The 56,198-nt window shown below is 72.1% G+C and carries 51 protein-coding genes and 1 pseudogene (2 of these 52 only partly in view); 18 read left to right on the top strand and 34 right to left on the bottom strand.

From position 1 onward, the window contains the following. The 4 genes from pth to glmU all read right to left on the bottom strand — a co-directional run. Nucleotides 1-90, bottom strand: the 5' portion of a protein-coding gene (gene pth / locus ACFHWE_RS10380; protein ID WP_416600586.1) for an aminoacyl-tRNA hydrolase. Its footprint begins 534 nt before the window's first position; only the first 90 of its 624 coding nucleotides appear in the window; its start codon is at nt 88-90; its stop codon lies beyond the left edge, outside the window. A 75-nt stretch (nt 91-165) separates the two neighbouring features. Continuing rightward, nucleotides 166-756, bottom strand: coding sequence for a 50S ribosomal protein L25/general stress protein Ctc (locus ACFHWE_RS10375; protein ID WP_416600584.1), 591 nt, complete (start codon nt 754-756; stop codon nt 166-168). A gap of 299 nt (nt 757-1,055) precedes the next feature. Continuing rightward, nucleotides 1,056-2,027 (bottom strand): ribose-phosphate diphosphokinase, encoded by a 972-nt coding sequence (locus tag ACFHWE_RS10370; protein ID WP_028647350.1) that lies wholly within the window; start codon nt 2,025-2,027, stop codon nt 1,056-1,058. A gap of 17 nt (nt 2,028-2,044) precedes the next feature. Beyond that, on the bottom strand, nt 2,045-3,511 hold the full coding sequence (gene glmU, locus ACFHWE_RS10365) for a bifunctional UDP-N-acetylglucosamine diphosphorylase/glucosamine-1-phosphate N-acetyltransferase GlmU (protein WP_416600582.1): 1,467 nt from the start codon (nt 3,509-3,511) through the stop codon (nt 2,045-2,047). A gap of 546 nt (nt 3,512-4,057) precedes the next feature. Here glmU and ACFHWE_RS10360 point away from each other — a divergent pair. The 3 genes from ACFHWE_RS10360 to ACFHWE_RS10350 all read left to right on the top strand — a co-directional run bounded on the left by ACFHWE_RS10360 (nt 4,058) and on the right by ACFHWE_RS10350 (nt 6,269). Next, nucleotides 4,058-5,020 (top strand): acyl-CoA desaturase, encoded by a 963-nt coding sequence (locus ACFHWE_RS10360; protein WP_416600580.1) that lies wholly within the window; start codon nt 4,058-4,060, stop codon nt 5,018-5,020. 14 nt (nt 5,021-5,034) lie between these two features. Continuing rightward, nucleotides 5,035-5,685, top strand: coding sequence for a TetR family transcriptional regulator (locus tag ACFHWE_RS10355; protein WP_416600578.1), 651 nt, complete (start codon nt 5,035-5,037; stop codon nt 5,683-5,685). A gap of 74 nt (nt 5,686-5,759) precedes the next feature. Further along, nucleotides 5,760-6,269, top strand: coding sequence for a MarR family winged helix-turn-helix transcriptional regulator (locus ACFHWE_RS10350; RefSeq protein ID WP_416600576.1), 510 nt, complete (start codon nt 5,760-5,762; stop codon nt 6,267-6,269). On the opposite strand, the gene ACFHWE_RS10345 is transcribed toward ACFHWE_RS10350, so the two are convergent. The 4 genes from ACFHWE_RS10345 to ACFHWE_RS10330 all read right to left on the bottom strand — a co-directional run bounded on the left by ACFHWE_RS10345 (nt 6,266) and on the right by ACFHWE_RS10330 (nt 10,799). Next, on the bottom strand, nt 6,266-8,035 hold the full coding sequence (locus tag ACFHWE_RS10345) for an ABC-F family ATP-binding cassette domain-containing protein (RefSeq protein ID WP_416600574.1): 1,770 nt from the start codon (nt 8,033-8,035) through the stop codon (nt 6,266-6,268). The genes ACFHWE_RS10350 and ACFHWE_RS10345 overlap by 4 nt on opposite strands. 85 nt (nt 8,036-8,120) lie before the next feature. Beyond that, complete coding sequence (locus ACFHWE_RS10340; RefSeq protein WP_416600633.1) at nt 8,121-9,020, bottom strand: transketolase family protein; 900 nt, start codon at nt 9,018-9,020, stop codon at nt 8,121-8,123. Nucleotides 9,021-9,075: 55 nt separating this feature from the next. Continuing rightward, the gene (locus tag ACFHWE_RS10335) at nt 9,076-9,777 is read right to left on the bottom strand and encodes a thiamine pyrophosphate-dependent enzyme (protein ID WP_416600573.1); all 702 of its coding nucleotides are present in this window, start codon (nt 9,775-9,777) and stop codon (nt 9,076-9,078) included. 80 nt (nt 9,778-9,857) lie between these two features. Beyond that, on the bottom strand, nt 9,858-10,799 hold the full coding sequence (locus tag ACFHWE_RS10330) for a 4-(cytidine 5'-diphospho)-2-C-methyl-D-erythritol kinase (RefSeq protein ID WP_416600571.1): 942 nt from the start codon (nt 10,797-10,799) through the stop codon (nt 9,858-9,860). Between the two features lie 256 nt (nt 10,800-11,055). Here ACFHWE_RS10330 and ACFHWE_RS10325 point away from each other — a divergent pair, with 256 nt between their 5' ends. Then, nucleotides 11,056-12,918 (top strand): serine/threonine-protein kinase, encoded by a 1,863-nt coding sequence (locus ACFHWE_RS10325; protein WP_416600569.1) that lies wholly within the window; start codon nt 11,056-11,058, stop codon nt 12,916-12,918. Between the two features lie 46 nt (nt 12,919-12,964). Here the strand turns inward: ACFHWE_RS10325 and guaA are convergent, their stop codons facing one another. From guaA to ACFHWE_RS10295, 6 genes and pseudogenes are all read right to left on the bottom strand, one after another. After that, entirely contained in the window at nt 12,965-14,545 is a 1,581-nt protein-coding gene (gene guaA / locus ACFHWE_RS10320; protein WP_416600567.1) for a glutamine-hydrolyzing GMP synthase, read from the bottom strand. 416 nt (nt 14,546-14,961) lie between these two features. Then, a pseudogene (locus ACFHWE_RS10315) lies at nt 14,962-16,287 on the bottom strand (AAA family ATPase); the annotation flags it as partial. Then, the gene (locus ACFHWE_RS10310) at nt 16,280-17,293 is read right to left on the bottom strand and encodes a hypothetical protein (RefSeq protein ID WP_416600565.1); all 1,014 of its coding nucleotides are present in this window, start codon (nt 17,291-17,293) and stop codon (nt 16,280-16,282) included. The gene ACFHWE_RS10310 and the pseudogene ACFHWE_RS10315, both read right to left, overlap by 8 nt. 82 nt (nt 17,294-17,375) lie before the next feature. Then, a complete protein-coding gene (locus ACFHWE_RS10305; protein WP_416600563.1) occupies nt 17,376-19,619 on the bottom strand; it encodes a TRAP transporter permease in 2,244 nt (747 codons plus the stop codon). Continuing rightward, nucleotides 19,612-20,259, bottom strand: coding sequence for a DUF1850 domain-containing protein (locus ACFHWE_RS10300; protein WP_416600561.1), 648 nt, complete (start codon nt 20,257-20,259; stop codon nt 19,612-19,614). Before ACFHWE_RS10300 ends, ACFHWE_RS10305 begins: the two co-directional genes overlap by 8 nt. Nucleotides 20,260-20,271: 12 nt before the next feature. Next, on the bottom strand, nt 20,272-21,306 hold the full coding sequence (locus ACFHWE_RS10295) for a TAXI family TRAP transporter solute-binding subunit (protein WP_416600559.1): 1,035 nt from the start codon (nt 21,304-21,306) through the stop codon (nt 20,272-20,274). Nucleotides 21,307-21,557: 251 nt separating this feature from the next. Here ACFHWE_RS10295 and ACFHWE_RS10290 point away from each other — a divergent pair, with 251 nt between their 5' ends. Continuing rightward, the gene (locus tag ACFHWE_RS10290; protein WP_416600557.1) at nt 21,558-22,553 is read left to right on the top strand and encodes a TAXI family TRAP transporter solute-binding subunit; all 996 of its coding nucleotides are present in this window, start codon (nt 21,558-21,560) and stop codon (nt 22,551-22,553) included. Here the strand turns inward: ACFHWE_RS10290 and ACFHWE_RS10285 are convergent. From ACFHWE_RS10285 to ACFHWE_RS10270, 4 genes are all read right to left on the bottom strand, one after another. Continuing rightward, a complete protein-coding gene (locus ACFHWE_RS10285; protein WP_416600555.1) occupies nt 22,522-23,979 on the bottom strand; it encodes an ATP-binding protein in 1,458 nt (485 codons plus the stop codon). The genes ACFHWE_RS10290 and ACFHWE_RS10285 overlap by 32 nt on opposite strands. A 25-nt stretch (nt 23,980-24,004) precedes the next feature. Beyond that, nucleotides 24,005-24,697 carry a response regulator transcription factor gene (locus ACFHWE_RS10280; protein ID WP_416600554.1) on the bottom strand — a complete coding sequence of 231 codons (693 nt, stop codon included), beginning with the start codon at nt 24,695-24,697 and terminating at the stop codon, nt 24,005-24,007. Between the two features lie 125 nt (nt 24,698-24,822). Continuing rightward, nucleotides 24,823-26,559: a glycerol-3-phosphate dehydrogenase/oxidase gene (locus ACFHWE_RS10275; RefSeq protein ID WP_416600552.1), complete on the bottom strand. Its 1,737-nt coding sequence runs from the start codon at nt 26,557-26,559 to the stop codon at nt 24,823-24,825. 103 nt (nt 26,560-26,662) lie between these two features. Beyond that, the gene (locus tag ACFHWE_RS10270) at nt 26,663-27,769 is read right to left on the bottom strand and encodes a GuaB3 family IMP dehydrogenase-related protein (protein WP_416600631.1); all 1,107 of its coding nucleotides are present in this window, start codon (nt 27,767-27,769) and stop codon (nt 26,663-26,665) included. A 219-nt stretch (nt 27,770-27,988) separates the two neighbouring features. Between ACFHWE_RS10270 and ACFHWE_RS10265 the strand changes: the two genes are divergently transcribed. Continuing rightward, the gene (locus ACFHWE_RS10265) at nt 27,989-28,549 is read left to right on the top strand and encodes an RICIN domain-containing protein (RefSeq protein ID WP_416600551.1); all 561 of its coding nucleotides are present in this window, start codon (nt 27,989-27,991) and stop codon (nt 28,547-28,549) included. 29 nt (nt 28,550-28,578) lie between these two features. Here ACFHWE_RS10265 and ACFHWE_RS10260 read toward each other — a convergent pair whose 3' ends face one another. From ACFHWE_RS10260 to groES, 5 genes are all read right to left on the bottom strand, one after another. Then, entirely contained in the window at nt 28,579-29,400 is an 822-nt protein-coding gene (locus ACFHWE_RS10260) for a hypothetical protein (RefSeq protein WP_416600549.1), read from the bottom strand. A 402-nt stretch (nt 29,401-29,802) separates the two neighbouring features. Continuing rightward, nucleotides 29,803-31,293 carry an IMP dehydrogenase gene (gene guaB / locus ACFHWE_RS10255; protein WP_416600548.1) on the bottom strand — a complete coding sequence of 497 codons (1,491 nt, stop codon included), beginning with the start codon at nt 31,291-31,293 and terminating at the stop codon, nt 29,803-29,805. A 246-nt stretch (nt 31,294-31,539) separates the two neighbouring features. Further along, on the bottom strand, nt 31,540-32,094 hold the full coding sequence (locus tag ACFHWE_RS10250; protein ID WP_416600629.1) for a sigma-70 family RNA polymerase sigma factor: 555 nt from the start codon (nt 32,092-32,094) through the stop codon (nt 31,540-31,542). Between the two features lie 265 nt (nt 32,095-32,359). After that, nucleotides 32,360-33,964 carry a chaperonin GroEL gene (groL, locus tag ACFHWE_RS10245; protein WP_416600546.1) on the bottom strand — a complete coding sequence of 535 codons (1,605 nt, stop codon included), beginning with the start codon at nt 33,962-33,964 and terminating at the stop codon, nt 32,360-32,362. A gap of 121 nt (nt 33,965-34,085) precedes the next feature. Then, complete coding sequence (gene groES / locus ACFHWE_RS10240) at nt 34,086-34,394, bottom strand: co-chaperone GroES (protein WP_028647326.1); 309 nt, start codon at nt 34,392-34,394, stop codon at nt 34,086-34,088. Between the two features lie 316 nt (nt 34,395-34,710). Here groES and ACFHWE_RS10235 point away from each other — a divergent pair, with 316 nt between their 5' ends. Together ACFHWE_RS10235 and ACFHWE_RS10230 are read left to right on the top strand one after the other, a co-directional pair. Then, complete coding sequence (locus ACFHWE_RS10235; protein ID WP_416600545.1) at nt 34,711-35,973, top strand: THUMP-like domain-containing protein; 1,263 nt, start codon at nt 34,711-34,713, stop codon at nt 35,971-35,973. Between the two features lie 357 nt (nt 35,974-36,330). After that, nucleotides 36,331-38,349, top strand: a complete 2,019-nt coding sequence (locus tag ACFHWE_RS10230; protein ID WP_416600544.1) for a hypothetical protein — start codon at nt 36,331-36,333, stop codon at nt 38,347-38,349. A 73-nt stretch (nt 38,350-38,422) separates the two neighbouring features. On the opposite strand, the gene ACFHWE_RS10225 is transcribed toward ACFHWE_RS10230, so the two are convergent. Further along, nucleotides 38,423-38,938 carry a TspO/MBR family protein gene (locus ACFHWE_RS10225; RefSeq protein WP_416600543.1) on the bottom strand — a complete coding sequence of 172 codons (516 nt, stop codon included), beginning with the start codon at nt 38,936-38,938 and terminating at the stop codon, nt 38,423-38,425. A gap of 529 nt (nt 38,939-39,467) precedes the next feature. On the opposite strand from ACFHWE_RS10225, the gene ACFHWE_RS10220 reads away from it, so the two are divergent. Further along, on the top strand, nt 39,468-39,752 hold the full coding sequence (locus ACFHWE_RS10220; protein WP_416600542.1) for a hypothetical protein: 285 nt from the start codon (nt 39,468-39,470) through the stop codon (nt 39,750-39,752). 38 nt (nt 39,753-39,790) lie between these two features. Here ACFHWE_RS10220 and ACFHWE_RS10215 read toward each other — a convergent pair whose 3' ends face one another. The 3 genes from ACFHWE_RS10215 to ACFHWE_RS10205 all read right to left on the bottom strand — a co-directional run bounded on the left by ACFHWE_RS10215 (nt 39,791) and on the right by ACFHWE_RS10205 (nt 42,945). Then, the gene (locus ACFHWE_RS10215; RefSeq protein WP_416600541.1) at nt 39,791-40,753 is read right to left on the bottom strand and encodes a zinc-binding dehydrogenase; all 963 of its coding nucleotides are present in this window, start codon (nt 40,751-40,753) and stop codon (nt 39,791-39,793) included. A gap of 81 nt (nt 40,754-40,834) precedes the next feature. Then, the gene (locus tag ACFHWE_RS10210) at nt 40,835-41,836 is read right to left on the bottom strand and encodes a hypothetical protein (protein ID WP_416600540.1); all 1,002 of its coding nucleotides are present in this window, start codon (nt 41,834-41,836) and stop codon (nt 40,835-40,837) included. Nucleotides 41,837-42,168: 332 nt separating this feature from the next. After that, on the bottom strand, nt 42,169-42,945 hold the full coding sequence (locus ACFHWE_RS10205; protein WP_416600538.1) for an SDR family NAD(P)-dependent oxidoreductase: 777 nt from the start codon (nt 42,943-42,945) through the stop codon (nt 42,169-42,171). Nucleotides 42,946-42,988: 43 nt separating this feature from the next. Between ACFHWE_RS10205 and ACFHWE_RS10200 the strand changes: the two genes are divergently transcribed. Beyond that, on the top strand, nt 42,989-43,558 hold the full coding sequence (locus ACFHWE_RS10200; protein WP_416600537.1) for a TetR/AcrR family transcriptional regulator: 570 nt from the start codon (nt 42,989-42,991) through the stop codon (nt 43,556-43,558). 27 nt (nt 43,559-43,585) lie between these two features. Here the strand turns inward: ACFHWE_RS10200 and ACFHWE_RS10195 are convergent, their stop codons facing one another. Beyond that, entirely contained in the window at nt 43,586-44,452 is an 867-nt protein-coding gene (locus ACFHWE_RS10195; RefSeq protein ID WP_416600536.1) for an aldo/keto reductase family oxidoreductase, read from the bottom strand. Between the two features lie 138 nt (nt 44,453-44,590). Between ACFHWE_RS10195 and ACFHWE_RS10190 the strand changes: the two genes are divergently transcribed. Genes ACFHWE_RS10190 through ACFHWE_RS10180 form a run of 3 tightly spaced genes read left to right on the top strand, consistent with a single transcriptional unit; the run spans nt 44,591 to nt 45,822 of the window. Next, nucleotides 44,591-45,034 carry a winged helix-turn-helix transcriptional regulator gene (locus ACFHWE_RS10190; protein WP_416600535.1) on the top strand — a complete coding sequence of 148 codons (444 nt, stop codon included), beginning with the start codon at nt 44,591-44,593 and terminating at the stop codon, nt 45,032-45,034. Between the two features lie 51 nt (nt 45,035-45,085). After that, entirely contained in the window at nt 45,086-45,355 is a 270-nt protein-coding gene (locus ACFHWE_RS10185; protein WP_416600534.1) for a Scr1 family TA system antitoxin-like transcriptional regulator, read from the top strand. A gap of 26 nt (nt 45,356-45,381) precedes the next feature. Then, the gene (locus ACFHWE_RS10180; RefSeq protein ID WP_416600532.1) at nt 45,382-45,822 is read left to right on the top strand and encodes a DUF5753 domain-containing protein; all 441 of its coding nucleotides are present in this window, start codon (nt 45,382-45,384) and stop codon (nt 45,820-45,822) included. Between the two features lie 239 nt (nt 45,823-46,061). On the opposite strand, the gene tsaD is transcribed toward ACFHWE_RS10180, so the two are convergent. Genes tsaD through alr form a run of 5 tightly spaced genes read right to left on the bottom strand, consistent with a single transcriptional unit; the run spans nt 46,062 to nt 49,918 of the window. Then, entirely contained in the window at nt 46,062-47,096 is a 1,035-nt protein-coding gene (gene tsaD, locus ACFHWE_RS10175; RefSeq protein WP_416600531.1) for a tRNA (adenosine(37)-N6)-threonylcarbamoyltransferase complex transferase subunit TsaD, read from the bottom strand. Next, the gene (gene rimI, locus ACFHWE_RS10170) at nt 47,093-47,539 is read right to left on the bottom strand and encodes a ribosomal protein S18-alanine N-acetyltransferase (protein ID WP_416600627.1); all 447 of its coding nucleotides are present in this window, start codon (nt 47,537-47,539) and stop codon (nt 47,093-47,095) included. Before rimI ends, tsaD begins: the two co-directional genes overlap by 4 nt. A 20-nt stretch (nt 47,540-47,559) precedes the next feature. Next, nucleotides 47,560-48,234: a tRNA (adenosine(37)-N6)-threonylcarbamoyltransferase complex dimerization subunit type 1 TsaB gene (tsaB, locus tag ACFHWE_RS10165; protein ID WP_416600529.1), complete on the bottom strand. Its 675-nt coding sequence runs from the start codon at nt 48,232-48,234 to the stop codon at nt 47,560-47,562. Nucleotides 48,235-48,244: 10 nt separating this feature from the next. Beyond that, a complete protein-coding gene (gene tsaE / locus ACFHWE_RS10160; protein ID WP_416600528.1) occupies nt 48,245-48,757 on the bottom strand; it encodes a tRNA (adenosine(37)-N6)-threonylcarbamoyltransferase complex ATPase subunit type 1 TsaE in 513 nt (170 codons plus the stop codon). Between the two features lie 33 nt (nt 48,758-48,790). Continuing rightward, the gene (gene alr / locus ACFHWE_RS10155; protein WP_416600527.1) at nt 48,791-49,918 is read right to left on the bottom strand and encodes an alanine racemase; all 1,128 of its coding nucleotides are present in this window, start codon (nt 49,916-49,918) and stop codon (nt 48,791-48,793) included. Between the two features lie 92 nt (nt 49,919-50,010). Between alr and ACFHWE_RS10150 the strand changes: the two genes are divergently transcribed. Then, nucleotides 50,011-50,535, top strand: a complete 525-nt coding sequence (locus ACFHWE_RS10150) for a DUF6069 family protein (RefSeq protein WP_416600526.1) — start codon at nt 50,011-50,013, stop codon at nt 50,533-50,535. A 67-nt stretch (nt 50,536-50,602) separates the two neighbouring features. Here ACFHWE_RS10150 and ACFHWE_RS10145 read toward each other — a convergent pair whose 3' ends face one another. Beyond that, nucleotides 50,603-51,793 (bottom strand): ROK family protein, encoded by a 1,191-nt coding sequence (locus ACFHWE_RS10145; protein WP_416600525.1) that lies wholly within the window; start codon nt 51,791-51,793, stop codon nt 50,603-50,605. A gap of 153 nt (nt 51,794-51,946) precedes the next feature. Here ACFHWE_RS10145 and ACFHWE_RS10140 point away from each other — a divergent pair, with 153 nt between their 5' ends. The 4 genes in view from ACFHWE_RS10140 to ACFHWE_RS10125 are tightly spaced (each overlapping or abutting the next) and all read left to right on the top strand, a layout consistent with a single transcriptional unit that may run on beyond the window. Further along, nucleotides 51,947-53,095, top strand: coding sequence for a Gfo/Idh/MocA family protein (locus ACFHWE_RS10140; protein WP_416600625.1), 1,149 nt, complete (start codon nt 51,947-51,949; stop codon nt 53,093-53,095). After that, nucleotides 53,092-54,648: a sugar ABC transporter ATP-binding protein gene (locus tag ACFHWE_RS10135; RefSeq protein ID WP_416600524.1), complete on the top strand. Its 1,557-nt coding sequence runs from the start codon at nt 53,092-53,094 to the stop codon at nt 54,646-54,648. Before ACFHWE_RS10140 ends, ACFHWE_RS10135 begins: the two co-directional genes overlap by 4 nt. Beyond that, entirely contained in the window at nt 54,645-55,718 is a 1,074-nt protein-coding gene (locus tag ACFHWE_RS10130; RefSeq protein WP_416600523.1) for an ABC transporter permease, read from the top strand. Before ACFHWE_RS10135 ends, ACFHWE_RS10130 begins: the two co-directional genes overlap by 4 nt. Then, nucleotides 55,715-56,198, top strand: partial view of an ABC transporter permease gene (locus ACFHWE_RS10125; protein ID WP_416600521.1) — the start only. 557 nt of this gene lie beyond the right edge of the window; only the first 484 of its 1,041 coding nucleotides appear in the window; it begins with the start codon at nt 55,715-55,717; its stop codon lies off the right edge, out of view. The genes ACFHWE_RS10130 and ACFHWE_RS10125 overlap by 4 nt, the downstream gene beginning before the upstream one ends.

The raw sequence follows: 56,198 nt of genomic DNA, 5'->3' as shown, positions 1-56,198 counted from the left end.
GCCGGGGTTGCCCAGCCCGACGACCAGCCAGCGCTCGGTCTCGGCCATGTCCTCGTTCTTCCTGATCCCCAGCATGCCCCACAGATCCATGGGTCACGACCCTATCCGTACGCCGAACGCGCGGCCCCCGCCGGGAGCCGCGCGTTCGCGGTGCGGACCGGACGCCTACTCGGCGGACTCCTCCTCGGCCGGAGCCTCCTCGGCCGAGGCCTCCTCTTCCGCGCGCGGCGCGGAGACGGTGAGGAGGATGGTCTCGGGGTCGGTGACCAGCTTGGTCCCGGCCGGCAGCTTCAGCTCGGCGGCGGTCGGGTTGGTGCCGACCTCCAGGCCGGTGACGTCGAACTCGAAGCTCTCGGGGATGTGGGTGGCCTCGGTCTCCACGGCCACGGTGACGAGCTCCTGGTTGAGCACGCCCGGGGCCTTGACCTCACCGGTCAGGTGCACGGGGACGTCCACCTCGACCGTCTCACCCTTGGCCACGACCAGCAGGTCGATGTGCTCCAGGAACCCCTTGAGGGCGTCGCGCTGGACGCTCTTGGGCAGGGCGAGGTTGTCCTTGTCCAAGCCGTCGAGGCGGATCAGGACGTTGGGGGTCTTCAGGGCGAGCATGAGATCGTGGCCCGGCAGGTTCAGGTGGCGGGGCTCGGTGCCGTGGCCGTAGAGGACGGCCGGCACCTTACCCGCGCGGCGGGCGCGACGAGAAGCGCCCTTGCCGAATTCCGTGCGGGGCTCGGCAGCGATACGTACCTCGGACACGACAAAACTCCTCGGGTTCAACCCCGCAGTACGGGGAACACGACTCCAGTAGTACGACGATTCCCGCCCTGGGCGGGGACAGCGGCGGGGTCACCCCTCGTGGGGGACGCGACCGCCCTGGTTCCAGGCGTGCCCGGCGAGCCGCCACCGGACCCGACCGGCCCGGGAACGCTCGTCACGCACCCCGTTCCCGGGACCTGCGGCGCAGCGGAAAGCAGCGCCGTATGGACACGGGGACACTCGGTCAAGTCTACTGGCTTCACCGAGGACTCCGTACACGGCCCGCTGGCGGCCACCCCCTAGTCGAAGAGGCTTGCCACGGAACCGTCGGTGAAGACCTCGTTGACGGCGCGGGCGATCAGGGGCGCGATCGAGAGCTGGGTGAGCTTGTCGAACGAACGCTCCTCCGGGATCGGCAGGGAGTTGGTGATGATCACCTCGGAGATCGGCGAGTTCTGGAGCCGCTCCGCCGCCGGGCCGGACAGCACGCCGTGCGTGGCCGCGACGACGACCTTCTCCGCGCCGTTCTCGACCAAGGCCTCGGAGGCCTTCACGATGGTGCCGCCGGTGTCGATCATGTCGTCGACCAGCACACAGGTACGGCCCTCGACCCGGCCGACGACCTCGTGCACCCGCACCTGGTTGGCCACGTCCGGGTCGCGCCGCTTGTGGATGATCGCCAGCGGCGCGCCGAGACGGTCGGCCCAGCGGTCGGCCGTGCGCACCCGGCCCGCGTCCGGCGAGACCACGGTGATGTCGGAAGCAGGCTTGACCTGCTCGGACACGTAGTCGGCCAGGATGGGCAGCGCGAACAGGTGGTCCACCGGGCCGTCGAAGAAGCCCTGGATCTGGTCCGTGTGCAGGTCGACCGCCATCATGCGGTCGGCGCCCGCGGTGCGGAACAGGTCGGTCATCAGCCGCGCCGAGATGGGCTCGCGGCCCCGGTGCTTCTTGTCCTGGCGGGCGTACCCGAGGAAGGGCGTGACCACGGTGATCCGCTTGGCGGACGCGCGCTTGAGCGCGTCCACCATGATCAGTTGCTCCATGATCGACTCGTTGATCGGCGACGAGTGGCACTGGAGGACGAAGGCGTCGCTGCCGCGCACCGACTCCAGGTAGCGGACGAAGATCTCACCGTTGGCGAAGGTGTCGAACCGGGTGGGGACCACCTCGATCCCCAGTTCCTTCGCGACCTCCTGCGCCAGCTCGGGGTGCGTGCGCCCCGAGAAGAGCATCAGCTGTTTCTGCCCGGTGGCCTTCATGCCGCTCACGTACTTCTCCCCCACGGTTACTGCTGCTCGAAACTGTCTGTTCTGTCCGCCTCGGCCCGCTCGGCCGCCTCGGCGGCGGCGGTGCCCCGGCGCTTGCGCCGGGTCCATCCCTCGACGTTGCGCTGCCGATTCCCCTCCGACACCGCCAGGGCGCCGGGCGGAACGTCCTCCCGGACCACGGTGCCGGCGCCGGAGTAGGCGCCGTCGCCGACCCGCACCGGCGCGACGATGGTGTTGTCGCTGCCCATCCGCACGTGGTCGCCGATCGTGCTCCGGTGCTTTTCGACGCCGTCGTAGTTGACGAACACCGAGGAGCAGCCGATGTTGCTGCCCACACCGATGTCGGCGTCCCCGACGTAGGTCAGGTGCGGGACCTTGGAGCCCGCGCCGATCGTCGAGTTCTTGACCTCGACGAAGGCGCCGGCCTTGGCACCCTCGGCCAGGCGGGTGCCCGGCCTCAGGTAGGCGTAGGGGCCGACGGTGGCGCGCGGGCCGATGTCGGCCTGGTCGGCGGTGGTCTCGCGCACGTGCGCTCCCTCACCGACCACCGTGTCCTTCAGGGCGGCACCCGGGCCGACCACGGCGTCCTCGGCGATCACGGTGGCACCGCGCAGGCGCGTGTTCGGCTCGACGACGGCGTCGCGGCCGATCCGCACCTCGGCGTCGACCCAGGTGGTCGCCGGGTCGACGATCGTGGCCCCGGCCCGCATGTGCTCCTCGACCAGGCGGTCGTTGAGGATGCGGCGCGCCTGGGAGAGCTGGACCCGGTCGTTGACGCCCTGGACCTCGTGCCAGTCGTCGGCGGTCCAGGCGCCGACCCGGTGGCCGTCGCCCCGCAGCAGTGCCACGGCGTCGGTGATGTACTCCTCGCCCTTGGCGTTGTCCGTGGACAGGCGGCGGACCACCTCGGACAGCAGTGCGCCGTCGAAGGCGTACATGCCGGAGTTGATCTCGTCGATCTCGTGCTGCTGCGGCGTGGCGTCCGCGTGTTCGACGATCTCGGTGAACTCGCCGTCGGCCTCGCGGACGATCCGGCCGTAGCCGCCGGGTTCGGGCACACGCGCGGAGAGCACCGTGACGGCGTTGCCCTCCTTCTCGTGCGCGGCGACTAGGGCGGAGAGCGTGCTGCCGCGCAGAAGCGGCGTGTCACCGCAGGTGAGGACCACTGTTCCGGTAAGGACGATGCCCCGGGAGGCGAGGTCCTCGACCGCCATGCGGACCGCGTGCCCGGTACCGTTCTGCTCCTCCTGGACCGCGGTGACGGCCTCCGGCGCGACCTCTTCCAGGTGGCTGCCGACCTGGGCACGGGCGTGCCCGACCACGACCACGGAGTGCTCCGGGTCGAGTTCGCGGGCGGCGGCGAGCACGTGCCCGAGCATGCTGCGGCCGCTGATCTCGTGGAGGACCTTGGGAAGTTTGGACTTCATCCGCGTGCCCTCACCGGCGGCGAGGACGATGACGGCGGCCGGGCGGTTCACACTCACTGAAGGGGACCCCTCGTGAATAGGCTGGCGGTCGAATCTGTCGGCTCACCCCTCGGCGGCCCGGCCCGCGTGCCGCACGGGCGGCCGTCGGATGATCCAGCGGCCGACATGGGAAGGATACACGCGCGTCACCTCCGCCTCGCGGGGATGTGACGCCACCGTGCCACGGGTGCGGTGCGCACGCCCGCCGGGCGCCGGGGCCGCCCCCGGCGTGTGCGGCGAGGCGCGCTCCGTGAGCCGCTGAGGCCCTCGCGGGCCGGTGCGGCGGCGGTGTGGATTGCTCCCGGACCAGGACTCGAACCTGGACGATGGGGACCAAAACCCCAGATGCTGCCAATTACATCATCCGGGAACGCAACGGGCGTGATCACAGCACGCCCGGACGCTCACCACCAACATAGCGCGTCCCTCGGGGGGGTTGCCAAACCTACGGCTACGTAGGTTACGGTTACGTAGGAATAGGTTGGGCCGTCGGCAGGGGTGCCGGTACTCCACGGACGCCGTCCTGACCGCGACGACGCTCCCTTGACAAGGTTGGTGCAGAACATGACCGCAGCCCCCGATCTACCGATCGACAAGGCCGCTCCGGCACGCGAGGCCGTACCCGAGTACGAACCGGAACTGCGCGGCAGGGCCGAGCGCGCCACGGTCTTCGCGTTCGTGTTCATCCCCCTGATCGCGCTGGCTGCGTCCGTGCCCTTCTTCTGGGGCTGGGGGCTGAGCCTCGTCGACATCACCATCGCGGCTGCGTTCTACCTCGTCAGCGGCCTGGGCATCACGGTCGGCTTCCACCGCCACTTCACACACGGCTCGTTCCGCGCCAACCGCCCGCTGCGGATCGCCCTGGCGGTCGCGGGCAGCCTGGCCATCGAGGGCAGCGTCATCAAGTGGGTCGCCGACCACCGCCGACACCACAAGTACGCCGACGCCGAGGGCGACCCGCACTCCCCCTGGCGGTTCGGCGACGACTGGAAGTCCGTGGCCAAGGGCCTGTACTACGCGCACATGGCGTGGCTGTACCTGGACGACAAGAAGACCTCGCCGCGGCGCTTCGCCCCGGACCTGCTCAAGGACAAGGACATCGTCCTCGTCAGCAGGCTCTTCGGCCCGCTCGTGCTCTTCTCCCTGCTGGCGCCCGCCGCCATCGGCGGACTGGTGACCATGTCCTGGTGGGGCGCGGTCACCGCCTTCTTCTGGGCAAGCCTGGTGCGCGTCGCCCTGCTGCACCACGTCACGTGGTCGATCAACTCCATCTGCCACACCATCGGCGAGGAGAACTTCGAGGTCCGCGACCGCTCCCGCAACGTGTGGTGGCTGGCCATCCCGTCCTTCGGCGAGTCCTGGCACAACCTGCACCACGCCGACCCCACCTGCGCGCGGCACGGTGTCCTCAGGGGCCAGATCGACATCTCCGCCCGGGTCATCTGGATCTTCGAGAAGCTGGGCTGGGCCACCAAGGTGCGCTGGCCCAACAAGGAACGCCTCGCGGCCAAACGGGTCACGGTCTAGGATCTGAAGCCATCATGGGAGCAGCCGACAGCCAGCAGGGAACCCGCGCGCGCCGCAAGCGCATGACGGGCAAGGAGCGTCGGCAACAGCTTGTGGAGATCGGCCGGGAGCTGTTCGCCGAACGGGGGTTCGACGCGACCTCCGTCGAGGAGATCGCCGCGCGGGCCGGTGTGTCCAAGCCCGTCGTCTACGAGCACTTCGGCGGCAAGGAGGGCATCTACGCCGTCGTGGTGGACCGGGAGATGCGCACACTCCTGGACATGGTGGGCAACGCCCTGACCGCGGACAACGCCCGCGACAAGATCGAGCAGGCCGCCATGGCGCTGCTGCTCTACGTGGAGGAGCACACCCTGGGGTTCCGGGTCCTGACCCGCGACTCCCACGTGGCCTCCGGCACGGGCAGCTTCGCCAGCCTGATCAACGACATGGCCAGCCGGGTCGAGCACATCATGGTGGACGAGTTCGCCGAGCGGGGCTACGACCCCGTGCTCGCCCCCATGTACGCCCAGGCGCTGGTGGGCATGTGGGCGCTGACAGGCCAGTGGTGGCTGGAGGTGCGCAGGCCCGGGCGCGAGGTCGTGGCGGCGCACCTGGTCAACCTGGCCTGGAACGGCCTGGGGAGGCTGGAGCCCCGCCCCGGGCTCAACACCCGGAGGAAGCACTAGCGGAGGACCGGCAACGGCGGGGAGGGTTCCGTACCCTCCCCGCTATCTTGATGTCAAGAGATATGCTGTGTCCCATGCGCGATGAGGTGGATGGGCTGATCGAGGCGTGGCGCACCGAGCGCCCGGACGTGGACGTGACGCCGCTGGAGGTGTTCAGCCGGGTCTCCCGGCTCGCACGCCACCTCGACCGCGCCCGGCGCACGGTCTTCACCGAACACGCCCTGGAGCCGTGGGAGTTCGACGTCCTCGCCGAACTGCGCCGCTCCGGGCCACCCTACGAGCTGAGCCCGGGCAGGCTCCTGCGCGCCACCCTGGTCACCTCCGGCACCATGACCAACCGCGTCGACCGCCTGGCCTCGGCCGGGCTCGTGCGGCGGCGCCCCGACCCGGCCGACAAGCGCGGCGTCCTGGTCCGCCTCACCGGACGCGGTGCCGAGCGCATCGACGCCGCGCTGGCCTCCCTGATCAGCTACGAGGAGTCCCTCCTGGCCCCGATGCCCGCCGAGGACCGTGTGCGGCTCGCCTCCCTGCTGCGGGCCCTGCTGGCCCCCCTGGACAGCCCGCCCACGCGCCCGCGGCCCTAGTCGACGGTCTCGGCCTGCTCCAGCCAGACCTCCTCCAGCCGCTCCCTCTCCGCCGCGAGCTCCTTGGCCTCGGCGTCGAGTTCGGCCAGGCGCGTGTAGTCCTCCGCCGCCGCGGCCATCAGCTCGTGCAGCTCGGTCTCGCGCTTGCCGATCCGGTCCATCCGGCGCTCCACGCGCTGCATCTCCTTCTGCGCGGCGCGCCGCTCGGCCGCCGAGGGCCCGGCCGCCGGACTCCCGGACCCGGCCGTCTCGGAGGCGCCGAGTGGCACGCTGCCCTCCCCCGCCGTCGCGGCGCGGCGCTCCAGGTACTCGTCCACCCCGCGCGGCAGGAACGCGAGGGTGCCGTCGCCCATGAGGGCCAGGACCCGGTCGGTGATCCGCTCCAGGAAGTAGCGGTCGTGGCTGACCAGGACCAGGGAGCCGGGCCAGCCGTCGAGGAGGTCCTCCAACTCGGTGAGGGTCTCGATGTCCAGGTCGTTGGTGGGCTCGTCCAGCAGCAGCACGTTGGGCTCGTCCATGAGCAGGCGCAGCAGTTGGAGGCGGCGGCGCTCGCCGCCGGAGAGGTCGGCGATCGGCGTCCACTGCCGCTCGCCCCGGAAGCCGAAGCGCTCCAGCATCTGGCTCGCGGTGTAGTCGCGCTTGCCGATGGTGACGTGCTCGCGCACGTCCATCACGGCCTGGAGGGGGCGCGCCTGCGGGTCGAGTTCCTCGACGTTCTGCGACAGGTGGGCGAGGCGGACGGTCTTGCCGGTGCGCACCGTGCCGGAGTCGGGCGCGCGCTCGGCGCCCAGGACCCTCAGCAGTGTGGACTTGCCCGCGCCGTTGACCCCGACCAGGCCGATCCGGTCGCCAGGGCCGAGCTGCCAGGTGAGACGGTCCAGCAGGACCCGGTCGGGGACCGCGACCGACACGTCCTTGAGGTCGACGACCGTCTTGCCGAGCCGGGAGCTGGCGAAGCGGACCAGTTCGACGCTGTCGCGCGGCGGCGGCTCGTCCGCGATGAGCTGGTTGGCGGCCTCGATGCGGAACTTGGGCTTGGAGGTGCGCGCCGGGGCGCCCCGGCGCAGCCAGGCCAGCTCCTTGCGCATGAGGTTCTGGCGGCGCTCCTCGGCCACGGCGGCCATGCGCTCGCGCTCGGCCTTGGCCAGGACGTAGGCGGCGTACCCGCCCTCGTAGCGCTCGACCGAGCCGCGCCCGACCTCCCAGGTGCGGGTGGTGACGGCGTCCAGGAACCAGCGGTCGTGGGTGACGACCACGAGCGACTCCGAACGGCCCTTGAGGTGCCCGGCGAGCCAGGCGATGCCCTCGATGTCGAGGTGGTTGGTGGGCTCGTCGAGGACGATGAGGTCGTGGTCGCCGACGAGCAGGCGCGCCAGCCCGGTCCGGCGGCGCTCGCCGCCGGAGAGCCCCGCCATGGGGGTGTCGAGGTCCCAGCCGCTGAGCAGGCCGCGCAGGATGTCGCGGATACGGGCGTCGCCCGCCCACTCGTGCTCGGCCCGCTCGCCTAGGACGAACGCGCCGACGGTGGTGTCGGGGAAGGTGTCGCGCTGGTGCAGGTAGCCCACGCGCAGACCCCGGTTGTGCACGACCCGCCCGGAGTCGGGCTCCAGGCGGCCGGAGAGCACGGAGATCAGAGTGGACTTGCCGCCGCCGTTGCGGCCGACGACACCGATGCGTTCGCCCTCGTCGACGCCGAGGGACACCTGGTCGAGGAGGACGAGCGGCCCGTAGGCCAGGGACACGTCCTGAAGATTGACGAGATTCATCGCCTTCCATTGTCACGGCACACCGGGTGTGCCCCGGACGGCCGCGACGGTCCCCGCTCGTGTGCTCTGGGACACGCCCGGGGCCTCACGGCAGGAAGAAGTCCCGTGCGGCCCGTGCGATCCCCTCCGTGTCCAGCCCGTGGGCGCGTGCGTGCTGCTCCGGTCGGCCGTAGGCGCGCAGCTCCCCGGCGCGGCCGACGCCCAGGCCGAGCTGGCGGTGGCGCCGGTCGGACAGCGCCGCCGCCACCTCGTGGGCGGACGTGCCGCGCAGGTAGGGCTCCACCACCAGGACGTCGGCGCTGCCCGCCGCGCCGACGAGGGCGCTCAGCCCCGCACGGTCGAAGGGGCGCACGGTAGCGGTGTAGGCGACGGTGACGTCCAGGCCCTCGGTCGCCGCCAGGGCCCGGTCGAGCATCGGGCCCACGGCGAGGACCACCCCGGCCGAGCGGGGCGACCCGGGGCGCACCGCGGCCAGCCTCCCGGTCACCGGCAGGGGCGCCCGGTTCCCGGTGTCCGACAGCCGGACGTAGACCGGGTGGTCGCCCGGGAGCGCGGCCCTCAGCGTCTCGCGGACCTCGTCGGGGTGTCCGGGCACGTGGACCGTCCATCCGGGCAGGGTGTCGATCAGGGCCACGTCTCCGGGCGCCTGGTGGGTCCGGCCCTCGGCGGCGGCGTCGTAGGAGCCGCCGATGCTCACCAGGACGGCGCCGGTCCCCTGGTGGCCGAAGTCGAGCTTGACCTGCTCGAAGGGGCGCTCCACCAGGAAGGGCGCGTAGCTGTGCACGATCGGGCGCATGCCGGTGAGGGCGAGCCCGCCGGCGACGCCGATCATGGCCTGTTCGCGGATGCCGACGTCGATCACGCGGCCGGGGTGGCGCGCCGCTGCCCGCGTGAACAGACCTGCGGAGATCGCGGCGAGGACGAGGGCGGTCCGGGGGTCGTCGTCGAGGGCGGCGGAGGCGGTCTCGGCGAATGCCTGGCGCATGGCACCCCGCGCGGTGGCGGCGGGCCTGGTGGCGGTCCGGGTCATGGCGGTGCTCCTATCGGATGGTGGCGACGACGGCCAGGGGGCGGCCGGGGTGGGGGGCGGTCAGCGCGGCACGGAGGGCGCCGTGGTCGCGGCCGTCGACCCGCCGGGCCGTCCAGCCCTCGGTCTCGAAGCGCGTTCCGATCCCGCCCGGCCAGCCGTGCCGCCCCGAACCGTTGTCGACGACGACGGTGGTGAGCGCGTCCGCGCCGAGCCTGCCCGCGACGGCGATCGCCTCGTGGTTGCTGCCCTCGTCGAGTTCGCCGTCGCCGACGAGCACCACCACGCGGGGCGGTGTGCCGTCGGGGCGCCGCGTCCCCTGGACGCGCAGTCCGAGGGCCGTCCCCAGGGCCAGGGGGAGTCCGTGCCCGAGCGAGCCGCTGCCGATCTCCGCGCCGGGCACGAGGAGGGCGTCGGGGTGGTGCCCCAGCGGCGAGTCGAAGGACGCCCAGCCCCGTAGGGCGGAGGCGTCGAGGAAGCCCTTGGCGGCGAGCACGGCGTAGTAGGCGGCCGGGCCGTGCCCCTTGGAGAGCAGGAAGCGGTCCCGGGCCGGGTCGTGTGCCGTGTCGGGGGCGACCTCCAAGACCTGGTCGTAGAGCACCCACAGGACGTCGAGGGTGGAGTGGGCGGCACCCCTGTGCTTCTCGTCGCCCTCCATGAGCGCGATGAGCACGGGCAGGTCGGCGTAGCGCGACAGGGCGGCTGTGGTCGTCATGGTGACCAGTGTTCGACCTCAACCAAACTTGAGGTCAACCGCCCACCGAGGTCCGCGGCACCCCCTTCGCATGATTTACCTCACACGACGACGGTGCCGGGGACGCCCCCCGAATCCGCCGCGACGCACGCGTCCACCCCTCGGCACTCCAGAGCGCGCACGACCTCGGCCTCGACCGCGGCCGTCCTCGGGTCGTCGGCGTCGCCCACCAGGAAGGCACAGGTCGGACCGGAGCCGGAGACCAGGGCCCCCAGGGCGCCCGCCTCGCGGCCCGCCGCAAGTGTGCGCCCCAGGCCGGGGCGCAGGGACAGCGCGGCCCGCTCCAGGTCGTTGGTGAGCACCGCGCCCAGCGCGGCGGCCTCCCCCGAGGCCAGCGCCTCCTCCATCGCGGCGCAGGGCTCCGGTTCGGGGGCCTGCGGCCGCAGCCGGTCGTACTCGCCGAACACCCGCGCCGTGGACAGACCCTCCCCGGCGAGCGCGAACACCCACCGGTACCGCCCGGGGGCTTCCAGGGGCGTGAGCAACTCGCCCCGGCCCGTACCCACGGCGGTACCGCCCAGTAGGGGAAAGGGCACGTCGCTGCCGAGCCGGGCCCCCAGTTCCAACAGCTCGGAGCGCGAGAACCCGCACCCCCAGAGCCGGTCGCAGGCCACCAAGGCCGCGGCGGCGTCGGCGCTGCCGCCGGCCATGCCCCCGGCGACGGGGATCCGCTTGTCCAGGTGGATGTCGACCGGGGTGCCCCGGCCGGTCTCGCGGGCCAGCAGCTCAGCGGCGCGGGCCGCGAGGTTGGTCCCGTCCAGCGGGACCCCGGAGAGGTCGACGGTCCCACCGCTCGCCGTGAGCGCGGCGAGGGCCGCCTCCTGACGCGCGGGGGCCGCCGTGACGGTAATCTCGTCGAACAGTGAGACGGCGTGGAACACGTTGACGAGCGCGTGGAACCCGTCCTCACGTCTGGGCCCCACCGCCAGCCGGAGGTTGACCTTGGCGGGGACCCGGACGGTTACGGTGGTAATGACGGTCACGAGTCCCCAATCGTAAAGGAACCCCCTACCTTGCGTGAACACCTGCTCCGACCACGGAACCGGCGTGTTCACCGCTCCCGTTCCCGAAGGGAGACCGACCGGTGAGAACCAGGGGGCCATGCCGGGGATCTACCACCACTGTCATGTCGGATAGCGCCTCACCCCATAACGACCATAGGTCCACAGTTGGGAATAAGGGCGCAAACCCCTATACCTTGGGGCGAGACGCGGTTTGGACACCGTCGGGGAGGGTCGCTTGCCGTCGGATGGGCTCCCGAAGAACCTGGAACCGCTGGCCGCCGGAGATCCGGCCACCATCGGTCCCTACGTGCTGTCCGGGAAGCTGGGCAGCGGCGGCATGGGCACCGTCTACCTGGGCAGCGCCGGAGGCGAGAAGGGCCACCAGGTAGCCATCAAGGTCATCCGCCCCGAACTCGCCTTCGACGAGGCGACGCGGGCGCGCTTCCGCGACGAGATGGAGAACGCCCGCAAGGTCGCCTCCTTCTGCACCGCGAAGGTGCTCGACCACGGGACGTTCGAGAACCGCCCCTACATGGTCACCGAGTACATCGCGGGGACCGCTCTGGCCGAGCACATCTCCGAGAACGGTCCGCTGGACTCCTCGACCCTGCACGGATTCGCCCTGGGCGTGGCCGCGGCGCTGGCGGCCATCCACCGCACCGGGCTCGTCCACCGCGACCTCAAACCCGCGAACGTGCTCCTGTCGCTGTCCGGGCCGCGCGTGATCGACTTCGGTATCGCCCGCGCGATGAACACCGCCACCAACCACACGCAGACCGGCATCGTCATGGGCAGCCCCGGCTGGATGGCCCCCGAACAGCTCCTGGAGGAGCAGGTCACCACGGCCGCGGACATCTTCGCCTGGGGATGCCTGGTGGCCTTCGCCGGCAACGGCACCCACCCCTTCGGCAACGGCGACGCCATGACCCTCGGCAAGCGCGTGCTGTTCGCCGAACCGCAGATCGGCCGCCTGGACAGCCCCCTGGACCGGCTCGTCTCACGCGCCCTGGCCAAGGAGCCCGGACGGCGCCCGACCGCGCAGGACCTCCTCCTGGAACTGGCCGGGGGGCAGGAGGCCGGCAACCCCAACGACATGGTCTCGCAGGCGCTGCACCAGTCGTGGCGGCCGAACCTGCCGCCGGGGCCGCCCGGCCACCCGCACGCCATGCACCCGGCGACGGGCGTACGGCAGCAGCCGCTCCGCCCCGGCGCCTACCCCGCGCCGCACCCGACCCAGCACCCCGCGCACCAGAGCGGCACCTTCTCCCGGCCCCAGGCGCCCCCTCCCGGCCGCGGCGCGCCCGCGCCCTCCGCGCCCCGCCAGGCCGCCCAGGGCCAGCCCCCGCACCCCGTACAGGCGCCCGCACAGCACCCGGCGTCCACGGGGCCGATCCCCATCGCACAGGACCCGCAGGCCCAGCGGCCCGGACCCCAGCCCTACGTCCCACCGGTGCCGCCGCCCCCGCACCGGCCCGCCGCGCCCCGGCGCCGCAAGGGCCTCCTCCTGGGTGCCGTCGCGATCGGCGTCGCGGTCCTGCTGGCGCTGGCCGCCATGCTGCTCTTCGTGTCCAACATCGACTTCCCGCCGTTCGGCGACGACACGGACTCCGGCGTCGAGCAGGAGGACACGGGAACCGGCACCGACGGCGACGGCCGGGAGCGGGACGAGGACAAGGCGGAGGCCGCCGACGGCATCAACCCGGACGGCTCGGTGACGTCGGCCGACGGCATGGTCACCTACACGGTGAAGGACGTCGACTGCGAGCCCGACCCGGACTCCCGGTCGAGCGTGCTCTCCGGCGGGACGTACTGCATCGTGCGCCTGTCCATGGACAACGACAGCGACGCCCCGCTCTCCTTCCGCTCACAGGAGCAGTTCATACTGACCTCCGTGAGCGACGAACTCACGGCGGCGGAGACCCCGACCTCCGCGGAGCGCCAGGCGAGCCTGTGGAACCCGGAGGGGATCGCCCCCGGTTCGTCGGTCGAGGGCGACCTGGTCTTCCTCATCCCCCAGGAGGCCGAGCCCGACTCGCTCCAGCTCACCCACCTCTCCGGACAGGACCGGACCGTCGTGCCGATCGGCGCCCCGACCTAGCGGGCCCGGCGGTCACCCCGCCGGGCCCTCAGGACACCGGGGAGGGCTACTCCCACTCGATGGTGCCCGGGGGCTTGCTGGTCACGTCCAACACCACCCGGTTGATCTCGCGGACCTCGTTGGTGATCCGGTTGGAGATCTTGGCGAGCACGTCGTAGGGGACCCGCGACCAGTCGGCGGTCATGGCGTCCTCGCTGCTGACCGGGCGCAGCACCACGGGGTGGCCGTAGGTGCGGCCGTCGCCCTGGACGCCCACCGAGCGCACGTCGGCGAGCAGCACGACGGGGCACTGCCAGATATCGCGGTCCAGCCCGGCCCGGGTGAGCTCCTCGCGGGCGATGGCGTCGGCTTCGCGCAACACCTCCAGGCGCTCACGCGTCACCTCGCCGATGATGCGGATCCCCAGCCCCGGCCCGGGGAAGGGCTGGCGCCACACCATCTCCGGCGGCAGGCCGAGCTCCTCGCCGACCTTGCGCACCTCGTCCTTGAACAGCTCCCGCAGCGGCTCCACCAGGGTGAACTGGAGGTCCTCGGGCAGTCCGCCGACGTTGTGGTGGGACTTGATGTTGGCGGTGCCGGTGCCGCCGCCGGACTCGACGACGTCCGGGTAGAGGGTGCCCTGGACCAGGAACTCGACCTCGGCGCCCTGCTCGCCGCCCTCGGCGACGACCTCGCGGGCGGCCTGCTCGAAGACGCGGATGAACTCGCGGCCGATGATCTTGCGCTTGGCCTCGGGGTCGGTGACCCCCGCCAGCGCGCCGAGGAAGCGCTCCTCGGCGTCGACCACCTTCAGACTGGCGCCGGTGATCGCCACGAAGTCCTTCTCGACCTGCTCGGCCTCGCCCTTGCGCAGCAGTCCGTGGTCGACGAACACGCAGGTGAGCTGGTCGCCGACGGCGCGCTGCACCAGGGCACCGGCCACGGCGGAGTCCACCCCGCCGCTCAGGCCGCAGACGGCGCGCTTGTCGCCGATCTGCTCGCGGATGCGCTCCAGTTGCTCCTCGACGATGTTGACCATCGTCCAGGTGGGACGGCACCCGGCGCCCTCGTGGAGGAAGCGGCGCAGCACCTCCTGGCCGTGCTCGGTGTGCATGACCTCGGGGTGGAACTGGACGCCGAACAGGCGGCGGTCGGTGTCCTCGAAGGCGGCGACCGGCGCCCCGGCCGTGCTCGCGGTGGTCCGGAAGCCCTCGGGGGCGCCGACCACGGAGTCGCCGTGCGACATCCACACGAGCTGCTGGGCGGGCATCCCCTCGAAGAGGAGGGAGTCGGTGACGGCGGACATCTCGGTGCGGCCGAACTCGCTCAGGTCGGTGCGCTCGACGGTGCCGCCCAGCGCGCGCGTCATGGCCTGGAAGCCGTAGCAGATGCCGAACGTGGGCACCCCGGTCTCGAAGAGTTCGGCGCCCACCGCCGGGGCGCCCTCGGCGTAGACCGACGACGGGCCCCCGGACAGGATGATGGCCTTGGGTTTCTTGGCGAGCATCTCCCCGACCGGCATGGTCGAGGGCACGATCTCGCTGTGCACGTGGCATTCCCGGACCCGCCGTGCGATCAACTGCGCGTACTGCGCACCGAAGTCGACGACGAGAACGGTGTCGAACGTGCTGTCAGCACCTACGGACACGACGGAGGACCTTCCGCGAAAGTTCAAGGGATGTCCGCCCAGTCTAGGGCGTCCCCCGCATCCGGGCGCCGCCGTCCACAGGCGCAGCGCACGCGCGCGGCGCCGGCCGCCCGGGGCGCGGCCGAGCGGGACCGTTCCCGGCCGGTCAGCAGGAACTGGTGGGGGCACGCCTTCTCCGGTATCCCAGTCGAGGGGGCTGTGCGGCGCTCAGAGAGCTTCGCCACTTTTGCGGGCGTGCGCATCCGGCCCCCGACCGGACAGCGGAGGACGTTGAAGGCGACACCCGGCCGTGTTCGGCGAACGGGGCCGCGCCCCCTCTCGTGCGATCGCCCGGACGCGGCGGACCAGCCCGCCGTCTCGGCGGCCGCGGGGCGCTACGGCCGTCCGCGCCCGGCGCCGGTCCCGTCCTCGGCGGTGCCGCCGGTCTCCGGCGGGAGCGGCCGGACCGGCTCGGACCAGGTGCGGTGCGCGGCCACGTCCACCAGTGCGCGCTCGGGGTAGCGCAGGGCCGTGAGCCGTCCGCCGAACACGCAGCCGGTGTCCAGGCAGAGGGTGCCATTGAGCCACCGGGCCCTCTCGCCCGGCACGTGCCCGTAGACGACCGCCGCCCCGCCCCGGTAGTCGCGCGCCCACGGCAGGCGCACCGGCAGGCCGTACTCGTCGGTCTTGCCGTTCGTGTCGCCGTACAGGGCGAAGGAGCGCACCCGGCCGGAGTCGCGGCCGTGGTACCCCTCCTTGAGCCCGGCGTGCGCCACGACCAGTCGCCCACCGTCCAGGACGAGATGGTGCGCCAGCCCGTCACAGAACTCCAGCACGCGCGCCCGGAACGCGGCGTCCTCCCGGCCGAGCTGCTCCACGGTCTCGGCCAGCCCGTGGCCGAGGCGGGCCTTGGCGCCCCTGAGCACCCGGACGAGCTTGTTCTCGTGGTTGCCCTGCACGCACAGGGCGTCGCCGTCGCCGACCATGCCCATGACCAGGCGCAGCACGCCGGGGCTGTCCGGGCCGCGGTCCACCAGATCGCCGACGAACACGGCGGTGCGGCCCTCCGGGTGGCGGGCCCCGACCGGGCGGCCCGCACCGTCACGCGCGATCGTGTAGCCGAGCGCGCCGAGCAGCTCCTCCAGTTCGGCGCGGCAGCCGTGCACGTCGCCGATGACGTCGAAGGGCCCCGTCAGCTCGGTGCGCTCCATCGGCGGCCGCACCGGTTCGACGGTGGCCGCGTCGATCTCCTCCGGCCCGCGCAGCACATGCACCGTGCGGAACCTCTCGCGGGGCAGTTGTTCGAGGGCCGTGCGCAGGTCCGTGTACTGCTGGCGGATCACGTCCTCGGCCACGACCCGTCCCGGCCGGCTCCGGTTGCGCTCGTGGGCCAGCGGCTCGGGCACGTCCAGCACGATGGCCGTGGACGGCACGTCGTGCTCCGTGGCCAGGCGCACGAGCCGCTGGCGCGCGCCGCGCTGGACACTGGTCGCGTCCACGACGGTCAGCAGCCCCCGGCGCAGCCGGATACCGACGAGCGTGTACATCAGCTCGAAGGCGTCGGCGCTGGCGCCCTGGTCGCTCTCGTCGTCGCTGACCAGCGCCCGACAGCGGTCGGAGCCGACCACCTGCGTGGGCAGGAAGTGGCGTGCCGCGAACGTCGACTTGCCCGAACCGGACACCCCGATCAGCACGACGAGCCCCGGGCGGGGCACCTCGATCACCCGGGAGGCGGCGGCCCCGGCACCCGCGGGCTCAGGCACGGCCGCCTCCCGGAACGACACCGAGCCGGGACATGGCCTCGGCGACCCCCGCCCGAGCACTGCCGAAGAACGACCACGGCAGGTCGCAGTAGTAGCGGCCGGCCGCGCCCAGGTGCCAGGCGGCGGCCTCGGTGGCCTCGACCCGGTAGAAGGCCCACCCGAACAGGTGGTGCGCCTGGACGTCGCGCTCGTGCTCGGCCCCGGCTGTCGCCCACGCCCGCGCGGCGTCGAACAGCTCGCGCACGGACTCCCCGGTCAGACGGCCCAGGCCCAGGCCCGCGATGTAGTCGGACCCGCCCTCGGCGACGATCCGGGCGCGCTCGGCCCGCAGGTGCTCGGCGTGGGCCAGCGCCAGCACCGAAGGAAGGGGGCTGCCCTCGGGCGCGGTGTCGGCGGCGGCGCCCGCGACGGCGAACATCTCCTCGGTCGAGCCGCCCCGGGCCGGGGAGAGCGTCCGCACCCGGGTCATGTGCGCGGGCAGCAGGTGGGGCGCCCGCGCGACCACCTCGCCCCAGAGGCGGTCCTTCTCCCCGCGGTCGGCGCCCAGCCCCATGGCTACCGTCTGGAGGGCCGCCCAGGGCGCCGGGTCGTCGGGGCGCAGCCGCGCGGCGGCCTCCAGCGGGAGACGGGCCTCGGTGAGCGCCGCGGCCAGCGCCTTGCGGTCGGCGCGGCCCGCGGCGGTGCCGACCGGGCCGGAGACGGCGGCGGCGAGCAGGGTGTACCCCAGCCAGAGCAGGGCGTCGGCCTGGTCTGCTGAGCCTTCGGCCAGCGCGGCGACCCCGTCCAACCGGCCGACGGCGGCCCGGCCAAGCGCCTCCGCCCGGTGGACGCGCACCTCGGGGTCCTCGCGCTCCTCCGCGAGCAGGGTGAGCCCGGCGGCGACGCCGCCCTCGCGCACCGCCGCGCAGCCGGAGCGCAGGACGGGGTCGGTGCCGAAGGCGGCCGGTACCAGCGCCGCCTCGGTGCTCCGGGCGTCCCGCTCCGGGTTCCGTGCAAAGGGCCACATGGCTGTCGATCCTAGGCGGTGTCCGGTCCTGCCGCTCGGGAGGGCCGCCGGCCCGTGCGCGGCGGCCCCTCCACCGGCTCCGTCATCCTTCGGCGGACGCACCGCGCGCGGTCGGCTCCGCGTCCGCAGGGCCTCCCCTCTCACCGGTGGCCATGGCGGGCCGCCGACCGAACGACTGCAGGCCGAGGAGAACCGCCCCCAGCACCGAACCGGCCAGGACGAACCAGTGGGAGGCCACCGCCGTCGGCAGCACGCTCCCGGCGACCCCGCTCCATTCCGGAGCGACCAGGACCAGAACCGCGGCCAGCGCGAGGCCGACCCGCTCCAGGAGCGCCACGGGCCGCAGGAAGTACCCTTCGATCGCGACCGCGGCCGCCGCGAGCGCCACACATCCGCTGAGGACCGCGACCACCAGGTCGAGCAGGGGGCCGTCGATCGCCATGAGAGCCGAGTAGGCCATCAGCAGGGGGATGAGGTAGAGCCCCTTGGCGAACTTCCACGACGCGACCCCGGAACGCATCGGGCTCGCGTTGGCGATCCCCGCCCCGGCGAACGCCGCCAGCGCCACCGGGGGTGTCACGTTGGAGTCCTGGCTCAGCCAGTAGATGATCATGTGCGCCACGATCACTGTCAGCCCCAACTCTCCCAGAGCGGGGGCGGCGAGAACCGAGATGACCACGTAGGAGGCCGTCACCGGCAGTCCGAACCCCATGATGAGGGACGCCAGCGCCACCATCACCAAGGTCATGACCAGGTTCCCAGAGAACACCGTCAGCAGCACGTGCGAGAGCGTCAGACCCAGCCCGGTGAGGCCGACCATGCCGACGATGACGCCCGCGACGGCACATGCCACCGACACCGGAAGCGTGTTGCGCGCGGCCAGGACGAAGACGTCGAGGAAGTCCTTCGGCGACAGTCGGCTGCCCGCCCGTACCATCGCCACGACCAGCAGCACGCCGCAGGTGTACAGGCCGGCCCTCGCCGGAGTGACGTAGTTGAGCAGCAGCACGATGAGCAGCAGGAGCGGAAGCAGAAAGTGCCATCCGGCCGCCAGGACCTGCCGCATCCGCGGCAGGTCCTGGTTCCGGGCCGCGGGGATGCCGTGCTTGCGCGCCAGGATGTCCACGAACAGGAACATAACGCCGAAGTACATCAGTGCCGGGATGACGGCGACCTTGACGATGTCGGCGTAGGCGATACCGGTGCGCTCGGCCATGATGAAGGCGCCCGCACCCATGATCGGCGGCAGCACCTGTCCGCCCGTGGACGCCGCGGCCTCTACCCCGGCCGCCTCCGCCCTGCGGTAGCCGACCTTGCGCATCAGCGGGATCGTGAACGGCCCGGAGGTGACGACGTTGGCGATGGCGCTCCCGGAGACCGACCCCAGCATGGCGCTGGCCAGGACGGCCCCCTTGGCGGGGCCGCCGACCATGCGTCCGGTGAGCACGTAGGCCAGACCGACGAAGAAGTTGCCGCCGCCGGTCTTGCTGAGCAGAGCGCCGAACAGGATGAACACGAACACGAAGGTCACGACGACGCCGAGGGTCAGACCGTAGACGCCGTCACCGAGGTAGCTGTGTGTCGCGATGCGCTGGATGGTCGCTCCGGAATGCCCGAACTCGCCAGGGATCAACGGTCCGATCCACGCGTAGTAGACGAATCCGAGGACCAGCACGGCCATGATCAGGCCGACCGCCCGGCGGGTCGCCTCCAGCAGCGTGACGATCAGCACCAGGCCCAGGATCCAGTCCGTGGTGGTGTAGGCGCCCGCGCGGCTCGCCAGCTCCTGCTGGAAGTGGATCGGGTACACGCTGACGACGCACGCGGCCGCGACGAGCACCAGGTCGAGCACTCCGCCGACGGCGCGCAGGACCGTGCGCGCCGACGCGTCGCGCCGTTCCCGGCTTCCCCTGCCCGGGACGAGCGCCCGCGCCAGGGCCAGGGCCGAGAGGCGGGAGGCTGTGTCCAGCTTGAACGGACTCATGACGAGGAAGACCAGCACCATGACGAACAGGAGGTGGATGATCCGCTGGTGGTGCCCGTCCAGGCCCGAGGCGAACAGGACGATGTAGAGCTGGAAACAGGTCAGCCCGATGGAGAGGGCCAGGATGAGCAGGCCCGCGACGGTCCCCGCAGGCCCGGCGCCCCACCGCTGACGGGCGATCCGCGACCACTCGGCTTCGCTCTCGGCCCGGCCGTCCACGTCGGGGAGGAGATCCGGGGCGGCCCCGCTCCGGCTCCGCGTGCCGAGGCCTCCCCGGCGCCTCCCGCTCCCCTCGTCGGCCCTTCCGGTGTCACCCCGTGCCTGCGTGGGGGTATCAGCCATGGTCTCTCCTCAGGTTCTCTCGAAGGGTCCGTTCGGGGTGCGGGCGGCTGTCGGCACCGGCCTCGGCCCGGGATCGGCACTCCGGCCGGGGGGCCTGGCCGAACAGCAGCCGGAGCGTGGACACCCGTACGGGACGGATGACCACCCTGTGGGAGGTGAGGCACGGGGAGAGCCGTACCTCGGCCCCGGGCGTGCGCAGACGATGGTCGACCGCGGCCGATCCCGGGCGGAGCACCACCTCGCCACCGACGTCGCGATCCATCGCGTCGACCACCCACCAGCGGCCTTCGGCGTACCCGTGCCCCTCGCCGGGGATCTGCCCCATCCCCGCGCCGTACTGCACGCTCCGGGTGGACTCGGCGACCAGGCGGCCCTCGCGCACGGTCAGGTTCTCCTCGATCGGCAGCCCGTCGATGGAGTGGACATAGCTGATCGTGAACACCTCGCCCTCGGCGAGGGGGAGGGTGCCGAGCGGTTCACCGTCATCGGTCAGCCCCAGTGCCGGCCATACGGGCCACAAGAGGAGGGCCGACGCCGCGGTGAGGACGAGGAGACCTCCCCGGAGGGCCGCGGCCGACGGGCGCGGGACACCGCCGGCGCCTGCCGGCCTCCGGCCGGCCGTCTCGTTCCGGGCAGCCATCGACCCGGTGTCCTAGCTCTGCGCGAGGAGGTCCTCGGGCAGTTCGACGCCCTGCTCCTCGTAGAAGCGGGCGGCGCCGGGGTGTACGGGCACCGGGCTGTTCAGGATGGTCTCCGGCACCATGTACTCCTCTCCGGGAGCGTACGCCGCGACGAAGTCGTCGATGTTGTCGAACATCGCCGAGGTGATGTCGTAGGCCTGCTGCTCGTTGAAGTCACCGCTGACCACCATGAGGTTCCACACCGCGATGGTCTGGACGTCCCCCTCGACACCCGGGTAGGTCCCGCCGGGGATGGTGTGCTCGGTGTAGCTGTTGGTCGCCGCGGTGATGACGGAGACCTCCTCGTCGCACATCGGGATGAGGTGGACGTCCTCGGTCGTGGCGAGTTCAGACAGCCCCGCGTGCCCCTCGCCGACCACCCACGAACCGGCGTCGAGCTGGTCGTTGCGCAGGGCCGAGTCCGTGTCGGCGTACCCGAGCTGCTGGATCTCGATGTCGGAGGTGGAGATCTCCAGGGCCGAGAACACGTTGGTGGTGGTGGCTTCGTTGCCGCTGCCCACCGCACCCACCGAGTAACGGGTGTCCACGATGTCGCTGAAGCACTCCAGCCCCAGCTCCACTGCGTTCCCCTCCAGGGAGACGGCGTGGAAGACGTTGGGGTAGAGCACGGCCAGTGCGTAGGACTGAACCGCCCGGCCCTCGAAGTCATTCCTCCCCTCGAAGGCCTCCGACACCGCGTCGCCCTGGGCGATGGCGATGTCGGCCTCGCCCGAGCCGAGCAGCCGCAGGTTCTCCACCGAGGCGCCGGTGGTCTCCGCGGAACCGGACTGCCCTTCGACCCCGTCCGTGATGGTGTTGGCGAGGACGCCTCCGACCTGGAAGTACACGCCGGTGGTCCCACCGGTGACGATGCTGAGCTGTTCACGGACGGCGCCCGCTCCCAGGCCCGCCTCCTCCTCGATCGACTGCTCTGCGGGTTGGGCGCAGCCGGCGAACATGAGCGCCCCGGCGGGCAGGGCTACCAGAATCCGTGTCGCACGTCGCATGGTCGAATCCTCTCGGATCTCTCGGCGGTCAGGGGGGGTGGGGAAAGGCCTTCGTTGGTCCGCGTGAGACGTCCCGAAACCCCAGGACCGTGCCCTGTGTGGCCCATCCCACAGGGAACCTAACGGGACCCGCGGTCACCGCACACGCTCCGACCGTCTGTTTTGAGCCTCCGCTGAGGTCCATCGCGCTTTGGTATCGTCCGCCCATGGCACGGGCGCGGTACCGGGGTCGGTCTCGGACAGCACTTCGGATGGCGGCATCGGTACTCGTCGTCCTCGCGGTCGCCGGTTCGCAGCCCCCGTACGAGGAGCCCCTCCGGCTCCGCGTCGGCACGGGAGGCCCCGGAGGCGTCTACCACGAGTACGGCTCGGGTCTCGCCGAAGCCGCCGCGTCCTCCCGCGCGTTCACCGAGATCGTGCCCGTGGACACCGCGGCGAGCGTGGACAACAACCGGCTGATCGCGGCCGGTTCCGTGGACGCCGCCTTCACACTCGCCGACGTCGCGGCGCTGGCCGTGGCCGGTGACCCCCCGTTCGACGAGCCCCTGCCCATCTCGGCGCTGGCCCGCCTCTACGACAACCACACCCACCTCGTGGTCCGCTCCGACTCGCCCTACGACGAACTCGCGGACCTCTCGGGAGCGACGGTGTCCCTGGGCGCCGAAGGCTCCGGCACCGAGCTCACGGCCCGGCGGCTCCTGGATCTCGCGGGACTGGAGGCGGCTCCGCGGGACGACGAGCGCGGTGGCGTGCCGACGGAGGCCGGGGGCTCCCGGGTGGAAGCGGTCCACCTTCACGTGAGCGAGTCCGCGCAGGCCCTCGCGGAAGGGCGCGTGGACGCGTTCTTCTGGTCCGGGGGGCTGCCCACACGGGCGGTGGCCGACCTCGCCGAACGGACTCCGATCCGTCTGATCGACCTCTCCGGCCACGTCTCGGCCATGGCGGAGAGACACGGTGAGTACTTCTCCGATATGCCGGTCCCCGCCGACACCTACGAGGGCGTCCCGGCCGTGCGCACCATCGGCGTGCCCAGTCTGCTGGTGGTCGGGGACGGGATGCCCACAGGGACCGCCAGGGAACTGACCCGTCTCCTGTTCGAGTCCCGTCCCGAGCTGGTCGACGTCCACCCCGTCGCGCTCTCCCTGCACCCGCGTTCGGCCATAGCCACCCTGCCGGTCCCCCTGCACCCCGGGGCGGTCGAGTACTACCGTTCCGTCAAGAACGCCTACGGGCCGCCGACGGCCTGACCACGGACCCGGCGAGAGGGTCGGGGAAGGCCCGCAGAGGCAGCCGCAGCCGGGCCTCGACCCCGTGGGGGCTCCGGGGTCGGAGGGTGAGCCGAGCCCCCTGGAGTTCCAACAGGGTGACCACGACGGACAGGCCCAGGCCGCTGCCGCCCCCTCCTCGGTGGCCGTCCCGCCAGAACGGCCGGACCGCGGCGGCCATCTGCTCCTCCGGCAGTCCGGGCCCATCGTCGAGGACGTGTACGTCCACGTGGCCGCCCCCTTCCGCGGAGCGGACGGGTGCGGCGACTCCCACCACGATCCGCGCCCCCGCTCCGCCGAACTTCAGAGCGTTGTCGATCAGCGCGTCCAGCGCCTGGTCCAGCGTGCCCTCCACACACCGGACACGGACACCGGGCACCACCTCCGCCACCAGTTCGGCACCGATCCGCTCCGCGATGGGGGACCAAGCCGCCACCCGCTCCTCGGCGACCGCGGACACGTCCTCGCGCACCGTCGAATGCTCGGCGTCCTCGGCCCTGGCCAGGGTGAGCAGGCTGTCACAGACCCGCGCCAGCCTGTCCACCTCGTCCAGCGCCAGCCGGTGCCCCTGGCGCCCCTGCGCGGTCAGGTGCGGTGACAGCGCGTCCACGCGCAGCCTCAGCGCGGCCAGGGGGTTGCGGACCTGGTGCCCGGCATAGGCCACGAACATACGCTGGTTCTCAAGCATGGAAGCGATCGTGTCGGCCATGTGGTTGAAGGACTCGCCGAGCCGACGGAGTTCGAACGGTCCGGCCACCGTCCGCACCCGTGCGTCGAGGCTTCCGCCGCTCACCGCGCGGGTCGCCTCCTCCAGATCGACGATCGGTCTCAGCACCCATCCGGTGAGGGGACCCGCCGCGGCGATGCCGACGACCATGACCGCGGCGACCACGGCACAGGCCACACCCCACTGGAGGAGGATCGACCGCCTCAGCGCACCGGTGGGAGAGGCGGTGACGACCGCTCCGACGACCTCGCCCGCACCCCCGACGGGTTCGGCGACGACGAGCGCCCCGCCGTCCCACGGCCAGATCACCGTGTCGGCGCCCGCACGGCTGCCCGCCAGGGCCGTGCGCACGACGGCGGGGACCTCCTCGGCCCCCAGACCCAGTTCGGTGGGGCCGACGCCCTCACGGGAGGACACGACGACGGCGCCCTCCCGGTCCACGACGACAGCGGTGATTCCGTACAGGCGGTCGTAGGCGACCAGTTCGCCGTTGAGGCTCCCCGCCTCCCCGGTCACCACCGCCGACTCGGCGATTCTGGCGAACCTGGTCGTGTCGTTGATGCGGTCGAGCAGCATGGCCGAGGTCCCCCGCTCGGCAAGGCTCACACACAGCGGCAGGGCCAGCCCCAGGCACCCGGCGACCAGGAGGGTCACATACACGATGACGACACGTCGGCGCACGTACCCGCTCCCCAGGCCTACCCGGTCAGGAGTCCGCCGAGTGCGCCGCGGCGCGTTCGGGGACGACGAGACGGTAGCCGATGCCCCGAACGGTCTCGATGATCCCCGGAACCCCCAGCTTGGAGCGCAGCGTGCCCACGTGGACCTCCAGGGTGCGGCGCGTACCCGGCCACGCCGTGTGCCAGACCCGCAATAGCAACTGCTCACGGGAGACGACCGCTCCCTCCTCCCTGATGAGCACGGTGAGCAGGTCGAACTCCTTCCGGGTGAGCTCGATCCGGGCACCTGCGCACGTGACGGAACGGTTTCCGGGATCGACGGTCACGGGCCCGGCGGACAGGACCGGGTCCTCCCTGCGGCTCGTGCGCCTTAGGACCGCCTCCATACGCGCGCACAGCTCCTCGATGGCCAGGGGTTTGACGACGTAGTCGTCGGCCCCCGTGCGCAGGCCGCGTACACGGTCGTACCGCCCTCCGCGGGCCGTGACCATGATGAGGGCGGTGTCGCCGACGTCGTGCCGTTCCCGCAGGCGTCGGCAGAGCTCGATACCGTCCATGTCGGGCAGGCCGAGGTCGAGCAGTACGAGGTCCACGGGCGGAGCGGCCAGAGCCGTGGCCGCGGTACGTGCCTGTACGACCGTGTACCCGTGTCCCTCCAAGGCGCCGGTGAGCGCATCGGCGAGCCGGACGTCGTCCTCGACGAGGAGCACCGTGATCATGGGGGGATCCTTCACAGTGAGTGCGGGCCGGAGAGCCTGACACCGCACTTTAGTGGCACATGTCACAGATCACCAGATCCCGTCCCGGCCCGCACCCGGGCCGGGACGCGGTGCGGAGAGCGGTCTCAGGGGTGGCCGGCCCCGGGGCGGCTGATGGCCGCCTCCGGCACGATCTCCGGGGCGCCGTGCTGGATGGCGTCGGCCTCGTGGTCGGTGTCCTGCTCCTGGGCGGCGCGCTCGGCCTCGATGCCCTTGCGGTAGTACTCGACCTCCCGTGCGACCTGCTCGGCGCTCCACCCGAGGGGTCCGGCGAGGAGTTCGGCGGCCTCCTCGGCCGCACCGATCCCCCGGTCCCAGGTCTCGAAGGAGATCCGGGTGCGCCGGGACAGCGCGTCCTCCAGGTGCCGGGCGCCCTCGGCGCGGGCCGCGTAGACGATCTCGGCGCGCAGGTAGTCGTCGGCGGCGGCGAGCGGGCGCCCGAGGTCGGGGCGCTCGCGCACCATCGCCAGCAGGTCGTGGATCGAGGCACCGTAGCGGCGCAGCAGGTGCGTCACGCGCGAGACGTGCAGCCCCGATTCGCGGGCGAGCACGTGCCGCTGGTTCTGGAGCGCCGCGTAGCCCTGGGCGCCCACCAGCGGCAGCCGGTCGGTCACCGAGTCCGGGACGCCGCCGCCGAGCCCGTGCGCGACGGCGTCCACGGCGTCCTTGGCCATCACGCGGTAGGTGGTGTACTTGCCGCCCGCGATGAGCACCAGTCCGGGCACCGGGTGGGCCACGGTGTGCTCCCGGGACAGCTTGGAGGTCTGCTCGTCCTCCCCCGACAGCAGCGGACGCAGCCCCGCGTACACGCCTTCGACGTCGTCCCTGGTCAGCGGGGTTCGCAGCACCTGGTTGACATGGTCGAGGACGTAGTCGATGTCGGTGCGGCTCGCGGCCGGGTTCTCCTTGTCCAGGTCCCAGTCGGTGTCGGTGGTGCCGATGATCCAGTGCCGCCCCCACGGGATGACGAACAGCACGCTCTTCTCCGTGCGCAGGATCATCCCCGAGGAGGCCTGGATGCGATCGCGCGGGACCACGAGGTGCACCCCCTTGGAGGCGCGCACGTGGATCTGGCCGCGCCCGCCCACCATCTCCTGGATGTCGTCGGTCCACACCCCGGCGGCGTTGACGACCTGGCGGGCGCGGACGGCGACCTCCTCACCCGCCTCCAGGTCCCGGGCGCGGGCGCCGACCACGTGCTCGCCCTCGCGCAGGAAGCCGACCGCCTGCACCCGTGAGGCGATCCGGGCGCCGAGCCCGGCGGCGGTGCGCAGGACCGTGGTGACGTAGCGGGCGTCGTCGACCTGGGCGTCCCAGTACTGGACGGCGCCGGTGAGGGCGTCGCGCCGCAGCGCGGGGAAGACGCGCAGCGCACCGGCCCTGGTCAGGTGCCGGTGCGCGGGCAGGCCTCGGTTGTTGCGTGAGGTCAGTGCGAGGGTGTCGTAGAGGGTGACGCCCGCGCCGACGTAGAGCCGCTCCCAGTGCTGGGAGAACGGGAAGAGGAACGGCACCGGGCGGACCAGGTGCGGGGCGATCGTGCTGAGCAGGAGGCCGCGTTCGGTGAGCGCCTCGCGGACGAGCTCGATGTCGAACTGTTCGAGGTAGCGTAGCCCCCCGTGGATGAGCTTGCTGGAACGGCTGGAGGTTCCGGAGGCGAAGTCGCGCGCCTCGATCAGGCCGGTGGACAGCCCGCGCGAGACGGCGTCCAGCGCGATGCCCGCTCCCACGATGCCGCCGCCGACCACGAGGACGTCGAGTTCCCCCTCGGCCATCGACGCGAGCGCCTCGGAGCGCTCCCCCGGTCCCAGCCACGTCGTCGCCATCGGTCGCCTCTCCTCCTCGGTGGTGCTCCCCCTCAACGCATACCCGCCCGGCGGCCCCGACCACCCGGCCGGGCGGGGCGTCCCGCCCGCGACGCCCCAGTTCTCAGCGGTGCGGGTTGACCACGACCTCGACCCGCTGGAACTCCTTGAGGTCGCTGTAGCCGGCGGTGGCCATGGTGCGGCGCAGCGCACCCATGAGGTTCATGGAGCCGTCGCTGGTGGAGGCCGGGCCGTGCAGGATCGACGCCAGGTCGCCGATGGTGCCGACGGCCACGCGCTCGCCGCGCGGCAGTTCGCCGTGGTGGGCCTCGCTGCCCCAGTGGTAGCCGCGGCCGGGCGCCTCCGAGGCGCGGGCCAGCGGAGAGCCGACCATGACCGCGTCGGAGCCGCAGGCCAGGGCCTTGGCGATATCGCCGCTGGTGGTCATGCCGCCGTCGGCGATGACGTGCACGTACCGGCCGCCGGACTCGTCGAGGTAGTCGCGCCGGGCGGCGGCCACGTCGCCGATGGCGCTGGCCATGGGAACGGCCACGCCCAGCACCGAGCGGGTGGTGTGCCCGGAGCCGCCGCCGAACCCGACCAGGACCCCGGCGGCACCGGTGCGCATCAGGTGCAGGGCCGCGGTGTAGGTGGCGCAGCCGCCGACCACCACGGGCACGTCGAGGTCGTAGATGAACTGCTTGAGGTTGAGCGGCTCGGCACGGCCGGACACGTGCTCGGCGGAGACCGTGGTCCCGCGGATGACGAAGATGTCCACGCCCGCGTCGACGACCGCCTTGTGGTACTGGGCGGTGCGCTGCGGCGACAGGCGGGCGGCGGTGACCAGGCCGGAGTCGCGGATCTCCTCGATGCGGCGGCCGATCAGCTCCTCCCGGATCGGCGCGGCGTAGATCTCCTGGAGGCGCCTGGTGGCCGCGACGTCGTCGAGTCCGCTGATCTCCTCAAGGAGCGGGGCGGGGTCCTCGTACCGGGTCCACAGGCCCTCCAGGTCGAGGACGCCCAGGCCGCCCTGGCGGCCGACGGCCACGACCGTCTCGGGGGAGGCGACGCTGTCCATGGGGCTCACGACGAGCGGCGTCTCGAACCGGTAGGCGTCGATCTGCCAGGCCAGGGACACCTCCTCGGGGTCGCGGGTCCGCCGGGCGGGCACGATCCCGATCTCGTCGAGCTCGTAGGCGCGGCGCGCGTTCTTCCCCAGCCCGATCTCCACCTGAGCCAACGCTTGATCCCCCTCGTGACGTGGGCCGGGCCGCGGCCCGGCACCCTGACTGCCGCGGCGAGTCTATCGGTCCCCGCCGCGCCCCCTCATGCGCCTGTTCCGCTCCGCTCCCGGACACCTGCGCCGGTCGGCCACACGACCCCGTTGATCACGCTATGTTTTCTATTGATCACCCAAGGTGCCGTCCTTGGGTCAGCGAAAGGGAACTCCATGCAAGGTAAGCGCATTCCGACCCGTGTGGCGTCACTCCTCGGCGCCGCGCTCATGTTCCAGGCGGTTCTCAGCGGGGCCGTGGCCCACGCGGCGGCCCCCGCCGAGGACTCCGACGCCAGGACGGCGTCGCGCGCCCAGAGCAACGTGTACCGAATCGTCAACATCAACAGCGGCCTGTGCGCGGGGGTCGGCGGATCGAGCACGGGGATGGGTGCCAGGGTCATCCAGTGGGAGTGCCTGGACATCGATGACCAGGCGTGGCACTTCAACCACGTGAACAACGGGTTCTACCACCTGGAGAACATCAACAGCGGGCAGTGCATGACCGTTTCGACACCCGCCGCTGACAACTCCTTTGTGGTGCAACTGCCGTGTGGACAGCACCGCCACCAGGGCTGGCGCCTGGACAAGGACGGCGAGAACCTCCGCCTCGTGAACTACGAGCCCGAGATGGCCCTCGCGGTGGTGAACTCCGCCCAGCACCGCGGCGCCCCGCTGATCCTGTCCAGGATGGACGCCCGGGTGAGTGAGGTGTGGACCCTCGTGCCCGTCGAGTAGGAGGACCTGTCCCGTCACCGGACCCCGCGTCAGGGGTCCACGGTGAGGCTGATCCCCTCGTCCTCGCACCCCAGGCCGCCCCAGCCGAGCAGGCGGCCCCCGCCCGCGGGGACGAGGGGCCCGCAGTAGCCGTCCAGAGCGCCCCACCGCTGGCTGAGGGAGCGCTCCGCGCCGTGGTCCCAGAGGCTGACGGTCCCCGGCCGGGTGGCGACCAGGCCGAGCCCGTCCACGGCGTGCGTGTCCCCCGACAGGAGGCCCCCGGTGTGCGTCCGGACGGCGGGCAGGAAGAAAGCGGAGTCCGCCGTGTCCACCGGCCGGGCCTGCCCGTGGCCGTCGATCCGGTACAGGCGCGTGGTGTCACCGGTGCGCACCGTGAGCAGGGCGGTGCCCTCCGGTGTGGCCGCCAGCCCCACGGCGTCAGCCCGCTCCTCGCCCCCGTCGAGCTCCGGAAGCGGCCGGAACGCCGCACCGTCGTGTTCGCCGGGCTCGAAGGCGAGCGTGGCCAGCTCCTCGCCGAAGGGGCCGGTACCGGCCACCGCCACCACACCGTCGCCGTGGACAGCCACGTCGTAGACGGTGTACGCCCGCTGTTCCCCCGTGGGCTCGGGGATCTCGACGGTGTGCCAGGCGTCCTCGGCCAGGGAGTACACCAGGAAGTCCCCGCCGCCGAAGACGACGTGGTCACCGACGATCGCCGCGCGTGCCAGGTCCCGTGCCTCGGGGGCGTCTGCGATGGGCTCCCAGGTGTCGCTCTCCGGATCGTAGAGGGCGCCGTCCCGGGCCATCATGGCGTCGGTCTCGTCGTGGGTGGCCGTGAACCCGCCCCACACCAGCATCCGGTCCTCCACCATCACGGCGGTGTGGCGGGTCCGGGGCTCCAGACCGGATTCGGCCAGCGTCCGCCAGGTACCGGTGTCGGGGTCGTAGGCCGCGCCGTCGGCGAAGGAGTTGCGCTGGCCCCGCCCCAGACCAGGAGTTCCTCCCCGGACCAGAGAAGGCTGTGGTCCCCGCGCGGATCCAGCGGAGCGGGCGGGAGTCCCGCCCCGGTGATCTCCACGTCCCAGCGGTCGGCCTGCGCGGGCCCGCAGGAGGAGAGCGGAAGGAGGAGGGCCAGTGCCAGGGCCGCCGCCCCGGGCAGGCGTCGCATAAGATCACGCTTTCCGGGTCCCCGGACGCCGGACGGCGCCCGTCGGAGGGCGCAGTCTAGACCGGCGCCCGTTCCACGCGCGAAACCGGATCCCGGGGGACCCCCGTCAGCGGGCGTTGTAGTTGGGGGCCTCGACGGTCATCGTGATGTCGTGCGGGTGGCTCTCACGCAGTCCGGCGTTGGTGATGCGCATGAGCTGGCCGCGCTCACGCAGTTCGGGCACGGTGCGGGTACCCGCGTACCACATGGACTGGTGCAGGCCGCCGACCAGCTGGTGGGCGACGGCGTGCAGCGGGCCGCGGTAGGGCACCTGGCCCTCGATGCCCTCGGGGATGAGCTTGTCCTCGGTGGCGACCTCGGCCTGGGCGTAGCGGTCCTTGGAGAAGGAGCGGCCGCGCATCGCACCCAGGGAGCCCATGCCCCGGTAGGCCTTGAACTGCTTGCCGTTGATGAAGATCAGCTCGCCGGGGCTCTCCTCGACCCCGGCGAGGAGGCTGCCGAGCATGACGGTGCTGGCCCCGGCCGCGATCGCCTTGGCGATCTCGCCGGAGTACTGGAGGCCGCCGTCGGCGATGAGCGGGACGCCGGCCGGCAGGCACGCCTGGGATGCCTCCAGGATCGCCGTGATCTGGGGAGCGCCCACACCGGCGACGACGCGGGTGGTGCAGATGGAGCCGGGCCCGACCCCCACCTTGACGGCGTCGGCGCCCGCGTCCACGAGCATCTGGGCCCCGGCTCGGGTGGCGACGTTGCCCGCCACGATGTCGGCGCGGGAGTTGGCCTTGAGCTTGGCGACCATGTCCGCCATCCCGGAGGAGTGGCCGTGCGCGGTGTCCACCACGATGAAGTCCACGCCCGCCTCCACGAGCGCCTTGGCCCGTTCCTCGGCCTCGGCACCGACCCCGACCGCGGCGCCCACCACGAGGCGGCCGTCGGCGTCCTTGGTGGCGTGGGGGTACTGCTCGCTCTTGGTGAAGTCCTTGACGGTGATCAGGCCGCGCAGGCGGTTGTGGCCGTCGACGATCGGGAGCTTCTCGACCTTGTGCGTGCGCAGCAGCTCGAAGGCCCGGTCACGGGAGACGCCGACGGGGGCGGTGACCAGGTTCTCCGTGGTCATCACCTCGCGGGCCGGGCGGGAGCGGTCCTCCTCGAAGCGCATGTCGCGGTTGGTGACGATGCCCACGAGCGCGCCGTCGGAGTCGGTGACCGGGACACCGGAGATGCGGTAGTGGGCGCACAGGCGCTCGATCTCGGCGAGGGTGTCGTCGGGGCGGCAGGTGACCGGTGCGGCGACCATGCCCGACTCCGAGCGCTTGACCAGGTCGACCTGGTCGGCCTGGTCCTCGACGGAGAGGTTGCGGTGCAGCACGCCCGCGCCGCCCTGGCGGGCCATGGCCACGGCCATCCGCGCCTCGGTGACGGTGTCCATCGCGGCCGACAGCAGCGGGATGGTGAGTTCGATGTTGCGGGTCAGCCGGGTGGAGGTGTCCACGTCGCCGGGCTGGAGGGCGGAGTAGGCCGGGACCAGGAGGACGTCGTCGTAGGTGAGCCCCGGTGGCAGGAGTTTGTCCCCGTAGCCGCTGTACTCCTGACCCATGACACAACCTCCGCTTATCCCGGCACACCTGCGCGGATTCGCCCCCGCGTGTCACCTCATCCTAGGCCGTGGCCCGGTGCGCCTCAGGAGAAAAGCCGAGTCTGACGCGCCACCGCGCACGGAAAGTGAGCGGAATCACTGTTTGGCGCCGGGTCTCAGCTCCGCGTGCGGTAGGCGCACAGGCCCTGTCCGCGAGGGGAGGGGCGGCGAGGGCACACCGGGCGCGACCGCGCCCTGCGCGCGGGCTCACGGGAGGAGGCTGTTCGCCAGGGCCACCTGCCGAAGCCGAGCGATAGCTCGGTGCTGGGCAACCCGTACCGCTCCCGCCGACATTCCAAGAACATGTCCCGTCTCATCCGCTGTCAATCCGGCGATCACTCTCATCACCAGCAACTGCCGCTGTCTCTCCGGGAGCTCGTCCAGCAGCTCCCGCGCCCTCTGCGCCTCGATCACGCGGACCGCCGCCTCCTCGGGGCCGGGCCCGTCGTCGGGGGTCTCCGGCACGGCGTCCGCGGGGACGAGTTCCACCCGGCCGGCACCCCTGAGGGTGTCGGCGACCTTGTGCGCGGCGATGCCGAACACCAGGGCCGCGAAGGGCCGCCCCCGGTCCTGGTAGCGGGGGATGGCCGAGATGAGGGCGATGCACACTTCCTGCGCGACGTCGTCGGAGTGGTGGGCCAGCCCCGAGACCCGGGCGAGCCGGGCACGGCAGTAGCGCACCACCATGGGGCGCACCTCGCGCAGGAACGAGTCCATGGCTTCGTCGTCCCCCTGGACCGCGAGCAGTCCCAGGCGGTTCAGGCCGTTGTCGCACGTCGGGGCGTCCGCACCCCCGTGCACCCCTGTCCGCTGCGCGGTAGCGCCCCCCCGGGCGCCTGCATCCGTCACGTAACGAATGATGCCCCCATCCGGGGACCTGACCACTCCAATCGACAACTACGGAATGGTTACGTTTGAGGAAAAACGCTCGAAAACGGCACAGAAATCTGCACTGCTTTCGGGAGTACCGTGGTATCGAGCGGGGCGGGACGCCACCGCGCCCCGCCCCCGAAGACCGTACGCCCCGCTAGTGGGCGTGCCCGTGGTCCTCGTCCTCGTCCTCCTCGGGCTTGTCCGCCACCAGCGCCTCGGTGGTCAGCAGCATGCCCGCGATGGACGCGGCGTTCTCCACCGCGGAGCGGGTGACCTTGACCGGGTCGATGATGCCCTGCGCGGTCAGGTCGCCGTAGGTGTCGGTCGCGGCGTTGTAGCCGTGGCCGACCTCCATCTCCGAGACGCGGTGCGTGACCACGTAGCCCTCGGCGCCCGCGTTCTCCGCGATCCACCGGGCGGGCTCGACCAGCGCGCGGCGGACGATCGCCACACCGGTGGCCTCGTCGCCGCTCAGGCCCAGGTCGCCCAGGGCCGTGGAGGCGTGCACCAGGGAGGCGCCGCCGCCGGCGACGATGCCCTCCTCGATGGCCGCGCGGGTCGCCGAGATGGCGTCCTCCAGGCGGTGCTTCTTCTCCTTGAGCTCGACCTCGGTGGCCGCACCCACGCGCAGGACCGAGACCCCACCCGCGAGCTTGGCCAGGCGCTCCTGGAGCTTCTCGCGGTCCCAGTCGGAGTCGCTGGCCTCGATCTCCTTGCGGATCTGGGCGATGCGGTCGTCGACCTCGCCCTGCGCGCCCGCTCCGTCGACGATCGTGGTGTCGTCCTTGGTGACGGTGATGCGGCGGGCGCTGCCCAGGACGTCGAGGTCGGCGTTCTCCAGGGTCAGGCCGACCTCCTCGGCGATGACCTGGCCGCCGGTGAGGACCGCGATGTCCTGGAGCATGGCCTTGCGGCGCTCGCCGAAGCCGGGCGCCTTGACGGCGGCGACGTTGAGCATGCCGCGCATCTTGTTCAGCACCAGGGCGCCCAGGGCGTCGCCCTCGATGTCCTCGGCGATGATCAGCAGCGGCTTCTTGTCCTGCGCGATCTTCTCCAGGAGCGGCAGCAGCTCGTTGAGGCTGCTGATCTTGCCCTGGTTGATGAGGATGTGCGCGTCCTCCAGCACCGCCTCCTGGCGGTCGCCGTCGGTGACGAAGTAGGGCGAGACGTAGCCCTTGTCGAACTGCAGGCCCTCGGTGAAGTCGAGGTCCAGACCGAAGGTCGGGGCCTCCTCCACGGTGATGACGCCGTCCTTGCCCACCTTGTCGAACGCCTCGGCGATGAGGTCGCCGATCGCGGCGTCCTGGGCGGAGTTGGTGGCGACGTAGGCGATGTCCGCGCGCTCCTCGACGGGGCGGGCCCGCTCGACCAGAGTCTTGGACACCTCCTGGGCGGCGGCGTCGATGCCCTTCTTCAGCGACATCGGGGACGCGCCCGCCGCCACGCTGCGCAGGCCCTCGCGGACCAGCGCCTGCGCGAGGACGGTCGCGGTGGTGGTGCCGTCGCCGGCGGCGTCGTTGGTCTTGGTGGCGACCTCCTTGACGAGCTGCGCGCCCAGGTTCTCGTAGGGCTCGGACAGCTCGATCTCACGGGCGACGGTCACACCGTCGTTCGTGATGGTGGGGGCGCCGAACTTCTTGTCGATGACGACGTTGCGGCCGCGCGGGCCGAGCGTCACCTTGACGGCGTCGGCGAGGCGGTCCACACCCCGCTCAAGGGCGCGGCGGGCCTCATCCTCGAACTCCAGGATCTTCGGCATGGCTTGGGTTCTTCCTCCTGACGGTGGTCACACACAAGGGCATCCCGCCCCGCCCGGCGTGGCGCCGACCGGTGCGGGATGCGAATGGCTCCTGGCCCTGCTGAGAGGGCCTCGTCGAGACCTACTTCTCGACGACCGCCAGGATGTCGCGGGCGGAGAGGACCAGGTACTCCTCACCGTCGTACTTGACCTCGGTGCCCCCGTACTTGCTGTAGAGCACGACGTCGCCGACGTTCACGTCGAGGGCGACACGCTTGCCGTTGTCGTCGAGGCGGCCGGGGCCCACGGCCAGGATCTCGCCCTCCTGGGGCTTCTCCTTGGCGGTGTCCGGGATGACCAGACCGGAGGCGGTGGTCTGCTCGGCCTCCAGGGTCTTGACCACGACGCGGTCCTCAAGCGGCTTCAGCACGGTCTTGGTGGCGGTCGACACTGTAGTGACCTCCCCCTTCAAGGTTCTCGGTGTCCTGTACTGCGGCCCGCACGGCGGTACGGGCCAACTGTGTAAAAGGGGCGACCGCGGCGGCCTGTCGTCGCGGGTGCCAGACCGGCCTCGTCGCGGTTAGCACTCTACCCCCGAGAGTGCCAGAATGGAAATGTGGCGGGAAGCTGGGGCCGAAAGCCGTGCCGTGCCCGCCGCCCGAACGCCCCCGGAGGGACGGGCGGCCACTCCTAGGAAGCCACTGAAGGCAAGACCCCATCAGCCGTACCCGGCCCTCCCGGGCCACTTAACAACTTACGGAGGTCCCATGCGCGCGTCCGCCTTCTCCGCGCTGCTCACCGACGCGGGCCGGGAGGCGTTGGAGCGTGTGGACCCTGAGGAGGCCGCGGCCGACCGGCTGGGGACCGCCTCGGCGCTGCGCGCGGACCCCCGGGTGGCCGACCTTGACCCGCACCTACCCGTTCCCGATCTGGTCAACGCGCTTCTCACCCAGGTCGATCTGCGCGAACGCGGCCGCGCCAAGTTCGGCGACCGGGCCCGGGAGATGTACTTCACCCCCGACGGCCTGGAGCAGTCCACCCGGCGGACCGTCGCCGAGTACCGGGCGGCGCGGACCGCCGCCGCCGCGGACCCGGCCGGGGGTTCGGCGGGCGACCTGTGCTGCGGGATCGGCGCGGACCTGCTGGCCCTGGCCGAACACGGGGTGTCGGTCGAGGGCGTGGACGCCGACACGCTGACGGTGGCCGTGGCCCGCGCCAACATCGCGGCCCTGGGCCTGGAAGGCCTCGCCCGGGTGCGCGAGGGGGACGCGGAGGCGGTCGCCCCCGGCGCCTACCCCCTGCTGTTCTGCGACCCGGCCCGCAGGGGCGGGCGGGGGCGGGTGTTCGACCCGGCCGCCTACTCCCCGCCCTGGGACACGGCCGTCCGCCTGGCGGAGGGCTCAACGGCGGCCTGTCTGAAGGCGGCGCCCGGCATCCCGCACGAGGCGCTCCCCACCGGCGCCGACGCCGAGTGGGTCTCCGTGGACGGGGAGCTGAAGGAGACGGCGCTGTGGTTCGGTGCGCTCGCCGGAGGGGTCCGGCGCCGCGCGACCGTCCTGCGCGAGCCGAAGGCGTCGCTCCCGTCGGAGCGGGGCGCGGTGCACCTGGACGAGGAGCCGGGGCTGGGGCCGGCTCCCGTGGCGCCGCCGCTGCGGTACCTGTACGACCCCGACCCCGCGGTGGTGCGCTCACACCTGGTGGCCGAGGCCGCGGCCCGGGTGGAGGGCACCCTGCTGGACGAGCGGATCGCCTACTTCACCTCCGACCGGGCGGTGGCCTCGCCGCTGTGGCGGGTCCTGGAGGTCACCGACACCCTGCCGTTCTCGCTGAAACGGCTGAGGTCCGCGCTCCGGGTGCACGGCGCGGGCAGCGTGACGATCAAGAAGCGCGGGTCGGCCGTGGACACCGAGCGGCTGCGCCGGAGCCTGAAGCCATCCGGCTCCGAACCGGTGACGGTCGTGCTCACCCGGATCGGGCAGCGGCCGTTCTGCCTGCTCTGCCGGGAGGTCGGCGGCGGCGAGGAGGCGTGAACGGGGCCGCCTCCACACAACGTTCACATCCCCCAGACCAGATCGTTACCTCCGCGGCCGGCATCTTCTGCTTTCCTCTGGGGACATGGGTGTGCGTGTCGTTAAACTGGCCCCCGCTGAACGCTTCCGTCTCATGGATCCACCCGGAAGGCACCCGATCGCCCGACCAGCACGTGGTTCGACGCTTCAGGGCACCACGCTCCACTCGTATACACTGAGCCACGCTTTCGTCACACACGGGAGTTTTCGATTGCGGAGCACCCGCCCCCGGGGACCATCGAGAACCCGACCGCCCGGCCCCTGAACGTCCCTCCCGGGCCGGGACGGGAGCACCGGAACCAATAAGGAGCAGCCTCGGTGGAACAGACCAACCACAACTTCCTCAACGGGGGAGGCCAGAGCGGAATCTCCGACCGCATGCGTGACCTGCTCTCCCAGGCCGCCCAGGAGCACGTCTCCGAGCAGAAGAGCCAGGGCGCGGTGAGCGAGGAGATGCGCCAGCGCCTCGAAGGCATGGAGTGGCTGCTCCGGGAGCTGCGCGAACGCGAACTCACCGCCCTGGGCGAGGCGGTCGGCGCGGTCAACGGTCGGATCGACGACTTCCTGGCCCGGCCGCCGGAGTGGGCCGAGGCCCTCGCCGAGCACATAGAGGTGCTCGGCCGCCAGGTCAAGCCCCTGGCGGACATGCCCGCCCTGCGTTCGGACACCCAGCGCGTGGCCGGGCACCTGGACACCGCCCTCACCCGCCTCCAGCACATGGCCGAGACCGGCGACCGCACCGCGGAGCGGGTGGACGGGCTCGGCGAGCGGCTCACCGCCCTGAGCGAGAACGTCCAGGAGCGCCTGGACGCGATCGACGCCGCCGTGGCCTCGATCGACGCCAGGACGGAGAAGCTGGAGACCTCCCTGGCCGCGCTCGACACCGCGCTGGGCGAGCGCCACGAGGCACTGACCGCGGACCTGGCCGAGGGCCGCACGGAGATCGCCGCGGCCCTGGAGTCGGGCCGGACCGAACTGTCCGAGGCGGTCGCCGCCGGCCGCGAGGCGGTCACCGCCGCCGTCGAGGAGGCCCGGGAGACCCTGGCCGCCGCCGACACCGAACTGCGCGAGCGGATCACCACCACGGTGTCGGAGTCCGCCGCGGAACTGCACACCCTCGTCCAGGAGCAGGGCGAGGCCGTGCTGTCCCGGCTCCAGGAGAACACCGGGCGGCTCGACGAGCGCACCTCGGACCTGGCGCGGGACCTGGAGGCGCTGTCGGAGTCCGCCGGGGAGCGGCACGAGGCCCTGGCCGCCAAGGTCACCGAGAGCACCGCCTACCTGAGCACGCAGTCCGACGAGAACCACGCGGAGGCCACGGCCGCCGTCGCGGACGTGACCGGTGCCGTCGCCAAGCTGCGCGAGTACCAGGAGTCCACCCTCACCGAGCTGCGCGCACACCTGCGCCAGCGCCTGGCGGAGCTGGACGAACAGATCGAACTGGGCCGCAGCGAGAGCCGCGAGCAGAGCGAGGCGGCCGTCGAGCGGCTGCGCGAGTCGTTCGCCGAGCGTGCGGACGCGCTGAGCGCCCGGGTCGAGCAGGACGCCGAGCGGGTCACCGCCGACCTGTCCGGGCTGCGGGCGTTCGTGGAGGAGTCCGCGGCCAGGGCCGCCGCCGAGGCGGCCGAGCGGCACCAGGGCCTGGCCGAGGAGCTGGGTGAGCGGAGCACGGAGCACCGCACCGCCCTCGACGAGCGGCTGGAGCGCCACCGCGAGGCCCTGACGGGCAAGGTGGACAACCACCTGTCGCAGATCACCGGCAAGGTCGACCACGAGCTGGGCCGGCTGACCGACCGCTTCGACACCTTCGAGGGCCACTTCGAGGGGAGTTTCGAGTCGGTCGAGGGCAAGCTGGACCGGGTCGACGGCCGGATCGACGGCCTCAACGGCCGCGTCAACGGGGTCGAGGGCCAGTTCGAGGGCGTGAGCGGGCACTTCGAGGGGGTCGACGGCCGGATGGAGGCCATCGACGACCGCTTGGAGGCGCTCAACCAGCGGCTCACCCAGCTTCCGCAGACCATGGAGGTCAAGGAGCTGCACCGGCGCCTCACCGAACTGGTGGAGCGGCCCCAGGTGGACCACAGCGGCAGGCTGGACGAGATCGACGCGCACGTCGTCTCCGCCGTGGAGCCGGTAATGCGCGAACTCCAGCAGCGCCCGGACCGCCACGAGTTCGAGGAGACCGTCACCGAGGCGGTGGAGAACTCCCACGACGACATGAGCAAGCGCCTGGCCTCCCTGGAGGAGACCATGCTGGCCCTGGCCGAGGCCCTGCTGCGGCCGGGCCGCGACGGCAAGAAGAAGCGGCGCCGCGACGACGACGAGGACGACGAGTAGGACCCGCGGGGGCATCGGACCCCCGTGCGGCGCGGGGGCGCCGGGCCCGGAGGCGGCTCGGCGCCCCCGGCGTTCACCCGGCCGTGTTGAGCGACCACACGGCGAGGTTGAGCACGAGGGCGAACGCGGTCCACGCCCAGTAGGGCAGCAGCAGCGCGCCCGCGAGCCGGGAGACCCGGAAGAACAGCACGATGGTCGCCGTGAGCACCGTCAGCAGCGCGACGATGTCCACGAGGGCCAGGCCGCGCTGCTCGGCGGCGAAGAACAGGGGCGTCCATACCGCGTTGAGCAGGAGCTGGACGGCGAACAGGGCCAAGGCCACGAGGGCGCCCGGCGTTCGGCGGCGCAGCCACACCAGCCAGCCGGAGACGGCCATCAGCGCGTAGAGCACCGTCCACACCGGGCCGAACACCCATGACGGCGGTGCCCAGGACGGCCGGTTCAGCTCCGCGTACCGGTCGGCGGTGTCGGCCACTCCCAGGACCCCGATCAGCGCCGCCGCGGTCACCGCGAGCGCGAAGACCGCCAGCGCCGCGAGCGAGGCCGGGGCGAGGGGCCCTGCGGTGTCGTCGCCTCCTGAGGTACTCATACCTCTTCGCTTCCCACGTCGCGCCGCTCTCACTCGCACCGTTCCACTCGGGGCACCGCTCGGCCCCGGGACGGACGCGCGGGCTCCGCGGAGGGGAGGGCGGGCCACCCCCGAACACCGTGTGAATTCCCCTCGAATACCTGGCGACCCCGCCGCGGGAATGCGATGAACCGCCATCGGGCACGAAAACACGTTCGCCACGAACCGGAAAACAAAATGAACCCTATGACCGATTGATCCAACAATTCCCTTTTTACGCAATCACCCTTCATACCGCTGCTGATCAGCTAAAACACAGAGTTCTCGAATTCTCCCGAAATTACTGAGCCGTAACCGCGCCATCCGCGCCGAAGATCCCCTAAAGTCTTCCCCGGAACACCGGCCAGGGCTCCCCCCGCCCGACGCCGGTGACTCCGCGTACCGGTGCGGTGACCTCTCCCCCGCGTGCCGCCGCTCCGCTCGTGTCCGCCGCCACGCGCCGCCCCGGCGCCCGCCCCCGTACCTACGTCCGGACAGGCGCATACCTTCCGTGAACCCACAGCCCTCCGCCCAGCTCGCACGCCCCTCGGAGTGCATTCCCGCAGAGGAGGCCGCGCTCGTGCGCCCCTACTACCTCCTGCACGAAGACGAACAGCGGCACGAGGCCGAACGCGCCCGTGCCGAAGCCGCCACCCGGCCGCCGCTGTCCCGCCCGTGCCGCCCCCACGGCGACCTCCTGGACCGACCGCTCGTCCCCGCACCCGGCGAGTTCGACGAACTCGCCGCCCTCATCCGCGTCTGGCAGCGCCAGCGCCGAAGGGCGACGGTCGCCTGAACCCCGTGCCCGGTCCGGTCGGACCGGGCACGGGCCCCTCACACCGTGAAGACGATCTTGCCGAACTGCTCGCCCTCCGCCATGGCCCGGAAGCCCTCCTCGGCCCGGTCCAGCGGCAGCGCCCGGTCGATGTCGGGACGGATGCCGGTGCGCACGCACATCTCGGTGAGGGCGGCCAGTTCCGGCAGGCTGCCCATGGTGGAGCCGATCACCCGCAACTGGAGGAAGAACACCCGGGTCAGCTCGGCCGGGGGCGCGTCCCCGCTGGTGGCGCCACAGGTGATGATCGCCCCGCCCGGCCGCAGGGAGCGGACCGAGTGCTTCCAGGTGGCCTGGCCGACCGAGTCGAACACCGCGTCCACCCGCTCGGGGAGGCGCTCATTGGAGGGAAGGGCCGCGTAGGCGCCCAGTTTCAGGGCGCGCTCCCGCTTGGCCGCGCTGCGGCTGGTCACGTAGACGCGGTGCCCGGCGTGCACCGCCAGGCGGATGAGGGCCACGGAGACACCACCGCCCGCCCCCTGGACCAGTACCGTCGACCCGGGGCGCAGGTCGGCCTTGCCGAAGAGCATGCTGTAGGCGGTCAGCCAGGCGGTGGGCAGGCAGGCGGCCTCCTCGAACGACAGCTCCGCCGGCTTGGGCACCAGGTTGCGCCGCGGTACCAGGACCTGTTCGGCGAACGTCCCCTGGTGCACCTCCGAGAGCAGCGACCGGCGCGGGTCCAGGGTCTCGTCCCCGAAGGAGGGGTCCCCGACGACGCCGTGCACGATGACCTCGCGGCCCTGGTCGTCCACCCCGGCGGCGTCGCAGCCGAGGATCATCGGCAGGCGCTCCTCGGGCAGGCCGGCGCCGCGCAGGCTCCACAGGTCGTGGTGGTTGAGCGAGGCCGCCCTGACGTCGACGACCGCCCAGCCCTCGCGTGGCTCGGGGGCGGGGCGTTCGCCCGCTTCCAGACCGGAGACGGGGTCGTCGGGTGCGATGCGTGCTGCGGTGATAGCGAACATACACCGCACCCAACCACGGGACCGAACCTCGTTCCAGTCCCGGGTCCCGGTTTCGCGCCGGTCCGGAAGCGGGTCACCCGATCAGGCGCACAGGTCGTCGTCGAGGTTGATCTGGTGCTTCTGAATCAGCAGGTCCGGCGTCCCGTCGAGCAGGAGGCGGTCGGCGGTCCCGTCGATGTGGAACCCGGGTGCGAAGAGCAGGCGGGAACCGTCGTCGGCGACGCGCCAATCGTCCCCGGCCGTGCGCTCGGCGGTGCGGTGGAACCCGTGGTCGAAGACCTCGAACACCGGGTGGACGCGCACGGTCCGCCGGATGGGCGTGGCCGAGAGCCACACCTCGGTGCACGGCGAGATGATCATGGCCCGAAGGCGGCTGACGTCCTGGGCGAACCCCCAGGACCAGGAGTGGTCGTGGCTGGTGGTCTTGGTGGTGCTGAAGATGTCGTCGGCCACGGTCTTGGAGACGCTGCGGCCCGTGCTGGTGGTCGCGTCGAAGGCCGTGCCGTAGGCGATGGTGAACTCGTAGTAGTCGTCGCCCGTGCCCAGGTTGCGGTGTTTGGCGGTGATCCGCCGCTGGGTCCCGGGGTGGTCCCAGGCCCCCAGCACTGGGAAGTGGCACCGGCCCCGGACGGTCTCCCAGGGGCCGTCCGGCCGGAAGTGACCCTTGCGGTCGACGTAGGCCCCCTTGGGCAGGAACTCCCCGGTCTCGTTGTTGAACGCGCCCTCGACCCGCTTGTTCGGGCCCTTGGCGCAGAGCCCGCCCATGAGGCCGCCGGTGTCGAAGCCCTCGTGGTCCTCCAGGTTGACCGCTCCGGGCAGCGGCGCCCCCTCCGTTCCCGGAGGGGCGTCGCCGACGTCCACCGAGACGGGGTGGTCGGGGAAGCCCGCGAGCCCCGGCATCTGCGCGCCCTCGGGCATCCCAGGGCGGGACGGCATCCCCGGGCGCTCCGGGGCCGGGGGCCTGGCGTCGGCGGACGCCACCGGGGCCAGGGCCGCCTGTCCGCTCCACATGAGGGCCGCGGACACGGCGACCGCCGCCGCTCTGGTGAGGAACGCTCCCCGATTGCGCTGTTGCCGTCTCATCCGACTCCTCCGCGTTATCGACCAGATCGCGCCCCGACCCCGGACGCCCGACTCGATAAGGGAATCGATGAGCGAAAAAGCGAACACAAAGTGAAAATACCGGAACCGCCGGAGGCGACAACGGTAGATTAACCGCCGGACCGGGGGAAACGTCCGCGACGCGCCCACCGGAACAGCGGCGGAGTTCTCGGTGAACACTCGCTTTCACCCCGAAGTCGACACATCCGATTTCACGGTATCGACAGCTTTACGATGGATAGCAGAGATCAAATTCCGAATCAGGGGAAATGCCGCTCCACCGGCACCGGTCCGGTTCGGCGGCCCGCGCCCGTTCAGGAGTCCCGCGTGATCCGGGCGGCCCTACGGGGGGCGAGACGGTGCAGCAGGCGGAAGACGCGGGCCTTCCCGATATCGATGTCCTGCGCGCCGCGTTCGAGCGCGCGCACGGTGCGCCGGGCGGCCTCGCCGACGGGCATGGTGCCCTGGGCCCGCCCCTCCGTCATCGGGGTGGCCACGAGCGGGAGCGTCACCACGGCCGAGCGCATCCCCGGCGCTTCGCGCCGCAACTGGTACCGCAGGGAGAGCGCGAACGCGGTCAGCCCGGCCTTGGCCGCGCAGTAGGCGGGGGCGCTCTGCTTGGGGGCGAACCCGAGGGTGCTCGTGACGAACGCGACGGTCCCACCCCGCCGCTCCAGCAGGGGCAGCACCTCGACCGTGAACGCGAGGGGCGCGGCCAGGTCCGCGTCGAGTTCGCGCTCCACGAGCCCCCGGGTCCGCTCCAGATCACCCCCCAGCAGAGGGACGGGGGTCTGGACCGCCGCGTTCTGCACCACGGTGTCCAGTCCACCGAACCGGTCGCGGACGGCGGCGAGCACGGCCTGACGGTCCCCGGGCACCGTCAGGTCGGCCCGCACGGCGTGGAGTCCGTCCCGCTCGGCCTGTGCCAGGCGCCGCCCGTCGCGGCCGACCACGATGACCCGGGCGCCGCGTGCGGCGAACTCACCGGCGAGCGCTCGGCCGTATCCGCTCGTCCCGCCCGTCACGAGGACGCGGGCGCCTCGCGTCCCGGTTCCGCCGCCACGAGTTTCTGTAGCATTCGCTTCACTCATGGCTCCACCATGCCATAAATGTTGCGGTCGCTACAATGGGTCCGTGTCCCGACCACGCGATGAACAGCGCCGTGAAGCCCTCCTCGCGGGGGCTTTCGACTACGCCGCCGAGCACGGCGTCGCCAACCTGTCGCTGCGCCCGCTCGCCCGCGCGCTCGGCACGAGCGACCGCATGCTGGTGCACTACTTCGGCACCAAGGGCGCGCTGGTCTCACGCATGCTCCGCGTGAGCCGGCCCGACCTGGACGCGCTGTTCACCGCGGCCCGGGACGGCTCCCCCTACGACCTCGCGTGCGGCCTGTGGGAGCAGATGGTCGACGACGGCGCCCAGGCCCCGCGGGTCCGCCTGATGCTGGAGGTCATGGCACTGGCCGTACACCAGCCGCAGACCTACGGTCCGATCGCCGCCGAAGCCCACCGCGAGTGGATCGGCCCGGTCGCCGCCGCGCTCGCCCGGGAGCTGGCCCTGCCCGAGGACGAGGCCGCCGCGCGCGCCACCGTGCTCGTCTCCGGGCTGAAGGGACTGGCCCTCGACCACTTCGTGACGGGCGAGCACAAGCGGGTGGACGCGGCGGCCCGAACGCTCATCGGGTCCACGACCCGGCCGTCCTGAGCACCGCCGCGCCCCCGTGCGGCTACCTCACCCCCGGCCGATCGCGTCGAGTTCGGCCAGGTCCTCGCCGGAGAGCCGGAGCCCCGCGCCGGCGGCGTTCTCACGCAGGTGCGCCACCGACGAGGTTCCGGCGATGAGCAGGATGTTCGGCGACCGCTGGAGCAACCAGGCCAGGGCGACCGACATCGGTGTCGCCTCCAGCCGGGCGGCCACGTCGGAGAGCGCCTCGGACTGCAAGGGGGTGAACCCGCCGAGCGGGAAGAAGGGCACGTAGGCGATGCCCTGTTCAGCCAGTTCGTCGATCAGCCCGTCGTCCTGGCGTTGGGCGAGGTTGTACATGTTCTGCACGCACACGATCGGCGCGATCGAGCGCGCCTGGGCCACCTGCTCCGCCGTCGCGTTGCTCACCCCGAGGTGCCGGATCAGCCCCTCCTCCCGGAGGCCGACGAGTACTTCGAGGGGCTTGGCGAGCGAGCCGGGCTGCGGCCCCTGGGCGTCACCCAGCCGGAGGTTGACGAGATCGAGCGCTTCCAGACCCAGGTCTTCGAGGTTCTCGTGGACGGCGCGGCGCAGGTCCTCGGGGTCACGGGCCGGGGGCCAGCCGCCCTGCTCGTCGCGTTCGGCCCCGACCTTGGTCGCCACGTGCAGCGCCTCGGGGTAGGGGTGCAGCGCCTCACGGATGAGCCGGTTGGTCACGCGCGGACCGTAGACGCCGGCGGTGTCGATGTGGGTGATCCCGAGGTCCCAGACCTCGCGGAGGACGGCGAGCGCGGCGTCGCGGTCGGCCGGCGGACCCATGACCCCGGGTCCGGCGAGCTGCATGGCGCCGTAGCCGAACCGGGAGACGGACAGGTCGCCCAGGGTCCAGGTACCGCCGGGCAGGGAGGAGGACATGCTCGTACCTCTGTCTTCGATGGTGTGCTGTTCGGAGGCCTTGCGGCTTCGCGAACCAGCCTGGTGTAATGACTCTCCAAAAGGAAGTAGGCACCTGAAAGTGCGTAGGGCACCTTGGGGTCGGTGGAGGAGCGAGCGATGGCGACGACGGCGGCCCAGCGGCGGGCACAGGACAAGACGGAGTACGACGCCTTCTTCGCGGCGTGTCCGAGCCGCGAACTGCTCGACCGGATCTCCGGCAAGTGGGTCGCGCTGGTCCTGGCCGCCCTCGGCGGCGACGGCCCGCAGCAGCCCGGCGGCGTCTGCACCGGGGAGCCCCGGCCGATGCGCTATTCGGAGCTGTCGCGTGCGCTGGCGGGTGTCAGCCAGAAGATGCTCACCCAGACGCTGCGCTCACTCGAACGCGACGGGCTCGTCAGCCGCACGGTGGTGGCCACCGTGCCCGTCACGGTCACCTACGAGCTGACCGGCCTCGGTGTCTCGTTGCACCACATGGTGCGTGGCCTGAAGGCCTGGGCCGAGACCCACATGGACGACGTGATCGCCCACCGCGCGAGCTACGACGCCGAACCGGCGGAGTAGACCGGACGGTGGCGAGTCCTGGAGGGTCAGGACCGGGGGTGCAGTCGCGCCATGCGGTGTTCTCGAAGGGGTGGGGGACCCGCGCACATCGGCCTCCTGCTGGACGTCTACGGCGTCACCGACCAAAGGCGTCGAGAAGCCCTGTTCGAGTTGACCCGCCAGTCCCGTATCAAGGGTTGGTGGACCCGATACAGCGACTTCGCGGGGGCGTACATCGGGTTCGAGGCAGAAGCGTCGTCCATCGCGACATACCAGGTCGGTGCCATTCCCGGACTGCTCCAGGCCCCGGACTACGCGGCCGTGTCAGCACGGGCCGTCTGACGCCACCCGATGGCATCGAGCGGGTCGTGGATGCGCGACAGCGCCGACAGCGCATCCTTGAACTCGAAGACCCGCCTCGGTTGTGGACGATCATCGACGAAGCCGCTCTCGCCCGTCCGGCGAACGCCGCCGATCCCGACGTGATGCGTGGCCAGATACGCCACCTGGTGGCCATGACCAAACGCCCGAACATCACCATGCAGGTGCTCCCGTTCACAACCGGTCTGCATGCTGGGACCGGTGGTCCGTTCGTTCTGCCGGACTTTCCCAACCCTGTGGACCGGCCCCTCGTGTACCTGGAGACACGACACGATGAGCTGTATCTGGAGGACCCGGAACAGATCGCGGACTACCGCGATGTCCTGGACCACCTCCAGGGCACGGCCCCGTCCCCGGCAGAGTCCGTGCAGCACTTGACCCGACTCAGTCAACTTGACCCGGCCCTAAAGGACCGGGCTTGGAGGTAGCGCCCAACCGGCTGCTGGGTAGGCTCCTCCGTCCAGACACCCCTATGGGGTGGCAGGGGCGCCTGATGCGCACGAGGAAAGGGGGCCCGGTGTCACACCGGGACCCCTTTTCGGGTACCTCATCCGGCGCGGAGCCCTATCGGTCGGGCGTGTGATCGAGGTTCGTCCCACGGCGAAGGTCGGCATCGAATCTCGCCTCGGGGAGAACCTCGACCACACCAGCGGCGCCCACCAGCCCCTCAGCCGGCCAAGGGCGAGCCCACCGGCAGGGAGGTGTCCGTGGCCAGGTCCAGGGACGACGGCGGCAGCCCGGCCGCCACGACCTCCGCACCCAGCGCGGCGATCATCGCACCGTTGTCGGTACACAGTCGCGGTCGCGGCACGCGCAGCTCGACCCCCGCCTTCTCGCAGCGCTCCTGGGCCAGGGCGCGCAGCGCCGAGTTGGCCGCCACGCCGCCGCTGATCACGAGCGTGCCCACACCGTGGTCCACACAGGCGTCCACGGCCTTGCGGGTGAGCACGTCCACCACCGACTCCTGGAAGGCGGCGGCGATGTCGGCGACCACCAGCTTCCCCCCGGCCCGGTCGGTGTCCTCCACGTGACGGGCCACGGCCGTCTTCAGGCCGGAGAAGGAGAAGTCGTAGGTGCCATCGCCCCACTTGCCGCGCGGGAAGCGCAGACCGCCCGGGTCGCCCTCGCGCGCGGCCTTATCGATCGGCGGCCCTCCCGGGTAGGGCAGCTCCAGCAGCCGCGCCACCTTGTCGTAGGCCTCTCCCGCCGCGTCGTCGACGGTGTCGCCGAGCGAGACCACGTCGGTGGCCAGGTCGTTGACGAGCAGGAGTGAGGTGTGCCCGCCCGAGACCAGCAATGCGATGGCGGGCTTGGGCAGCGGCCCGTGCTCCAGTTGGTCCACCGCCACGTGCCCCACCAGGTGGTTGACCCCGTACAGCGGCTTGCCCAGCGCCATCGCGTAGGCCTTGGCCGCGGACACGCCCACCAGCAGCGCCCCCGCCAGGCCGGGACCGGCGGTGACCGCGATCGCGTCCACGTCGTCCATCGTCACACCCGCGCCGTCCAGGGCGCGCCGCACGGTCGGGACCATCGCCTCCAAGTGCGCCCGGCTGGCCACCTCCGGGACCACGCCGCCGAAGCGCGCGTGCTGGTCGACGCTGGAGGCCACCTCGTCGCCGAGCAGTTCACAGCCGCGTACCAGGCCCACACCGGTCTCGTCGCACGACGTCTCGATCCCCAGGATCAACGGCTGCCCACTCATCGGTCCCCCTCCCCGCCCGTTCCGGGCCGGGCCGTGCGCCGCATGACCACGGCGTCAACCCCCTTGTAGTATCCGCGCCGCACCCCGATCGCCTCGAAGCCGAACGCCTCGTAGAGCTTGCGGGCGCGCGGGTTGTCGTCGCGCACCTCCAGGAAGACGTCGGTGACGCCTCCCGCGGCGGCCCGCTCCAGGAGTTCGGTGAGCAGGGTGCGGCCGATGCCGCGCCCCCACACCGGCTCGGCCACGGCCATGGTCTGCACGTCGCCCTCCGGCGGGACCGAGCGCAGCCCCGCGTAGCCGACGACCGCCCCGCCGGACTCAGCGACCACGTAGGAGCGGGTGGGCTGGGCGAGTTCGTCGCGGAGCATGGCCTCGCTCCAGGCGTCGTCGGGGAACAGCGCGCGCTCCAGGTCCATGACGGCGGGCACGTCGGCGGTGGCCATGGCGCGCAGGCGCACGTCGGTCACTTCACCCACTGGCGCACCTTCTTCGGGGCCCCGGGCGCCACGGCGTCGGGCCGGCGCAGGTAGAGCGGCAGGGGCTCGGGCAGCGCCAGGCCGCGGTCCAGGCGCAGCATCGCCAGTTCGGCCATGGCGGAGGCGTCCGGGTAGAGCGGCTGCGGGGCGGCGCCGGAGCCGAGCACCCCGGCGTACATCTCGGCGCCGTGGCCGACCAGCGGCAGGCCGCCGGTGTCGATGTCGGCGGGCCGGTCGACGCGCACCTCGCCGACCCGGGTGAGGCGGTCGTCGTAGCGGGCCCAGAACACCTCCTTGCGGCGGGCGTCGGTCAGGGCGGCGAAGGGCTCCCCGCGGCCGGTGGCGAAGGCGAGCGCGTCCAGGGTGGTGACCCCGTGGCAGGGGATGCCCAGGGCGTCGGCGAGGGCGTGGGCCGTGGCCAGCCCCACCCGCAGGCCCGTGTAGGGGCCGGGGCCGATGCCCACGGCGATCCCGTCGAGGTCGCCGAAGTCCGCCCCCGCCTCCTTCATCAGGCGGGCGACGGTGGGGCTGAGGAGTTCGCCGTGGCGCCGGGCGTCCACGGACGAGGCGCTCGCACGCGAGGTGTAGGTGCCGTCGTCGGAGCGCTCGCCGACGGCGGCGGTGACCGCCGGGGTGGCGGTGTCGAAGGCCAGGAAGAGCACGGGCGGCCGCCTATCCGCGCCCGGCGCCGCCGCCGGGCATCTCGGTTCCGGCCCACCGGCCGCCGACGGGGCGCAGCCGGACGGTGCGGGTGTCGTCGGGGTGGCGTTCGATGGCGATCTCCAACCGGTCCTCGCTCAGCCCCTCGGCGACGCCCTCGCCCCACTCCACGACCGTCACCGAGTCGGCGAGGGTCATGTCGAGGTCGATGTCGTCGATCTCGTCGGCGCCGCCGAGCCGGTAGGCGTCCACGTGCACGAGGTCGGGGCCTCCCGTCAGGGAGGGGTGGATGCGGGAGATGACGAAGGTCGGCGAGGTCACGGACCCACGGACGCCCAGGCCCTCGCCGAGCCCCTGGGTGAACGTCGTCTTGCCCGCGCCGAGGGGGCCGGACAGGAGGATCACGTCCCCGGGGCGGGTGAGGGCGGCCACGCCGCGCCCCAGGGCGCGCATCGCGCCGTCGGTGGCGGCCCGGACCGCGTGGACGGGGGGTGTCCCGGCGGTGGTGGCTGTTACGTCTGTCATGCGTCTCGCAGTAGGTCGGTCGTGGCGGCGTGCTCAGGAGCCGCCGGTGTACTCGCGGGGGACCCGGACGCCCACCCGCGTGACGATCTCGTAGGGGATGGTCTCCAGCACCCGCGCCCAGTCCTGGGCCGTGGGGGTGTCCGGATCGCCGGTGGGGTCGCCGAAGAGTACCGCGTACTCGCCCGCCTCCACCGGGTCATCGCCGATATCGACAACGAACTGGTCCATGCAGACTGTTCCCGCGATGACGCGGGGGCGGCCCCCGAGGAGTACGGGGCCCTGGTTGGTGGCGTGGCGCGGGACGCCGTCGGCGTACCCGAGCGGCACGAGGGCGAGGGTGGTGTCCCGGTCGGTGACGTAGCGGTGCCCGTAGGAGACGCCGCTGCCGGGGCCGACGCGCTTGGTGAGCGCGATCCTCGATCGGAGGGTCATCGCCGGCCTCAGGCCCGGGACCTCCAGGTCGGGGACGGGGTTGAGACCGTAGGCCGCGATACCGGCGCGCACGAGGTCGAAGCGCGCTTCGGGGAGGGTGAGCAGCGCGGCGGAGTTGGCGATGTGGCGGACCTCGGGGGCCAGTCCGCACTTGTCGGCCGTCTCCAGGGCCTCGCGGAACTGGGACAGTTGCGAGGCGATGGAGGGGTGCCCGGGTTCGTCCGCGCAGGCGAAGTGCGACCACACCCCGCTGACGCGCAGGTGTCCGGCCTCTTCGGCCCGCGCTGCCGCCTCCACCAGGGAGGGCCACACGGCGGGGCCGATACCGCCCCGGTTGAGGCCGGTGTCGATCTTGAGCTGGACGCGGGCGCTGCGCCCCAGGCTCCGCGCGGCGTCGACGACGCCGTCCAGGACGGCCCGGTCGCTGACACCGAGGTCGACGTCGGCGGCGATCGCCTCTCGGAGGGGTTCGCCCGGCGGGATGATCCAGGCGAGCAGGGGTGCGGTGATCCCGGCACCGCGCAGGGCGAGGGCCTCGTGGATGAACGCCGTCCCCAGCCAGGCGGCACCTCCGGCGAGGAGGGCGCGGGCGGCCGGGAGCATGCCGTGGCCGTAGCCGTCCGCCTTGACCACACCCATGAGGGGGGTCCCGCCCGCGCGCTCACGCAGGAGGCGGGCGTTGTCGGCGATCGCGTCCAGATCGACGCGCGCGTGCGCGAAGTGAGCCATGATCCCAGTGTTCCACGTGTTGGTTACCGCTGTGGAGCTGCGGGTATGTGTGCTTTGACCGAGTTCGGCGCCGTTTCTGGGGGGATCGGGGCATGGGCGAATTCGAGCATGAACGTCCGGTCAACGCGGTACGGCTGTGGTCCGGGGGACTGGCCACCGCGGTGGTGGCGGCCCTGGTCGTCCTGGCCGGAACCGTGGTCGCACGGGGTGTTCTGGGGATACCGGTGCTCGCACCGGAGGAGGCCGGATACCTGGGCGACACCGGAACCGCGGTCTACGCCTTCACGGCGGCCGCGGCCGCTCTGCTGGCCACCGCTCTGCTGCACCTGCTTCTGATCACGGCGCCACGGCCCCGGGCGTTCTTCGGGTGGATGATCGGGCTGATCACGGCCGTCGCTGTGGTCACACCGTTCACACAGGCCGCAGGAGCGGCCGCCCAGTTCGCCACGGCCTTCATCAACCTCACCGCCGGGGTGGCGATCGCGACGCTGTTGAGCGGCGTGGCCGCGACCGCCGTGGTGCGGTCCGCACCGCGCCCGAAGCCGGTGTTACGGCACGAGGGCATCCTTCCGGACGTGGAACGTCCGGAGTACCGCGAGGATCCGCGGAGGATCTGATCCTGATCCCCGCGCGGCGGCCGGGCCTCCCGGCCGCCGCGGCGTGTGTGCGGGGTCCGGGTGCCACTCAGGCACCGCTGACGAGCATGTCGACGTTCTCGGGGCTCAGGCAGTGGTCGATCACCATGACGGCGGCCCCGATGACGCCCGCGCTCTCCCCCGCTGTGGAGGAGACGATGCTCAGTTGCTCGGTGGCCAGGGGCAGCGACCGCTGGTAGATGACCTCGCGGACACCGGCCAGCAGGTGGTCGCCCGCGGTCGCGAGGACGCCGCCGACGACGATCACCGACGGGTTGAACATGTTCACCGAGGCCGCGAGCACCTCGCCCACGTCGCGGCCCGCCTGCCGCAGGACGCGCAGCGCCGGAACCGAGCCCCTGCGCGAGAGCTCCACGACGTCGCGCGCCCCGTGCACCGCAACGCCCTCGGCACGCAGCGTCTCGGCCAGGGCAGCCCCGCTGGCCACGGCCTCCAGGCACCCGGTGTTCCCGCAGCGGCAGGGCCTGTCCCCGCTCCCCGGCAGGTGGATGTGGCCCATGTCCCCGGCCGCCCCCTGGGCTCCCCGGTACACGTTCCCCTCGCTGACGATCCCGCAGCCGATGCCGGTCGCGACCTTGACGAACATGAGGTGGCTCGCCGCGGGCCAGGCCACGCGGTGCTCACCGATCGCCATGATGTTGACGTCGTTGTCCACCAGGACGGGCACCGGCAGACCGCGCCTGACGTGTCCGGGCACGTCGAAGTCGTCCCAGCCGGGCATGATCGGCGGGTTGACCGCCCGCCCCGTGGAGTGCTGGACCGGCCCGGGCAGTCCGATGCCGAGGCCGAGCAGCTCCTCCTCACCGCGCCCTGCGGCCTCCAGCAGGGACCGGCCGTTGTCGATCACCCAGTCCAGGACGGGTCCGGGTCCGAGCGCGATGTCGAGGTCGGCGCACTCCTGCGCCAGGACGACCCCCGTCATGTCGGTGAGGGCGAGCCGCGCATGCGTGGCGCCCAGGTCGGCACCGAGGACCACCCGCGCGTCCGGGCGGAACGAGAAGGTCGTCGGCGGGCGCCCGCCGGTGGACACGGCCTCGCCGGCGGGTCCGATGAGCCCGCTCGCGAGCAGCGCGTCCACACGCTGGGTGACGGTGGAGCGCGCCAAACCGGTGACTGTGGCCAGTTCGGAGCGGGTCCGGGGACGGCCGTCGCGCAGCAGCCGGAGCAGGGTCCCGGCGCCCGGAGCGGCGGCCGGTGCACGGGTGCGCAGTTCCGTCATGGCTTCGCTCCCGCTTCGGTCGGCGCTTCTTCCGTCATGTGGGCCAGTCAAGCACAGGATCTATCGTCCGGTCACTCAGCGTCTAATGCTCTTTGATTCAGCAACTTATGCTTGACTATCGACATAAGTCCATCGTACGGTTCTCGCATGCCAGTGAGCAAGGTCACATCAGCGGAAGCGGGACCCGTCCCCGGACCTCCCGCACCGACCCCCTACCGTGCGGCCGTCATCGGCACCGGCTTCATGGGACGCGTCCACTCCCACGCCATCCGCGCCTCCGGCGGGCAGGTCGTCGGGGTCGCCGGCTCCTCCCGGGCCAAAGCCGAACGGTTCCGCCTCGACCACGGCATCCCGCACGCCCACGGCGACGCCCTCGAACTCATCCGACGCACCGACGTCGACGTGGTGCACGTGTGCACCCCCAACCACCTGCACGCCCCCCTGAGCATGGCCGCCCTCTCCGCGGGCAAGCACGTCGTCTGCGAGAAACCGCTGACCACCGACACCGGGACCGCACGCGACCTCGTCCGCGCCGCGGGCGAAGCGGACCGCGTCTGCGTCGTCCCCTTCGTCTACCGGTTCCACCCCATGGCCCGCGAAGCCCGCGCCCTGGTCGCGGCCGGCTCCATCGGCCGCGTCAGCCTCGCCCACGGCGGCTACTTCCAGGACTGGCTGCTCGACCCCCGCGAGGACAACTGGCGTGTCGACGCCGGGCTCGGCGGCCCCACCCGCGCCTTCGGCGACATCGGCTCCCACTGGTGCGACCTGCTGGAGTTCGTCACCGGAGACCGGATCACCGCCGTGAGCGCCCAGACCTCCCGCATCTGCGACACGCGGGGGAGCGAGAGGCGCCCGGTCACCACCGAGGACCTGGTCTCCTTCCAGTTCGCCACCGCGGGCGGCGCGATCGGCGGCGCCGTCGTCAGCCAGGTCTCCCCGGGCCGCAAGAACCGCCTCGTGCTGGAGGTGTCCGGAACCGAGGGCTCGCTCGTCTTCGACCAGGAGCGCCCCGAGACGCTCTGGCGGGGCGGACGGGAGCGCACCACCATCGTCTCCCGCGACGACCCCGGGCTCAGCGCCGACGCCGCCCGCCTGGTCACCGTCCCCGTCGGCCACCCGCAGGGCTACCAGGACTGCTTCAACGCCCTGGTCACCGACACCGGAGCGGCCGTCGCCGGGCGGGCCCCCGAGGGCCTGCCCCGGTTCACCGACGGGCTGCGGGCCGCGGTCCTCGCAGAGGCGGTCCTGGCCTCGGCCCGCGAACACCGCTGGATCGACGTCGCGGAGGTGAGCGGGCCATGACCGCCCGGCCCCTGCTGCGCATGCGCGGCATCACGAAGTCGTTCCTGGGTGTGCGCGTCCTGCACGGCGTCGACCTGGACCTGCACCCCGGCGAGGTGCACGCCCTGGTCGGCGAGAACGGCGCGGGCAAGTCCACCCTGATGAAGGTGCTGGCCGGGGTGCACCGCCCCGACGGCGGCACCGTGGAACTCGCGGGCGAACAGGTCTCCTTCGAGCACCCCCTCCAAGCCCAGAGGGCCGGTGTGGCCACGGTCTTCCAGGAGTTCAACCTGCTTCCCGAGCGCACCGTCGCCGAGAACGTGTTCCTGGGCCGGGAGATCCGCCGCCGCGGGCTGGTCGACGGACGCGCCATGGACAGGGCCACCGCGGCGCTCCTCTCCGACCTCGGCCTGTCGGGCATCTCCCCCGCGTCGAAGGTGCGCTCGCTCTCGGTCGCCGAGCAGCAGATCGTGGAGATCGTCAAGGCGCTCTCCCTCGACGCGCGCGTCATCTCGATGGACGAGCCCACCGCCGCCCTGGCCGAACACGAGGTAGAGGCCCTCTACCGGATCGTCCACCGCCTGTGCGAACGGGGGGTCGCCGTCCTCTACGTCTCCCACCGGTTGAAGGAGATCTTCGACCTGTCCACGACGGTCACCGTCCTCAAGGACGGTCACCTGGCGGACACCGTCGCGACCGGGGACACCCGCCCCGCCGACATCGTGCGCACGATGGTGGGCCGCCCCGTCTCCTCGGTCTTCCCCCAGCACCTGGAACCCCGCGGCGAGCACTCGGGGAGGGTCCGGCTGTCGGTCACCGGCGGCGGCAACACCCGGCTCGACGGGATCGGCCTGGAGGTGCGCGGCGGGGAGATCCTGGGGCTGGCCGGGCTCCAGGGCAGCGGCCGCACCGAGGTCGCGCACGCCCTCTTCGGTATCGACCGCTTCACCCGCGGCGACGTCCACGTGGACGGGGACCGCGTGAACCCGCGCTCGCCCCGGCAGGCCGTGCGCGCGGGGATCGCACTCGTCACGGAGGACCGCAAGGCCCAGGGGCTGGCCCTGCACCAGTCGGTCCTGGCCAACGGCCGCCTGGTCCTCGACGCGGTCCTGCCCGCCGGTGCGCGCCGCCGGGCCCGGCGACTGCCCGGTCTGCTGTCCTCCCTCGAACTCGTCTCCCACGGCGGCCACGCCCAGGAGGTCCGGTACCTGTCGGGCGGCAACCAGCAGAAGGTCGTCCTGGCCAAGTGGCTGGCCACCGAACCGGGCGTCATGGTGCTCGACGAGCCCACCCGGGGAATCGACGTGGGCGCCAAACAGGCCGTCTACCGGCTGATGCGCGAACTGGCCGCGGACGGCGTGGCGATCGTCCTGGTCTCTTCCGAGCTGCCCGAGCTGATCGGGATGGCCGACCGGTTGCTCGTGCTCGAAGACGGCCGGGTGGCGGGGGAGCTGCCCGGCGGATCGAGTGAGGAGGCCGTCATGGCGATGGCCACCGGCACGGCGCACGAACCCCCCACCGACACGGCGCCGGACGTTTCCCGGCCGCACCCGCAGGAAGAGGCCGCCCCGTGACCCGACCCCCTGACTCCCCCGCTCCCCTGCGCGCGGCCTCACGCCTGGGCACCACGGGGCTGGTCTACCTGGCCCTCGTCCTTCTCCTCGCGGTCAGCGCCGCCCTCCTCGCCACCCGGGGCGCGAACCTGTTCACCGCTTCCAACACTGTCGACCTCCTCACCCGCAGCAGCCTGCTCGGCTTCCTCGCCATCGGCCAGACACTCGTCATCCTGTGCCGGTCCCTGGACCTGTCGGTGGGCTACGTCGCGGCACTGTCCACCATCGTCGGGGCGACCGCCATGGCCGGAGAGCCCTCCCGCATCCTGCTCGGTATCGGCGCGGCGCTCGGGGTATCGGCGCTCATCGGCCTCGCCAACGGGCTGGTCGTCACCCGGCTGCGGGTCAACCCCTTCATCGCCACCCTCGGTATGGGACTCGTCATCAAGGGCTACCTGGACACGAACTTCCAGGGCCCGGCCGGGTCGGTGCCCGACGCGTTCCAGGTCTTCGGCCACGCCCGGATCGGCGTGCTACCGGTCTCCACCCTGGTCATGGTCGCCCTCGCGGTGGCCGCCGTGGTGTTCCTGCGCCGCACCCGAACCGGGTACCACATGTACGCGGTGGGCGGCGACGCGGAGGTCGCCCGGCTCTCCGGGGTCAGGGCCGACCGCACGATCGTCACAGCGCACGTGCTCTGCTCGGTCACCGCCGGGGCGGCGGGCCTGCTCCTGGCGGCGCGGTTCGGCACCGGTAGCGCGCTCGTCTACGGCAACGGCTACGAGCTGGAGGCCATCGCCGCCGTCGTTCTGGGCGGAACCTACCTGCTGGGCGGTCGCGGCGGCGTCGGCGGAACGGTCGCCGGCGTGTTCGTCCTGGCCACACTCGACACGGTGTTCAACATCCTGGCCGTCGACCCCTTCGTCAAGGACGTCCTGCGGGGGGCCGTGCTCGTCAGCGCGGTGGCGGTCTACGCCCGCTCACGCCACTCCCGCACCGCCGTGCGGACCCGCTTCCCCTCCGGCGGCCCGCCGAGACCGTCGGCCGATCCCGCCCCTCCCGCCCGCACACCCCTGGGAGAGAGCCGATGACCGCCTCGGACCCGTTCCGCTCGTTGGCCGCGCTCACCCGCGGCGGCACCGCCACCACGGCCCTGCTGCTGGTCCTGATCTTCGTCGTCATCGCCGTCCAGAACCCGTTCTTCCTCCAGGGGCCGCCCCTGATGGGCTTCGCGAAGCAGGCGGCGCCCCTGGTGGTCCTGGCGATCGGCCAGTACATGGTGATCGCCTCCGGGGAGTTCGACCTCTCGGTCGGCTCGCTCGTGGGTGCGCAGGTGGTGATCGCCGCCCGGCTCATCGACGGGGACGAGGCCGCCACCGTGCCGGTTCTCGCCCTCCTCGTGGTGTTCGGCCTGGTGGTCGGGCTGGTCAACGGACTGGTCACCACCGTGCTCAAGGTGCCCTCGATCATCACCACGCTCGGCACCATGCTGGTCCTCTACGGAGCGGTCCACTACTGGACCGGTGGTGCGCCCACCGGTGCCCTGTCGGAGGCGTTCCGCGTTCCCGGAC

Source organism: Nocardiopsis sp. LOL_012 (genome assembly GCF_048060475.1).
In the GTDB taxonomy this organism is placed as follows: Bacteria; Actinomycetota; Actinomycetes; order Streptosporangiales; family Streptosporangiaceae; genus Nocardiopsis.
The sequence above is the reverse complement of the archived record's forward strand: the minus strand, read 5'-3'. Positions and strand labels throughout refer to the sequence as shown.

Excerpts from the sequence above, each read along its gene's own strand:
- ACFHWE_RS10360 (WP_416600580.1), top strand. The coding sequence starts at position 4,058 with ATGACCGCAGCCCCCGATCTACCGATCGACAAGGCCGCTCCGGCACGC.
- ACFHWE_RS10355 (WP_416600578.1), top strand. The coding sequence starts at position 5,035 with ATGGGAGCAGCCGACAGCCAGCAGGGAACCCGCGCGCGCCGCAAGCGC.
- ACFHWE_RS10350 (WP_416600576.1), top strand. The coding sequence starts at position 5,760 with ATGCGCGATGAGGTGGATGGGCTGATCGAGGCGTGGCGCACCGAGCGC.
- ACFHWE_RS10345 (WP_416600574.1), bottom strand. The coding sequence starts at position 8,035 with ATGAATCTCGTCAATCTTCAGGACGTGTCCCTGGCCTACGGGCCGCTC.
- ACFHWE_RS10340 (WP_416600633.1), bottom strand. The coding sequence starts at position 9,020 with ATGCGCCAGGCATTCGCCGAGACCGCCTCCGCCGCCCTCGACGACGAC.
- ACFHWE_RS10335 (WP_416600573.1), bottom strand. The coding sequence starts at position 9,777 with ATGACGACCACAGCCGCCCTGTCGCGCTACGCCGACCTGCCCGTGCTC.
- ACFHWE_RS10310 (WP_416600565.1), bottom strand. The coding sequence starts at position 17,293 with ATGTGGCCCTTTGCACGGAACCCGGAGCGGGACGCCCGGAGCACCGAG.
- ACFHWE_RS10305 (WP_416600563.1), bottom strand. The coding sequence starts at position 19,619 with ATGGCTGATACCCCCACGCAGGCACGGGGTGACACCGGAAGGGCCGAC.
- ACFHWE_RS10300 (WP_416600561.1), bottom strand. The coding sequence starts at position 20,259 with ATGGCTGCCCGGAACGAGACGGCCGGCCGGAGGCCGGCAGGCGCCGGC.
- ACFHWE_RS10295 (WP_416600559.1), bottom strand. The coding sequence starts at position 21,306 with ATGCGACGTGCGACACGGATTCTGGTAGCCCTGCCCGCCGGGGCGCTC.
- ACFHWE_RS10290 (WP_416600557.1), top strand. The coding sequence starts at position 21,558 with ATGGCGGCATCGGTACTCGTCGTCCTCGCGGTCGCCGGTTCGCAGCCC.
- ACFHWE_RS10280 (WP_416600554.1), bottom strand. The coding sequence starts at position 24,697 with ATGATCACGGTGCTCCTCGTCGAGGACGACGTCCGGCTCGCCGATGCG.
- ACFHWE_RS10275 (WP_416600552.1), bottom strand. The coding sequence starts at position 26,559 with ATGGCGACGACGTGGCTGGGACCGGGGGAGCGCTCCGAGGCGCTCGCG.
- ACFHWE_RS10265 (WP_416600551.1), top strand. The coding sequence starts at position 27,989 with ATGCAAGGTAAGCGCATTCCGACCCGTGTGGCGTCACTCCTCGGCGCC.
- ACFHWE_RS10260 (WP_416600549.1), bottom strand. The coding sequence starts at position 29,400 with ATGGTGGAGGACCGGATGCTGGTGTGGGGCGGGTTCACGGCCACCCAC.
- guaB (WP_416600548.1), bottom strand. The coding sequence starts at position 31,293 with ATGGGTCAGGAGTACAGCGGCTACGGGGACAAACTCCTGCCACCGGGG.
- groL (WP_416600546.1), bottom strand. The coding sequence starts at position 33,964 with ATGCCGAAGATCCTGGAGTTCGAGGATGAGGCCCGCCGCGCCCTTGAG.
- ACFHWE_RS10235 (WP_416600545.1), top strand. The coding sequence starts at position 34,711 with ATGCGCGCGTCCGCCTTCTCCGCGCTGCTCACCGACGCGGGCCGGGAG.
- ACFHWE_RS10225 (WP_416600543.1), bottom strand. The coding sequence starts at position 38,938 with ATGAGTACCTCAGGAGGCGACGACACCGCAGGGCCCCTCGCCCCGGCC.
- ACFHWE_RS10215 (WP_416600541.1), bottom strand. The coding sequence starts at position 40,753 with ATGTTCGCTATCACCGCAGCACGCATCGCACCCGACGACCCCGTCTCC.
- ACFHWE_RS10210 (WP_416600540.1), bottom strand. The coding sequence starts at position 41,836 with ATGAGACGGCAACAGCGCAATCGGGGAGCGTTCCTCACCAGAGCGGCG.
- ACFHWE_RS10205 (WP_416600538.1), bottom strand. The coding sequence starts at position 42,945 with ATGAGTGAAGCGAATGCTACAGAAACTCGTGGCGGCGGAACCGGGACG.
- ACFHWE_RS10195 (WP_416600536.1), bottom strand. The coding sequence starts at position 44,452 with ATGTCCTCCTCCCTGCCCGGCGGTACCTGGACCCTGGGCGACCTGTCC.
- ACFHWE_RS10190 (WP_416600535.1), top strand. The coding sequence starts at position 44,591 with ATGGCGACGACGGCGGCCCAGCGGCGGGCACAGGACAAGACGGAGTAC.
- ACFHWE_RS10185 (WP_416600534.1), top strand. The coding sequence starts at position 45,086 with ATGCGGTGTTCTCGAAGGGGTGGGGGACCCGCGCACATCGGCCTCCTG.
- tsaD (WP_416600531.1), bottom strand. The coding sequence starts at position 47,096 with ATGAGTGGGCAGCCGTTGATCCTGGGGATCGAGACGTCGTGCGACGAG.
- rimI (WP_416600627.1), bottom strand. The coding sequence starts at position 47,539 with ATGGCCACCGCCGACGTGCCCGCCGTCATGGACCTGGAGCGCGCGCTG.
- tsaE (WP_416600528.1), bottom strand. The coding sequence starts at position 48,757 with ATGACAGACGTAACAGCCACCACCGCCGGGACACCCCCCGTCCACGCG.
- alr (WP_416600527.1), bottom strand. The coding sequence starts at position 49,918 with ATGGCTCACTTCGCGCACGCGCGCGTCGATCTGGACGCGATCGCCGAC.
- ACFHWE_RS10150 (WP_416600526.1), top strand. The coding sequence starts at position 50,011 with ATGGGCGAATTCGAGCATGAACGTCCGGTCAACGCGGTACGGCTGTGG.
- ACFHWE_RS10145 (WP_416600525.1), bottom strand. The coding sequence starts at position 51,793 with ATGACGGAACTGCGCACCCGTGCACCGGCCGCCGCTCCGGGCGCCGGG.
- ACFHWE_RS10135 (WP_416600524.1), top strand. The coding sequence starts at position 53,092 with ATGACCGCCCGGCCCCTGCTGCGCATGCGCGGCATCACGAAGTCGTTC.